This window comes from Kitasatospora sp. NPDC057595 (assembly GCF_042800875.1).
Classification (GTDB): domain Bacteria; phylum Actinomycetota; class Actinomycetes; order Streptomycetales; family Streptomycetaceae; genus Kitasatospora.
Genome location: NZ_JBHVGL010000009.1, coordinates 227,278 through 280,588 on the forward strand (window position 1 = coordinate 227,278; position 53,311 = coordinate 280,588).

Annotated in this window: 40 protein-coding genes, 2 tRNA genes, 2 pseudogenes and 1 riboswitch (1 of these 45 cut by a window edge); of the genes and pseudogenes, 24 read left to right on the forward strand and 20 right to left on the reverse strand. The window is 74.5% G+C overall.

The genetic code is table 11. From position 1 onward, the window contains the following. From ACFU9E_RS16725 to dnaK, 4 genes are all read right to left on the reverse strand, one after another. Positions 1–240, reverse strand: the beginning of a protein-coding gene (locus tag ACFU9E_RS16725; protein WP_380684797.1) for a heat shock protein transcriptional repressor HspR. 276 nt of this gene lie to the left of the window's left edge; only the first 240 of its 516 coding nucleotides appear in the window; it begins with the start codon at positions 238–240; the stop codon falls past the left edge of the window. A 7-nt stretch (positions 241–247) separates the two neighbouring features. Continuing rightward, positions 248–1,399 carry a molecular chaperone DnaJ gene (gene dnaJ, locus ACFU9E_RS16730; protein ID WP_380684798.1) on the reverse strand — a complete coding sequence of 384 codons (1,152 nt, stop codon included), beginning with the start codon at positions 1,397–1,399 and terminating at the stop codon, positions 248–250. 158 nt (positions 1,400–1,557) lie between these two features. Beyond that, positions 1,558–2,196, reverse strand: coding sequence for a nucleotide exchange factor GrpE (gene grpE, locus ACFU9E_RS16735; protein WP_380684799.1), 639 nt, complete (start codon positions 2,194–2,196; stop codon positions 1,558–1,560). Continuing rightward, a complete protein-coding gene (dnaK, locus tag ACFU9E_RS16740) occupies positions 2,193–4,043 on the reverse strand; it encodes a molecular chaperone DnaK (RefSeq protein WP_380684800.1) in 1,851 nt (616 codons plus the stop codon). Before dnaK ends, grpE begins: the two co-directional genes overlap by 4 nt. Positions 4,044–4,342: 299 nt before the next feature. On the opposite strand from dnaK, the gene ACFU9E_RS16745 reads away from it, so the two are divergent. The 4 genes and pseudogenes from ACFU9E_RS16745 (at position 4,343) to ACFU9E_RS16760 (ending at position 10,225) form a co-directional block, all read left to right on the forward strand. Next, positions 4,343–6,565: a (Fe-S)-binding protein gene (locus ACFU9E_RS16745; protein WP_380684801.1), complete on the forward strand. Its 2,223-nt coding sequence runs from the start codon at positions 4,343–4,345 to the stop codon at positions 6,563–6,565. A gap of 368 nt (positions 6,566–6,933) precedes the next feature. Then, positions 6,934–8,007: pseudogene (locus tag ACFU9E_RS16750) on the forward strand (sugar phosphate nucleotidyltransferase); the annotation flags it as partial. A 186-nt stretch (positions 8,008–8,193) separates the two neighbouring features. Next, complete coding sequence (locus tag ACFU9E_RS16755; RefSeq protein ID WP_380689572.1) at positions 8,194–9,168, forward strand: YIP1 family protein; 975 nt, start codon at positions 8,194–8,196, stop codon at positions 9,166–9,168. Between the two features lie 166 nt (positions 9,169–9,334). After that, positions 9,335–10,225, forward strand: a complete 891-nt coding sequence (locus tag ACFU9E_RS16760) for a metal-dependent hydrolase (RefSeq protein ID WP_380689570.1) — start codon at positions 9,335–9,337, stop codon at positions 10,223–10,225. 77 nt (positions 10,226–10,302) lie between these two features. Here ACFU9E_RS16760 and dcd read toward each other — a convergent pair whose 3' ends face one another. Next, positions 10,303–10,878, reverse strand: coding sequence for a dCTP deaminase (gene dcd, locus ACFU9E_RS16765; RefSeq protein WP_380685229.1), 576 nt, complete (start codon positions 10,876–10,878; stop codon positions 10,303–10,305). A gap of 82 nt (positions 10,879–10,960) precedes the next feature. Next, the gene (locus ACFU9E_RS16770) at positions 10,961–11,182 is read right to left on the reverse strand and encodes a hypothetical protein (RefSeq protein ID WP_199839558.1); all 222 of its coding nucleotides are present in this window, start codon (positions 11,180–11,182) and stop codon (positions 10,961–10,963) included. A 276-nt stretch (positions 11,183–11,458) separates the two neighbouring features. Between ACFU9E_RS16770 and ACFU9E_RS16775 the strand changes: the two genes are divergently transcribed. Then, positions 11,459–11,532: transfer RNA gene (locus ACFU9E_RS16775), tRNA-Gly, on the forward strand. 67 nt (positions 11,533–11,599) lie between these two features. On the opposite strand, the gene ACFU9E_RS16780 is transcribed toward ACFU9E_RS16775, so the two are convergent. The 5 genes from ACFU9E_RS16780 to ACFU9E_RS16800 form a co-directional block, all read right to left on the reverse strand. After that, positions 11,600–12,835 carry an MFS transporter gene (locus tag ACFU9E_RS16780; protein ID WP_380685225.1) on the reverse strand — a complete coding sequence of 412 codons (1,236 nt, stop codon included), beginning with the start codon at positions 12,833–12,835 and terminating at the stop codon, positions 11,600–11,602. A 195-nt stretch (positions 12,836–13,030) separates the two neighbouring features. Continuing rightward, the gene (locus ACFU9E_RS16785; RefSeq protein WP_380685223.1) at positions 13,031–16,351 is read right to left on the reverse strand and encodes a BTAD domain-containing putative transcriptional regulator; all 3,321 of its coding nucleotides are present in this window, start codon (positions 16,349–16,351) and stop codon (positions 13,031–13,033) included. A 336-nt stretch (positions 16,352–16,687) separates the two neighbouring features. Further along, on the reverse strand, positions 16,688–17,296 hold the full coding sequence (locus ACFU9E_RS16790; RefSeq protein ID WP_380685221.1) for a TetR/AcrR family transcriptional regulator: 609 nt from the start codon (positions 17,294–17,296) through the stop codon (positions 16,688–16,690). 556 nt (positions 17,297–17,852) lie between these two features. Continuing rightward, entirely contained in the window at positions 17,853–18,497 is a 645-nt protein-coding gene (locus tag ACFU9E_RS16795; protein WP_380685219.1) for a response regulator, read from the reverse strand. A 16-nt stretch (positions 18,498–18,513) separates the two neighbouring features. Beyond that, positions 18,514–19,836, reverse strand: coding sequence for a sensor histidine kinase (locus tag ACFU9E_RS16800; protein ID WP_380685217.1), 1,323 nt, complete (start codon positions 19,834–19,836; stop codon positions 18,514–18,516). A gap of 220 nt (positions 19,837–20,056) precedes the next feature. On the opposite strand from ACFU9E_RS16800, the gene ACFU9E_RS16805 reads away from it, so the two are divergent. The 10 genes from ACFU9E_RS16805 (at position 20,057) to ACFU9E_RS16850 (ending at position 30,615) form a co-directional block, all read left to right on the forward strand. After that, the gene (locus ACFU9E_RS16805; protein WP_380685215.1) at positions 20,057–20,620 is read left to right on the forward strand and encodes a heme-binding protein; all 564 of its coding nucleotides are present in this window, start codon (positions 20,057–20,059) and stop codon (positions 20,618–20,620) included. A gap of 198 nt (positions 20,621–20,818) precedes the next feature. Further along, the gene (locus ACFU9E_RS16810) at positions 20,819–21,232 is read left to right on the forward strand and encodes a hypothetical protein (protein WP_380689598.1); all 414 of its coding nucleotides are present in this window, start codon (positions 20,819–20,821) and stop codon (positions 21,230–21,232) included. A 114-nt stretch (positions 21,233–21,346) separates the two neighbouring features. After that, positions 21,347–22,231 carry an NAD(P)-dependent oxidoreductase gene (locus ACFU9E_RS16815; RefSeq protein WP_380689600.1) on the forward strand — a complete coding sequence of 295 codons (885 nt, stop codon included), beginning with the start codon at positions 21,347–21,349 and terminating at the stop codon, positions 22,229–22,231. 71 nt (positions 22,232–22,302) lie between these two features. Next, a complete protein-coding gene (locus tag ACFU9E_RS16820; RefSeq protein ID WP_380689602.1) occupies positions 22,303–22,896 on the forward strand; it encodes a flavodoxin family protein in 594 nt (197 codons plus the stop codon). 294 nt (positions 22,897–23,190) lie between these two features. Then, entirely contained in the window at positions 23,191–24,540 is a 1,350-nt protein-coding gene (locus ACFU9E_RS16825; RefSeq protein ID WP_380715093.1) for an LPXTG cell wall anchor domain-containing protein, read from the forward strand. A gap of 247 nt (positions 24,541–24,787) precedes the next feature. After that, positions 24,788–25,945, forward strand: coding sequence for a hypothetical protein (locus ACFU9E_RS16830; RefSeq protein ID WP_380687637.1), 1,158 nt, complete (start codon positions 24,788–24,790; stop codon positions 25,943–25,945). 74 nt (positions 25,946–26,019) lie between these two features. Next, positions 26,020–26,802 carry a MerR family transcriptional regulator gene (locus ACFU9E_RS16835; RefSeq protein WP_380687628.1) on the forward strand — a complete coding sequence of 261 codons (783 nt, stop codon included), beginning with the start codon at positions 26,020–26,022 and terminating at the stop codon, positions 26,800–26,802. Between the two features lie 190 nt (positions 26,803–26,992). Then, complete coding sequence (locus ACFU9E_RS16840; RefSeq protein ID WP_380687630.1) at positions 26,993–28,333, forward strand: hypothetical protein; 1,341 nt, start codon at positions 26,993–26,995, stop codon at positions 28,331–28,333. Positions 28,334–28,450: 117 nt separating this feature from the next. Beyond that, positions 28,451–29,137 (forward strand): RNA polymerase sigma factor, encoded by a 687-nt coding sequence (locus ACFU9E_RS16845; protein ID WP_380687632.1) that lies wholly within the window; start codon positions 28,451–28,453, stop codon positions 29,135–29,137. Further along, entirely contained in the window at positions 29,134–30,615 is a 1,482-nt protein-coding gene (locus ACFU9E_RS16850; protein ID WP_380687635.1) for a hypothetical protein, read from the forward strand. The genes ACFU9E_RS16845 and ACFU9E_RS16850 overlap by 4 nt, the downstream gene beginning before the upstream one ends. 76 nt (positions 30,616–30,691) lie before the next feature. Here the strand turns inward: ACFU9E_RS16850 and ACFU9E_RS16855 are convergent, their stop codons facing one another. Beyond that, complete coding sequence (locus tag ACFU9E_RS16855) at positions 30,692–32,191, reverse strand: aminopeptidase P family protein (RefSeq protein WP_380685300.1); 1,500 nt, start codon at positions 32,189–32,191, stop codon at positions 30,692–30,694. A 142-nt stretch (positions 32,192–32,333) separates the two neighbouring features. Continuing rightward, entirely contained in the window at positions 32,334–33,896 is a 1,563-nt protein-coding gene (locus tag ACFU9E_RS16860; protein ID WP_380685302.1) for a PP2C family protein-serine/threonine phosphatase, read from the reverse strand. Between the two features lie 735 nt (positions 33,897–34,631). Between ACFU9E_RS16860 and ACFU9E_RS16865 the strand changes: the two genes are divergently transcribed. Next, positions 34,632–35,288 carry a bifunctional DNA primase/polymerase gene (locus ACFU9E_RS16865; RefSeq protein WP_380685305.1) on the forward strand — a complete coding sequence of 219 codons (657 nt, stop codon included), beginning with the start codon at positions 34,632–34,634 and terminating at the stop codon, positions 35,286–35,288. Positions 35,289–35,536: 248 nt separating this feature from the next. Here ACFU9E_RS16865 and ACFU9E_RS16870 read toward each other — a convergent pair whose 3' ends face one another. The 4 genes from ACFU9E_RS16870 to ACFU9E_RS16885 all read right to left on the reverse strand — a co-directional run bounded on the left by ACFU9E_RS16870 (position 35,537) and on the right by ACFU9E_RS16885 (position 40,063). Further along, a complete protein-coding gene (locus tag ACFU9E_RS16870) occupies positions 35,537–36,523 on the reverse strand; it encodes a DUF5926 family protein (RefSeq protein ID WP_380685307.1) in 987 nt (328 codons plus the stop codon). 156 nt (positions 36,524–36,679) lie between these two features. Continuing rightward, on the reverse strand, positions 36,680–37,153 hold the full coding sequence (locus ACFU9E_RS16875) for a hypothetical protein (RefSeq protein ID WP_380685310.1): 474 nt from the start codon (positions 37,151–37,153) through the stop codon (positions 36,680–36,682). 493 nt (positions 37,154–37,646) lie between these two features. Beyond that, positions 37,647–38,489 carry a glycerophosphodiester phosphodiesterase family protein gene (locus ACFU9E_RS16880; protein WP_380685312.1) on the reverse strand — a complete coding sequence of 281 codons (843 nt, stop codon included), beginning with the start codon at positions 38,487–38,489 and terminating at the stop codon, positions 37,647–37,649. Between the two features lie 107 nt (positions 38,490–38,596). Next, entirely contained in the window at positions 38,597–40,063 is a 1,467-nt protein-coding gene (locus ACFU9E_RS16885) for a purine-cytosine permease family protein (protein ID WP_380685314.1), read from the reverse strand. Continuing rightward, a riboswitch (TPP riboswitch) is annotated at positions 40,057–40,204 on the reverse strand. It overlaps the preceding gene by 7 nt. Before the next feature lie 182 nt (positions 40,205–40,386). On the opposite strand from ACFU9E_RS16885, the gene ACFU9E_RS16890 reads away from it, so the two are divergent. The 6 genes from ACFU9E_RS16890 (at position 40,387) to ACFU9E_RS16915 (ending at position 47,886) form a co-directional block, all read left to right on the forward strand. Continuing rightward, a complete protein-coding gene (locus ACFU9E_RS16890; RefSeq protein ID WP_380715096.1) occupies positions 40,387–42,126 on the forward strand; it encodes a S1C family serine protease in 1,740 nt (579 codons plus the stop codon). 66 nt (positions 42,127–42,192) lie between these two features. Next, positions 42,193–42,280 (forward strand) — tRNA-Ser (locus tag ACFU9E_RS16895). A gap of 213 nt (positions 42,281–42,493) precedes the next feature. Further along, entirely contained in the window at positions 42,494–43,603 is a 1,110-nt protein-coding gene (locus ACFU9E_RS16900) for a peptidoglycan-binding protein (RefSeq protein ID WP_380688827.1), read from the forward strand. Positions 43,604–43,722: 119 nt separating this feature from the next. Further along, on the forward strand, positions 43,723–44,553 hold the full coding sequence (locus ACFU9E_RS16905; RefSeq protein WP_380688824.1) for a MerR family transcriptional regulator: 831 nt from the start codon (positions 43,723–43,725) through the stop codon (positions 44,551–44,553). A 425-nt stretch (positions 44,554–44,978) separates the two neighbouring features. Then, on the forward strand, positions 44,979–46,343 hold the full coding sequence (locus ACFU9E_RS16910) for an FAD-binding oxidoreductase (RefSeq protein ID WP_380688821.1): 1,365 nt from the start codon (positions 44,979–44,981) through the stop codon (positions 46,341–46,343). A 781-nt stretch (positions 46,344–47,124) separates the two neighbouring features. Next, the gene (locus ACFU9E_RS16915) at positions 47,125–47,886 is read left to right on the forward strand and encodes a pyridoxal 5'-phosphate synthase (RefSeq protein WP_380690434.1); all 762 of its coding nucleotides are present in this window, start codon (positions 47,125–47,127) and stop codon (positions 47,884–47,886) included. A 98-nt stretch (positions 47,887–47,984) separates the two neighbouring features. Here ACFU9E_RS16915 and ACFU9E_RS16920 read toward each other — a convergent pair whose 3' ends face one another. Beyond that, the gene (locus ACFU9E_RS16920; protein ID WP_380688349.1) at positions 47,985–48,806 is read right to left on the reverse strand and encodes a DMT family transporter; all 822 of its coding nucleotides are present in this window, start codon (positions 48,804–48,806) and stop codon (positions 47,985–47,987) included. 398 nt (positions 48,807–49,204) lie between these two features. On the opposite strand from ACFU9E_RS16920, the gene ACFU9E_RS16925 reads away from it, so the two are divergent. Next, on the forward strand, positions 49,205–50,080 hold the full coding sequence (locus ACFU9E_RS16925; protein ID WP_380688347.1) for a DUF1906 domain-containing protein: 876 nt from the start codon (positions 49,205–49,207) through the stop codon (positions 50,078–50,080). A gap of 24 nt (positions 50,081–50,104) precedes the next feature. On the opposite strand, the gene ACFU9E_RS16930 is transcribed toward ACFU9E_RS16925, so the two are convergent. Beyond that, positions 50,105–50,302, reverse strand: a complete 198-nt coding sequence (locus ACFU9E_RS16930) for a hypothetical protein (protein WP_355360722.1) — start codon at positions 50,300–50,302, stop codon at positions 50,105–50,107. A 230-nt stretch (positions 50,303–50,532) separates the two neighbouring features. On the opposite strand from ACFU9E_RS16930, the gene ACFU9E_RS16935 reads away from it, so the two are divergent. Continuing rightward, positions 50,533–52,194 (forward strand): long-chain fatty acid--CoA ligase, encoded by a 1,662-nt coding sequence (locus ACFU9E_RS16935; protein ID WP_380688345.1) that lies wholly within the window; start codon positions 50,533–50,535, stop codon positions 52,192–52,194. Positions 52,195–52,267: 73 nt separating this feature from the next. Here ACFU9E_RS16935 and ACFU9E_RS16940 read toward each other — a convergent pair. After that, positions 52,268–53,311 (reverse strand): annotated as a pseudogene (locus tag ACFU9E_RS16940) (hypothetical protein); the annotation flags it as partial.

The following is a 53,311-nucleotide window of genomic DNA, read 5'->3' on the forward strand; positions in this document are numbered from 1 at the left end:
GTAGCGGCGCCCGCGCCCGGCGGTGCGGTCGGGGCAGACCAGGCCGAGCCGGTCGTACTGACGGAGCGTCTGCGGGTGCAGGCCGGAGAGCTCGGCGGCCACCGAGATCACGTAGACCGGGGTGTCCTCGGTCAGCACGTACTGGGGCTGCGGGGCGGTCCGGCGGGTGGTGCGGCGGGCGCCGCCGCCACCGGGCAGGCCCTCGCCCAGGCCGGGGCCGATGGGGTCGTCGGGGGTCATCTGGTCGTCACGCTCCCTCCGCCGCCCGGAAGAGAGCGGCTCGTGGGTCGTCGGAGGCGGTCGCCTCGCGGTACTGCTCCAGGGCGGTCAGCGCATCGCCGGTGACGCTCTGGGGCACCACGACCTCCACGGTGACCAGGAGGTCGCCGCGGGTGCCGTCCTTGCGGGTGGCGCCCTTGCCGCGGGCCCGCAGGGTGAGGCCGTTGGCGCTGCCCGGCGGCAGCTTGAGCTTCACCGACGGGCCGTTCAGGGTCGGCACCTCGATGGTGCCGCCGAGGGCGGCCTCGGGGAAGCTGACCGGGACGGTCACCGTCAGGTTGTCGCCCTTGCGTCCGAAGACGGGGTGGGAGTCGACGTGGACGCTGACGTACAGGTCGCCGGGCTGGCCGCCGCGCTCGCCCTGGGCGCCCTTGCCCTTGAGCCGGATCCGCTGGGCGTCCTGGACGCCGGCCGGGATCCGGACCTGCATGGTGCGGGCGGAGCTGGCGCGGCCGCTGCCGTGGCAGTCCGGGCACGGGTCGTCGACGATCATGCCGCGGCCGCGGCAGTCCCGGCAGGGCTCGGAGAGCGCGAAGGCGCCCTGGCCGCGGCTGACGGTGCCGGAGCCGACGCAGGTCGGACAGACCCGCGGGGTGGTGCCGGACTTGGCGCCGGTGCCGTTGCACAGCCGGCAGGGGGCCTGACTGGTCATCCGCAGCGGGACGGTGGCACCGTCGACGGCCTCCTCGAAGGAGAGCGTCACCTCGGTCTCGACGTCGGCGCCGCGCCGCGGTTGGGCCTGCCGGCCGCCGCGGTTGAACAGGCCGCCGAAGACGTCCCCGAGGCCGCCGGTGTTGCCGCCCTGGGTGCCGCTGAAGAGGTCGCCGAAGTCGAAGCTGTAGCTGCCGGTGCCCCCGGGGCCGCCGGGGCGGAAGCCGCCGTTGGCGAAGAGGCTGCGGGCCTCGTCGTACTCCTTGCGGCGCTTCTCGTCGGAGAGGACGTCGTACGCCTCGGAGATGTCCTTGAACCGCTCCTCGGCCTTGGTGTCGCCCTTGTTGGCGTCGGGGTGGAACTCGCGCGCCAGCTTGCGGTAGGTCTTCTTGATCTCCGTGGCGCTGGCGTCCTTGGGCACGCCGAGGACCTTGTAGTAGTCCTTCTCCACGTAGTCCTTGCCGCTCATGGCCGGCGCCACCTCCCGAGGTCCATCGTCACAGTGCTGTCAACGGTCCGGGCACGGCGTTCCGTGCCCGGGCCCATCGACAGCGCGCTGCGGAGCCGGCCGCCGTACTGGCCGGCGTACGACTCCGCAGCGCAGGGGTTTTCAGCTGTCACCGCTGGTCAGCTGTCCGAGCCACCGTCGGCCTGGTCCTTCTTCTCCCCGCCCTTGGCGGTGTCGGAGTCCGGACCGGACGTGGTCTGGGTGCCCGGCTGGGGCTCCGCGACCGCGACCATCGCCGGGCGGATGATCCGCTCGCCGATCCGGTAGCCGGGCTGGAGGATCTGGACGCAGGTGTCCTCGGTGACGTCCGAGGAGTAGCTGTGCATCAGCGCCTCGTGCATGGTCGGGTCGAAGGGCTCGCCCTCCTTGCCGAACTGCTGCAGGCCCAGCTTGGCGACGACCGTCTCCAGCGACTCCGCGACGGACTTGAAGCCGCCCGTCACCTCGCCGTGGTCGCGGGCGCGGCCGATGTCGTCCAGCACCGGGATCAGCGACTCCAGGATGTTGGAGACGGCGATCTCGCGGACCGTCAGCCGGTCGCGCTCGACCCGCTTGCGGTAGTTCTGGTACTCGGCCTGGAGGCGCTGGAGGTCGGCGGTGCGCTCGGCCAGCTCGCGCTTGGCCGAGGCGGCCTCCTCCGTGCCGGAGGCGGCGGAGCCCTCGGCCCCGGCCGCGGCGGCCTCCTCGGCCGCCTTGATCACGGCCTCCTCGGCGGCGGAGTCGTCGCCGGGCTCGGCACCCTGCGGCTTCTCCGTCATGCCGCACCGCCCTTGGGCTTCTCGTCGTCCACGATCTCGGCGTCGACGACGTCGTCGTCCTTGGCACCGGCGTCACCGGCCGCACCCGCGCCCGCACCGGCCGCACCGGCGGCGTCGGCGTTGGCGTACAGCGCCTGGCCGAGCTTCTGGGCGGTGGTGGAGACCTTCTCCGAGGCCTCGCGGATCTTCGCGATGTCCTCGCCCTTCAGGGCCTCCTTGAGCTCGCCGATGGCGGTCTCGACCTCGGTCTTGACGTCCGCCGGCAGCTTGTCGGCGTTGTCGGCGATGAACTTCTCGGTGGAGTAGACGAGCTGCTCGGCCTGGTTGCGGGTCTCCACGGCCTCGCGGCGCTTGTGGTCCTCCTCCGCGTACTGCTCGGCCTCGCGCATCATGCGCTCGATGTCGTCCTTCGGCAGCGCGGAGCCGCCGGTGACGGTCATCTTCTGCTCCTTGCCGGTGCCGAGGTCCTTGGCACCGACGTGCATGATGCCGTTGGCGTCGATGTCGAAGGTGACCTCGATCTGGGGCAGGCCACGCGGGGCCGGCGGCAGACCGGTCAGCTCGAACATGCCGAGCTTCTTGTTGTACGCGGCGATCTCGCGCTCGCCCTGGTAGACCTGGATCTGCACGGACGGCTGGTTGTCCTCGGCCGTGGTGAAGATCTCCGAGCGCTTGGTCGGGATCGTGGTGTTGCGCTCGATCAGCTTGGTCATGATGCCGCCCTTGGTCTCGATGCCGAGGGACAGCGGGGTGACGTCGAGCAGCAGGACGTCCTTGACCTCGCCCTTGAGGACACCGGCCTGGAGCGAGGCGCCGATGGCGACGACCTCGTCCGGGTTGACGCCCTTGTTGGCCTCCTTGCCGCCGGTCAGCTCGCGGACCAGGTCGGCGACGGCCGGCATGCGGGTGGAGCCGCCGACGAGGACGACGTGGTCGATCTCGGAGAGCGAGATGCCGGCGTCCTTGATCACGTTGTTGAACGGGATCTTGCAGCGCTCCAGCAGGTCGGAGCTCAGCTGCTGGAACTGGGCCCGGGTGAGCTTCTCGTCCAGGTGCAGCGGGCCCTCGGCGGAGGCCGTGATGTAGGGCAGGTTGATCGAGGTCTCGGAGGACGAGGACAGCTCGATCTTGGCCTTCTCGGCGGCCTCGCGCAGACGCTGCAGGGCCATCTTGTCCTTGGACAGGTCCACGCCGTGGCCCGCCTGGAAGACCTTGACCAGGTGGTCGACGATCTTCTGGTCCCAGTCGTCGCCGCCGAGGTGGTTGTCACCGTTGGTGGCCTTCACCTCGACGACCCCGTCGCCGATCTCCAGCAGGGAGACGTCGAAGGTGCCGCCGCCGAGGTCGAAGACCAGGATGGTCTGGTCGTCCTTGTCCAGGCCGTAGGCCAGGGCGGCCGCGGTCGGCTCGTTGACGATGCGCAGGACGTTGAGGCCCGCGATCTCACCGGCCTCCTTGGTGGCCTGGCGCTCCGAGTCGGAGAAGTACGCCGGGACGGTGATGACGGCGTCGGTGACGGTCTCGCCCAGGTAGGCCTCGGCGTCGCGCTTCAGCTTCTGCAGGATGAAGGCGCTGATCTGCTGGGGGTTGAAGTCCTTGCCGTCCAGCCCGATCTTCCAGCTGGTGCCCATGTGGCGCTTGACCGAGCGGATGGTGCGGTCGACGTTGGTGACCGCCTGGCGCTTGGCCACCTCGCCGACGAGCACCTCGCCGTTCTTCGCGAAGGCGACGACGGACGGCGTGGTCCGCGCACCCTCGGCGTTCGTGATGACGGTGGGCTCGCCACCCTCCAGAACGCTGACGACCGAGTTCGTCGTACCGAGGTCGATGCCGACCGCGCGTGCCATCGTAGATACCTCCACGGAAGAGTTGAGCTTTACGGGCTCAAGAATGCATGACGATGGCGAGGGCGTCAACAGGGATGAGTCCATGGCGCTCAACTTTGCTGAGCGGTTCGCCCGGAGCGCGGTGGCGGGCCGCGTCGGCTGTGCGCCCGCGTGACTGCCGCCATACCTTGGGCATCTTCAGGAGAAGTGTTCGCGAACGGTAATGTCCGGCCCGTCGGTGCTGGAAGTTACCGACGAGTACAATCCCCTCGGAGAGACTGCACACCAGTAACACGCAAGCCGCAGGAGACGGAGAGCCGATGCAGCTAGCAGCGATCGTCATCTCGCTGGTCACATTCGTGGTCGGCACCGCGCTCGCCGCTCGTGCGGCGCTGTACATCTACCGGGTGGTGCGGACCGGTCAGCCGGACCCCACCCGCTTCGGGCAGCCCGCGCAGCGGGTGAAGACCGTGGCCGTGGAGTTCGTCGGCCACACCAGGATGAACCGCTGGGGGATCGTCGGCGTCGCCCACTGGTTCGTCGCGGTCGGCTTCCTCACCCTGGGCCTGACCCTGCTGACCGCGTTCTTCCAGCTGTTCGACGCCGAGTTCGTGCTGCCGGTGCTCGGCGGCTGGCTCCCGTACGAGCTGTTCACCGAACTGGTCGGCACCTTCACCACGCTGGGCATCGCGACGCTGATCGTGATCCGCCTGATGAGCCTGCCCGGCCGGGCGGGCCGCAAGTCCCGCTTCGCCGGCTCGATCGCCTGGCAGGCCTTCTACGTCGAGTACACGATCCTCGGCATCGGCCTGTGCATCATGATCCTGCGCGGCCTGGAGGGCGCGCTGGAGAACGTCGGCTCCTACGAGGCCAAGTACCTGATCTCCTACCCGCTGGTGGCGGCCTTCCGCGGGCTGTCCCACGGCACCCTGGAGAACCTGGTCTACGTCTTCGCGATGCTGAAGATCTGCATCTCCTTCGCCTGGGCGATCACCATCGGCCTCAACCCCTCGATGGGCGTGGCCTGGCACCGCTTCCTGGGCTTCTTCAACATCTACTTCAAGCGCGAGGAGGACGGCTCCACCGCGCTCGGCGAACTGCGCCCGATGACCAGCGGCGGCAAGCCGATCGACTTCGAGGACCCGGCCGACGACGCCGTCTTCGGCGTCTCCCAGGTCGAGCACTTCTCCTGGAAGGGCATCCTCGACTTCTCCACCTGCACCGAGTGCGGACGCTGCCAGTCGCAGTGCCCGGCCTGGAACACCGGCAAGCCGCTCTCCCCGAAGCTGCTGATCATGAGCCTGCGCGAGCACGCCTTCGGCAAGGCCCCCTACCTGCTCGCCGGCGGCGGCAAGGACATGGAGGGCACCGAGCGGGCCACCGCCGAGCAGCTCGCGGACGTCCCCGCGGCCGCCCTGGCCGAGGCCGAGCGCCCGCTGATCGGCACCGCCGAGGAGAACGGCGTCATCGACCCCGACGTGCTGTGGTCCTGCACCACCTGCGGCGCCTGCGTCGAGCAGTGCCCGGTCGACATCGAGCACATCGACCACATCGTCGACATGCGCCGCTACCAGGTGATGATCGAGTCCTCGTTCCCCACCGAGGCCGGCACCATGCTCAAGAACCTGGAGAACAAGGGCAACCCCTGGGGCATGGCCACCAAGGCCCGCCTGGACTGGGTCAAGGAGCTCAAGAAGGAGACCGGCATCGAGGTGCCGGTGATCGGCGAGGACATCGACCCCGCCGAGGTCGAGTACCTGTACTGGGTGGGCTGCGCCGGCGCCCTGGAGGACCGCGCGAAGAAGACCACCAAGGCCTTCGCCGAACTGCTGCACACCGCCGGCGTGAAGTTCGCGATCCTCGGCAAGGAGGAGTCCTGCACCGGTGACTCCGCCCGCCGGCTGGGCAACGAGTTCCTCTTCCAGATGCTCGGCGCGCAGAACGTCGAGACCCTGAACGCGGCCCTGGAGGACGCCCCGGTCAAGCGGATCGTGGCGACCTGCCCGCACTGCTTCAACACCATCGCCAACGAGTACCCGCAGCTGGGCGGCCACTTCGAGGTCATCCACCACACCCAGCTGCTGCAGCACCTCATCGACGAGGGCAAGCTCGTGCCGGTCAACCCGGTCGAGGGCCTCATCACCTACCACGACCCCTGCTACCTGGGCCGCCACAACAAGGTCTACAGCCCGCCGCGCGAGATCATGGACAAGGTCCCGGGGCTCCGCCAGCAGGAGATGCACCGCCACAAGGAGCGCGGCTTCTGCTGCGGCGCCGGCGGCGCGCGGATGTGGATGGAGGAGCGGATCGGCAAGCGGATCAACACCGAGCGCGTCGACGAGGCGCTGTCCCTGAACCCGGACATCGTCTCCACGGCCTGCCCGTTCTGCCTCGTCATGCTCTCCGACTCGGTCAACGGCAAGAAGAACGAGGGCGCGGCCAAGGAGCACCTGAAGGTCGTCGACGTCGCCCAGCTGCTGCTCGACTCGGTCAAGGCGACCCCGCCGGCCGAGACGGAGGAGCCGCAGACCGTCGGTGCCTGAGGCGCGGTCGGGCGCGTCCGGAGGGGTTCCGGCCGGCGTGCCCGGCGAGGGTCCGGCCGGCCCGGCACGGTCGTGAACCGGCCCGGTTCTTCGACAGTTCTGCAACAACCGCCCGGCCCGGGGGGTGCCCACCGGCGCCCGCCCGGGCCGGGCTTTTCGGGTCCCGCGGGCCGCGCCGCGGTCACCGGACCGGCCGCCGGGCGCCGGGCCGCCGGGCGGCCCCGCGGTAGGGAGGAAATACAGTAGGCGCCGGACCGGCCGCGAGCCGGTCGATCCGTTCCGGCCCCCGGGACGGCGTACAGCAGACCGACGGAGGTATCGGCCCGCCGGGCCGGGCCGCAGAGAGCACAAGGGGAACAGCGCAGACCATGACCGAGGCGATCATGCTGGTCGGTGGTAAGGGCACGCGACTGCGTCCGCTGACCACCCACACCCCCAAGCCCATGCTGCCCGTGGCGGGCGTCCCCTTCATCGCGCACCAGCTGGCCCGCGCGGCGGCGGCCGGGGTCACCCGCGTGGTGCTCGCCACCTCCTACCTCGCCGAGGTCTTCGAGGACCACTTCCAGGACGGCACGCCCTACGGCATCGAGCTGGTCTACCTGACCGAGCGCGAGCCGCTCGGCACCGGCGGCGCCATCCGCAACGCGGCCACCGGGCTCACCTGCGGCCCCGACGAGCCGGTCCTGGTGTTCAACGGCGACATCCTCTCCGGCGTGGACATCGCCGCCCTGCGCGACGGCCACGTGGCCGCCGGGGCCGACGTCACCCTGCACCTCACCCGGGTCGAGGACCCGCGCGCCTTCGGGCTCGTGCCCACCGACGCGAACGGGCGGGTGCTGGAGTTCCTGGAGAAGCCGGAGACGCCGGAGCAGATCGTCACCGACCAGATCAACGCCGGCTGCTACGTCTTCACCCGCTCGGTCATCGACCGCATCCCGACCGGCCGCGAGGTCTCCGTCGAGCGCGAGACCTTCCCGGAGCTGCTGGCCACCGGCGCGCTGCTGCGCGGCGTCGTCGACACCTCGTACTGGCTCGACCTCGGCACCCCGGCCGCCTTCGTGCGCGGCTCGGCCGACCTGGTGCTCGGCAAGGTCGACTCGCCCGCCGTCCCCGGCCCGACCGGCGACGCCCTGCTGCTGCCCGGCTCGACCGTGCGGGACGGCGCGGTGCTCAGCGGCGGCACGGTGGTCGCCGAGGGCGCGGTGGTCGAGGCCGGCGCGATCGTCGAGGGCAGCGTGATCCTGCCCGGCGCCGTCATCGGGCCGGACACCCTGGTCAAGGACTCGATCGTGGGCGCCTTCGCGACCATCGGCGACCGCACCGCGCTGGACGGCGCGGTGATCGGCGACGGCGCGATCGTCGAGTCGGACAACGAGCTGCCGAACGGTGTGCGGATCGCCTGCGGCACGCTGCTGCCGGTCGGCGCCGTGCGCACCTCGGCCGGCCCGGGCGGGTGCCCGGCCGGGACCAGCGCCGCGGCGGCGGTGCACGGGCCGAAGGTCGGCGTCCGGAGCTGAGCCCGGGGACGGGCGGCGGGCAGGTGGGCCGGCGGTAACAGGCTCGCTGCAAACCGGCCCCGGTCCGGTGCCCGTCCGCCACGGCGCCCGCCCGGCGGGTACCTTCGGAACGTGGCTGGCAATCGATACGACAGCGGTCAGGGCGCCGACCCCCATGGCGGGTGGTCGGGGCCCCCGCAGCAGCAGGCGGCGCCCGGGGGGTACGGGCCGACGGACGGGCCGGAGTACTTCACCGGCCCGCAGCAGGGGCCGCACCAGGACCCCTACGGCGGCTACGACCCGTACGGGCCGCGCGCCCCGCAGGCTCCGCACCCGGCTCCGCACCAGGCCCCGCACGCGGACCGGTACGCGGCCGACAACCCGGGCCACACCCGGGCCTTCCCGGTCGGCGCCGACCCGTACGCGGGCGAGCCGTCCTCCTACGGCCGGCCGCCGTACGGTCAGCAGGAGCAGCCGTACCAGGAGCAGTACCAGGAGCCCTACGGCCAGGACAACGTCGCCGTCTACCGTGCCGGCGGCCAGTCCGCGCCGCAGGCCGTCGGCCCCCGGCCGACCTGGCGCGAGCTGCTGACCGGACTGTTCCGCACCCCCACCGCGATCTTCGACCGCACCCGCGACCACCAGGTCTGGCTCCCCGCCGTCACCGTCTCCCTGCTGTACGGCGCCCTCGCCGTGCTCGGCATCGGCCTGACCCGCGACGACGTGGTCAACTCGACCTTCACCGTGGCGCTCACCGCGATGCTCGCCGCCGCGATCGGCTTCACCTTGGCCGGCGCGATGCTCGGCGCGGTGACGTACGGGCTGGCCCGGCAGTTCGGCGGCGACGGCCCGTGGCAGTCCACCGTCGGCCTCGCCGTGCTGATCGGCTGGGTCACCGACGCGCCCCGGCTGCTGCTGGCGCTGGTCCTGCCCGCCGACAACCTGCTCGTCCAGGCCGTCGGCTGGGCCACCTGGCTGCTCTGCGGCTACCTGCTGGCCCTGATGGTCCGCCGGGTGCACGACCTGCCCTGGGGCAAGGCGGCCGGCGCGGCCGCGCTGCAGCTGCTGGCCCTGCTGGTGCTGATCAAGCTGCCGACCCTGGGCTGACCGGGGGCGTCCCCGCGCCGACGGGGGCCCTCGGCGACAATGGACGACGGGCCTCGCCTCGCGGGGCCCGTCGCGTTTTCCCGACCACGTCCCTTCCCGCCCTCTTCCCGCCCCCTTCCCACCCTCACCCCACCCTCACCCGACCCTCACCCGCACGGAGCCCGGCATGACCCTCCCCACCACCCACGTCAGCTTCCCGTCCGGGGCGGTGACCGGCGAGTCGACGGTGCTCGCGGTGCACCCGCTGGACGACGGCCGCTACGCCGTGGTCACCGGGGCGACCCCGTTCCACCCGCTCGACCACACCTGGCCCGACCAGCCCGCCGACCTCGGCACCCTCACCGTGGACGGCGTCGAACTGGCCGTCGTCGACTGCCTCACCGGCGCGGTGGGCCCGGACGGCGGCGCGCCGCTGGTCGGCGCCGGCATCCCGGTCCGGCGCGGCGACGAGGAGTGGTCCTGGCTGGTCCTGCACGTCCTCGCGGCCGACCCGGGCGACCTCGTCGGCCGCACCGCCGTGCTCGCCGTCGACGCCTCCCGCCGCGGCGCGCTCAGCGCCTCGCACAGCGGCTGCCACCTGCTCGCCCTCGCCCTCAACGAGGCGCTCGCGCCGCGCTGGCGCAAGGACCCGGGCCGCGCCGACGCCTTCGGCCACCCGGACTTCGACAGCCTCGCGATGGCGACCTCGGTGATGGACACCGAGGCGAGCACCGACACCTACCGGCTCGGCAAGTCGCTGCGCAAGAAGGGCTTCACCGCCGAGGCCACCGAGGAGCTCCCGGCCCTCGCCGACGCCCTCCCCGAGCTCACCGAGGCCGTCAACCGCCGGCTGGCCTCCTGGGTCGCCGCCGACGCCCCGGTGCGCATCGACGTCCCCGGCCCGGAGCTGACCGCCCGCCGCGAGTGGCACTGCGAGCTGCCCGAGGGCGCGGCGCGGATCTTCTGCGGCGGCACCCACCTGCACCACCTGGGCGAGCTGGCCGAGCTGCGCACCGAGCTGCGGCTCTCCGAGGACGGCAGCGAGCTGGTCGCGGTCACCCGCCCGAAGCGGGCCTGACACGCCGGCGGGCGGTCACCCCTGTCCAGGGGTGACCGCCCGCACCGTGCGCTCCGCTCCGTCCCGCTCGGGCCCGCTCAGACCTGCGTGCGGTGGAAGTTCAGGTAGGACCGGGACGGCGTCGGACCGCGCTGCCCCTGGTACCGCGAGCCGTACCGCTCCGAGCCGTACGGGTGCTCCGACGGCGAGGAGAGCCGGAACAGGCAGAGCTGCCCGATCTTCATCCCCGGGTAGAGCTTGATCGGCAGCGTGGCGACGTTCGACAGCTCCAGCGTGACGTGCCCGCTGAAGCCCGGGTCGATGAAGCCGGCCGTGGAGTGCGTCAGCAGCCCGAGCCGGCCGAGGCTGGACTTGCCCTCCAGCCGCGAGGCGACGTCCTCCGGCAGCGTGATGACCTCGTAGGTCGACGCCAGCACGAACTCGCCCGGGTGCAGGATGAACGCCTCGTCGCCCTCCGGCTCGACCAGCCGGGTCAGGTCCGGCTGCTCCTCGGAGGGGTCGATGTGCGGGTAGCGGTGGTTCTCGAAGACCCGGAAGAAGCGGTCCAGGCGCACGTCGATGCTCGACGGCTGGACCATCGTGGGGTCGAACGGATCGATCACCACCCGGCCGTTGTCGATCTCGGTCCGGATGTCCTTGTCAGAGAGCAGCACGCTTCGAGGTTACGTGCACGACGCGGCCCCGGACGAATCGCCCGGGGCCGCGGCCTTCACATCTCTCCCGTCCCCGCCCTCGTCAGGCGAGGAACTCCGCGGCCTCCAGCCGCAGCGCCCGGGCCAGTTGCGGCTCGGACAGCTCCCGTACGTCGGCCAGCACCGAACTCCGCAGCCGTCCGCACTGCGGACACCTGATCAGCCGACCGGGCCCCAGCCGGCCGGGTCCGAGGTTCTGCATCGGGAACGTGGTGGTGCTGAACAGGTGCCCCTCGGCACAACGAACGACGGCGCGCTGCTCCATCGGTCCCCTTCCCATCCTTACCCCAGTACTCACCCGTACTCGTCGCCCCGAACGGCGGAGCCCCCGGGACCAGCGTCACATTAGGGGATGTACCGGACATTCCACACCAAGGCTCGCCGCCCCGCGCCCACCCGCCGGGGCACTCTCACGCGGCCCACACAGTACGCCCCCGCCCACCCCCCGCGCCGCCGCCACCACCCACGGCCACCTGTGCAACCACCGTCACGGATGGGGTACAGTGAGGGACAGATCGAGCGGTCTCTGACGGCTCATCAGGCGGGCGTAGTTTAATGGTAGAACATGAGCTTCCCAAGCTTAGAGCGCGAGTTCGATTCTCGTCGCCCGCTCCAGTAGGCAGAAAGCCGCAGGTCATATGACCTGCGGCTTTTGTGTTGTGTTGTGTCGGGTGGGGCGGGGTCAGGTGCGGGGGAGGGTGCGGATGGGGCGGGTGGCGAGGAGGGCGGTGGCGGTGAGGAGGGCGGTGGCGGCGCCGAGGAGGAGGACGCGGTCGGTGCCGAAGGCGTGGGTTGCGGGGCCGGCCAGGGCGCTGCCGAGGGGGTACATGCCGACGGAGCCGGCGACCTCGTAGGCGTGGACGCGGTTGAGGACCTCGCCGGGGACCTGGGTCTGGACGCTGGTGGCCCACATGACGCCCCAGACGCCGATGCCGGCGCCGACCGCGACCTGGGCGGCGGCGAGCAGCCAGACCGGCCAGCCGAGGACGATGCCGAGCGGGTAGAGGGGGTAGGCCAGCATCGCCACGGCGCCGGCGGCGAGCGGGCGGGCCGGCTTGTAGCGGATCGCCAGCAGGCCGCCGGCCACGGTGCCCGCGCCGAGGGCGCAGTTGAGGAGACCGAACGCGGTGGCGCCGTGGCGGGGGACGATGACGCCGGCGGCCACCGACAGCTGGGGGCCCCAGGAGAGCACCGCGAAGACCATCCAGATCACGATCACGCCCCAGAGCCAGCTGCGGGCGCGGAACTCCCGCCAGCCGACGGCGAGGTTGTGCCAGAGGCTCCCGCCGGGCGGCGGGGCGGGCACCGTGCCGAGCCGGAGGGTGAACAGGCAGGCGGCGCTGGTGCCGTAGGCGACGGCGGAGATGACCATCACCCAGGCGGTGTCCCCGAGTCCGACCAGGACGCCGGCCAGCGCCGGGCCGCCGAGGCCGGTGAGCGCCTCGGAGGTGCGCAGCACGCCGTTGGCACCCTGGACGTCGCGGGAGACCAGCGGGACGGTCGAGGAGGCGCCCGGCTGGAACATCGCGTTGGCGGTGCCGGCCACCACCAGCAGGGCGTACAGCTGCCAGAGGTGGCTGATGCCGTGCAGGAAGAGCAGGGCGAGCAGCACATGGGCGGTGAGGTTGGCCAGGTCGGCGGCGATCATCATCCGGCGGGCGGTGAACCGGTCGGCGAGCACGCCGCCGAACAGCACCAGGCCGGCGAACGGGCCGACCAGGAAGGCCATCGCGTACCCGGCGGTGTCCAGGCCGTACCCGCCGCTGAGCAGGCCGGCCGAGACCGCGACCGGCAGCATGGCCCAGCTGAGCAGGCCCGCGCTGCGGGCGGTGAAGTAGTGGCGGAAGTTGCGGGACCAGATGGCCGGTTCGGCGGTCGGTGGTGCCGCGGCGGGCCGGTGGGTCAGGAGGTCGTCCATGGGCGTTCGATCCCTCGGGGCGCGGGGTTGATGATCACACCGTAGGGAGCGGGTCTGGTGCGACACCGGGAGCCGGACCGGAGGCCGGGAGGGGCGGGCCTGCGCGGGCACACCGGTGCTGACCTGCGGTTACCTCACCGGAGCGGCGGTCGCAAGGGCGGACCGGCAGAACCGTGGAAACTGCCGGACCGCCGGTCAGCGGATCCCGGACCCGCCCATCGCCCGGGAGAGCCGCAGTGCCTCGCGCCGGTGTCCGAACGCCGGGCCGCGCGCGCCGAGGGCCGACTGCGCGTGGCCGAGCGCCAGCTGGCTGCGCGCCTCGCCCGGCCGGTGGCCGGTCTCGCGGTGCACGGCGAGGGCCGCGTGCCCGGTCTCCAGGGCGGCCCGTGACTCGCCCAGCCGGACCCGGACGCGGGTCAACGCGTCGAGCGCGTTGCCTTCGAGCATCCGGAACCGCGCCTCCCGGGAGAGCGCGAGGGCGTGCTCCGCGGTGCGCAGGGCGGCCCGCGGCTCGTGGCAGGTCCGGACCGTCGCGAGGCCGACGAGCGCGGTGGCCTGCGTGAAGCGGTCGCGCACCAGTTCGGCGAGGCGCAGCGCCTCCCGGTAGCTGTCGGCCGCCTCGGCCGGTTCGTGGGCGCGCTCCTGCGCCGCGCCCAGCGCCAGGAAGGCGTTGGCCTCCAGCGCCCGGTTGCGCAGCGTGCGTGCGGTGGCGAGCGCGGTGTGGGCCAGCCGCCGGCCGGTGGCGTGGTCGCCCAGGTCGGTGTGGGCGCCGGAGAGGCCGTTGAGTGCCACGGTCTCGCTGTACTTGTTGCCGCTCCGCAGGTGGACGGGCAGGGCCTCGCCGAGCACCCGGATCGCGTCGCCGGGGCGGCCCAGCGCCCGGTGGACGATCCCCAGGTTGGTGTGCGCGACCGCCTCCGCGCGGGCCGCGTCGAGCGCGTGGAAGTGCCCGGCCACCCGGGAGAAGTGGTCGGCGGCCTCGTGCAGCCGGCCGAGCCTCCAGCAGATCAGGCCGAGGGTGGCCTCGTCGTCGGCATCGGTGTCGGCGTCGGTGTCGGAAACCTCGCCCGCGGGGCGGTCCGGGTGGCCGGGGCCGCCGGGGCCGCCGGGGCCGCCGGGCCGGGGGCGGTGCAGCAGGGCGGCGGTGGTGAGCTCGGCGCAGTCGCCGGTGTACATGCCGGTGGAGAGGTAGCCGTGCAGGCTCTCCGCGAGCCGCCGGGCGACGGCGATGAGACCGGCGTCGGACGCCTCCAGGACGGCGCCGGCCAGGTTCTCGCGTTCCTCCTCCAGCCACCGCGCCGCCCGGCCGTGGTCGGGGAAGGGGGGTGCGGCCGGCGGCGTGCGGGAATCCGGGTCCGGGGCGGGGGCGGTGGGGAAGAGCAGCCGGGCCGCCGCGTCGGCGTGCCGCAGGTACCAGGCGAAGAGCCGCTCCCGGGCGGTCTGCGCCTCGGTGCCGCCGACCAGTTCACGGGCGTAGGAGCGCAGCAGGTCGTGCAGCCCGAACCGGCCGGCCGCCCGTTCCTGCACCAGGTGGGCGTTGGCCAGGACCGCCAGCAGTGCGGCGGACGCGGCCGGGGCCGCGTCCGCGAGGGCGGCGGCGGCGTCGGCGGAGAGGTCCGGGCCGGGCATCAGACCCAGGAGCCGGAACATCCGCCGGGCCGCGGGCGGCAGCGCGCGGTAGGAGAGGTCGAAGGCGGCCCGTACCGTCGAGCGGTGGTCGCCCTCGACGTGCAGCCGGCCGAGGACGTCGCCACCGGCCAACTCGGCGCAGTAGTCGGCGATTCCGGTGCCGCGGGAGACCAGGTTGGCGCCGGCGATCCGGATGGCGAGCGGCAGGCCGCCGCAGAGCCGGACGAGTTCGACCGCGGCCTGCTCCTCGGCGGCGACCCGGCACTCGCCGACGGTGCTGCCGAGCAGCCGGCGGGCCTCCTCCGGGCCGAGCACCTCCAGGGCGAGTTGGCGGGCGCCGTCGCTGGCGACCAGTCCGGCGAGCCGGCTGCGGCTGGTGATCAGCACGGCGCAGCCCGGGGCGCCCGGGATCAGCGGCCTGACCTGTTCGGCGTCGCGCGCGTTGTCCAGCACGATCAGCATGCGCCGGTCGGCCAGCAGGGTGCGGTAGAGCGCCGCCGCCTCGTCCCGGTCCGCGGGCAGCCGGTCGGGCCGGACGCCGAGCGCCCGGAGGAAGCGGGCCAGGACGTCGTCGGGACTCAGCGCCGGGAGCCGGGAGTGGCCGCGCAGGTCGACGAACAGCTGCCCGTCCTCGAAGTGTGCGCGCCGGGCGTGGGCCCAGTGCGTGGCGAGGGCGGTCTTGCCGATGCCGGGCGCGCCGACCACCGCCACCAGGTGCGGACGGCGTGCGGGGTCGGTCGCGACGAGGGCGTCCAGCTCCTCCAGCTGGCGCCGCCGGCCGACGTGGACGCCGGTGGCGGCGGGCAGTTGGGCCGGCCGCGGGGCGGTGGGCGCCGGGCCGCCGACCGGTGCGAGCGGTAGTTGCCGGCGCAGCACCCGCAGCTGGGCGTCGTGGACCTCCGCGCCGGGCGCGATGCCCAACTCCTCGTCGAGCCGGGTGCGCAGGCGGGCGAACACGGCGAGCGCGGCGGCCTGTTCGCCGCAGCTCGCGAGCGCGAGCATCAGCCGGGCGTGCAGGCCCTCGTGCAGCGGCTCGGCGTCGACCAGCTCCGACAGCACCGGGACGGCCTCCGCGGAGCGGCGCAGCAGCAGCGCCGTGTCGGCGTGCAACAGGGCGGCCCCGAGGCGTCGTTCGCCGGCCGCCACCGCGGCCGGGTGCCGGCGCAGCGCCGGGTCCGCGTCCGCGAGCACCGGGCCCCGCCAGTACCGCAGCGCCCGCGTCAGCGCCCGGTACGAGGCCTCCGGGTCCGGGGTGCGGTGCGGGCGCCGCGCTTCGTCCAGCAGCTCGTCGAAGCGGCCGAGGTCGATCTGGTTCCGGGGCGCCTCCAGCAGGTAGCCGGTGGGCGTGCGGACGACGGTCGACGGCGGGGCGGTGCGCGGGCCGTCCGGGGTCAGCAGCCGGCGGACCTGGCTGACGTAGCCGTGGACCAGGCTCCGGTGGGAGTCGGGCGGCCCGGACGGCCAGAGGGTGTCGGTGATCTCCTGCCGGGTGGCGGGCGCGGGGTGCTTGAGCGCGAGCAGGCCGAGCAGCCGGCGCACCATCGGGCCGGTCACCGGGACGGTGGTCCGGTCGTGCCGGAGGACGAGCGGGCCGAGGATCAGCAGCCGCGGCCGCCCGGCGCCGTCCGCCGGTTCGGCCGGGGTGGTGGCCAGCAGCTCCGCCAGCTCGCCGTCGGTCAGCCGCAGGGCCTCGGCCAGCTGCCGCAGGGTGCCCGCCCGGGGGCGCCGGACCCGCCCGTGTTCGAGGTCGCGCAGCGCCCTGGTGCTGACCCCGGCCCGCGCCGCGGCCGTCTGCTGGCTCAGCCCGGCCCGCCTGCGGAACGCCTGGAGCCGCGCCCCGAACGCCTCCGACCCGCCCCCCGCGGCCGTCGCCGTGCCCTCCGCCATGGCGTCCCCTTCGTCCGGTGATCAGTGTGGACCGGAGCAATCCACCGGGCAAGCGACGGCCGGCGACGCCCCTGAGCCGGTGACGCCCCCGGGTCGACGGCGCCCCCGGGCCGGGGAGGGGCGCGGGCCCGCGGTCGGCCGCGGGATCGGTCCCGGGGCAGACGCCGGACGGACGCCCGGTGGCCAGGGTCGGCCCGTGAACCGTCAACCGCACAGCCGGCTCAGCCGGTTCGGCACCCTCCGGCACCTGATGGCCCTCGACGTGGCCGGCCCCGCCGGTCGGCGGAGGCCGCGCGGTCGGGGGCCCACAGCAGCAGGGGCTGGGGGCCGGTGGGGTCAGGGACGGGGGTAGAGGCGGAGGAAGGCCTGGACGCCGGTGGTGACGGTGGTGTGGAGGGCGGCGTCGGAGATGGGGACGGCGCCGTAGAAGGACTGGTCGGCCGCACCGCTGAAGGTGAGCAGGGTGAAGTGGGTGGCGGCGAGGTCGGGGTCGTCGAGGGTGAGCAGGCCCTGGGCGGCGAGGCGGGCGAGGTGGTCGGCGAGGTCCCGCTGGGAGGCGAGGGGGCCGGCGGCGAGCCAGGCGGCGAGGACGTCGGGCGGGATGTTGCCGGCCTCGGCGCGGATGGTGCGGCCGAGCGCGTAGTGCTCACCGGCGGCCAGGACGGCCTTGGCGCGGTCGACGGCGAAGGCGACCAGGTCGGCCTCCAGATCGACGATCTTGTGCAGATGACGGTCGGCCAGGCCGGCGATGATCTCGGTGAGTTCGCCCGCGGTCTCCAGGGCGACGGAGAGGAAGAGCTTCTCCTTGTCACCGAAGTGGTTGTAGATGGTGCGCTTGGAGACGCCTGCCTCGGTGGCGATGGCGTCGACGCTGGCCCGGGTGTAGCCCTCGCGGCCGAACACCGTGCTCGCCGCGCGGGCGATGGCCAGGCGTTTCTCCGGCATGCGGCGTGATCCGGCGGTCGATGCCGGGTTCGCTGTGCTCATCGGCGGGTCCCCTCCTCGGCGGATTGCACTACCCGGTGCAGTTTACCGGCCGGAGCGGCTTCGGCGCGGGGGCGGTGAAGGGTCGGTGGCGGTGAAGGGCCGGTGGGGGATCGCCGGGGTGGCGCGGGAAGCAGGGAGGCGCGGAGCGAGTCCCCCCGGACCCACTCCGCGCCGCGTCGACGCGCGGCTTTCCCGCCGCTCCCCCCGATCGCCCCGGACTCCCGCCGTCCCCCCTGGCGCCACTCTCCGGCGAGAGCGTTCCGCACAGGCCCGGCAAGCCCCCTTGAGGTGGGGCGTATCGTTGATCGTTACGGTAACAAACCGCGTGGTTGGTTTGTCAATGCTGAATTCCCGAAGCATCCCACCCTCGGGGATCCCGGCCCGGATGGCAAGAGGGGGGCCGGCGGTGCGGGGAAAGCGCTGGTGGGGCCGTTGGTTCGGGTACCGGCGCCGGTGGCACGGATCCGGCGGAACCGTTTGTTCGGAATCAGACAATCCGAACGGAATGTCGGTATCAGCGAAGCAGTCGGCGTTCCTTGGCGACGGCCACCGCGCCGGCCCGGGTGTCGACGCCCAACTTGTCGTAGATCCGGCCCAGATGGGTCTTGACGGTCGCCTCGCTGATGAACAGCGCACGGGCGATCTCCCGGTTGCCGAGCCCCTGGGCGAGCTGGGCCAGGATGTCCGTCTCGCGCTCGGTGAGCTGCGGTGCCGGGGCCCGCATCTGCGCCATGACCCGGGAGGCCACGGGCGGCGAGAGCACCGTGCGCCCCTGCGCGGCCGAGTGCACCGCGGCGAACAGCTCCTCCGGCCGCTCGGCCTTCAGCAGGTACCCGGTGGCACCCGCGCCGATCGCCCGGGTGATGTCGGCATCGGTGTCGTAGGTGGTCAGGACCAGGACGTGCGGGGCGTCCGGGGCCGCGGTGATCCGGCGGGTGGCCTCCACGCCGTCGATGCCCCCGCCGAGCTGGAGGTCCATCAGCACCACCTGCGGCGCCAGCCGGGCCGCCAGTTCGACCGCCTCCTCACCGCTGCTCGCCTCGCCGACCACCTCGATGTCGCCGGCGCTGGCCAGCAGGGCGAGCAGGCCGGCCCGGACCACGGCGTGGTCGTCGCAGACCAGCAGCCGGACCGGGGACGGGGCGGGGGTGGGGTTCATCGCACGGCTCCAGTGCCTAGGGGCGGTCGGGGGTGAGCGGGATCGCCGCGGAGACCACGGTGCCCTCGCCGGGAGCGCTCTCCACGGTCAGCGCGCCGCCGAGCTGACGCAGCCGGGCGCGCATGGCCGGCAGACCGTGGCCACGGCCGGAGGGATCGGGCGGCGCGGAGGGCGTGGAGGACGAGGGCGTGGAGGACGAGGGCGAGGGCGAGGGCGAGGGGGTGAAGCCGCAGCCGTCGTCGGCGATGTCCAGGACGACCTGGTCGCCGAGGAAGGAGAGGGTCAGCGCGGCGGCGGAGGCCCCGGCGTGCTCACGGACGTTGGCCAGCGCCCCCTGGGCGATCCGCAGCAGCGCCGACTGCGCGGCCGCCGGCAGCGGCACCGGCGTGCCGTCCAGGTGGAAGCGGACCGGCAGCCCGCTCTCGGCGGACTCCCGCTCGGCGAGCGAGCGCAGCGCCCGGTCCAGGGTGCGGCCGTCGGCGAGTTCGGCGGGCGCGAGGTCGTGGACGAAGCGGCGGGCCTCGGCGAGGTTCCGGGCGGCCACCTCGGCGGCGGTGCGGACGTGGCCACGAGCGGTCGCCGGGTCGCCGTCCCAGGTGCGATCGGCGGCCTGGAGCAGCATCTGCTGGCTGGACAGCCCCTGGGCGAGGGTGTCGTGGATCTCCATCGCCAGCCGCTCGCGCTCGGCCAGCGTCCCCTCCCGCCGTTCGGTTGCGGCGAGTTCGCGCCGGGTGCGGACCAGGTCGGTGATCAGCGCGCGCTGCCGTTCGGCCTGCCGTTCCATGTACAGGAAGACGCCGGTGGCCAGCGCGGCGACGGCGGGCGGCAGCAGGACGAGGTTGGCGTCCAGCGGGCCCGGCAGCCGGACCTCGCCGACGACCACCAGCAGGGTGAGCGCCGCCACCAGCGGGATCGCGGCCGGCGTGGGCAGCGTCCGCAGGGCCGTGTAGACCAGCGGGACGGCGCACCAGGAGAAGCTCGGCGCGACCAGGACCAGGACCACCCAGAGCACCGTGACCGCGACCAGCGGCCACGGGCGGCGGCGCTGCCCGGGGGCGGGCGGACGGCGGTGGGCGAGCCAGGAGCCGAGCGGTTGGACGACGGCCAGGGCGATGCTCAGGCCGAGCACCCAGGGGATCCGCGGACTGCCGGAGTGGTGGGTGAGGTAGCGGCTGAGCGAGGTGGCGAGCAGGAGGAGGAAGGCGGAGTCGAGCAGGACGGCCAGCCGGCCGGCGTCCGGGTCGGGGAAGGCCAGGACGGGAGCGGGAGCGGGGGCAGCGGCGGCAGCAGCAGCGGAGGGGGCGGCGGGGTCGACGGGGGAGGGGGCGGGGTGGTGCACGGGGCCGCTCCTCGTTCCGTCCGCGCCGTCGGGGCCGTCCGGGCCGCGGCGATCCATCGATGGTGACCCGTCCGGTCACCGCCCGCATCAACCGATCGGCTGACGGGTCCGTCGTCCATCATGCCCGGACGTGGTGTCCGGACCGCCGATGCGGCCCCGGGGGTCCGGAACGGAGGATCGAATCCGACCGCACCACCGCCATCCGACCAGGAGCCGGACCATGAAGAAGACCTCCGTTCGCGCCAAGGTGCTGACCGGCACCGTCGCCGCCGCCGCGCTGGCCGCCGCCACCGTCGGCGCCGTCTCGGCCAGCGCCGAGGCCACCGACACCCCGGCCGTCACCGCCGCCGCGGTCAAGACCGACGCCCAGAACAAGAACCTCTCGCAGAGCACCGGTCTGACCATCGAGGCCGCCACCAAGGCCGCCCAGGCCACCCTGGACGCGGCCGCCAAGGCGGGCCAGCGCGTCTCGGTGGCGGTCGTCGACCGCGACGGCGTCACCCGGGTGCTGCTCAAGGGCGACGGCGCCGGCCCGCAGTCGCCGGAGTCGGCGGTGCGCAAGGCGTTCACCGCGGTCTCCTGGAACGCGCCCACCTCGGAGCTGTCCAAGCGCCTCGCCCAGGCCCCGGGCCTGAAGGACATTCCGAACACCCTGTTCCTGGCCGGCGGCGCCCCGGTGCAGTCCAAGGGCGCTCCGGTGGCGGGCATCGGTGTCGCGGGCGCGCCCAGCGGCGACCAGGACGAGCAGTTCGCGCAGGCGGGCGTCGAGGCGCTCGCCAAGTAGGTCCCGCCGGGGACTGCCGGCCGCGCCGAGGGCGTGTGACCGGCCCGCGCGCCGGGGCGGACCCCCGGTCCCCCCGGCGCGCTCCACCTCCCGGCGGGTTCCCCGTACGGGTGAAGGTCGCGCGGGTCGCCGCAGAGCACGGGGTCGGCCGCCGAAAAGTCGCTGCCGCTGTCGGTGCCGCGTGGCAGGCTTCCCGCTATGACGGCGTGGACCCTCAACGACATCGAACGTGCGATCCGCTCCTCCTGGGGTGTCGACACCTGCGCGCCCGAGGACCAGGCCCACTGGCGTGCCGACGACCCCGCCCACGGCCAGTGCCGGGCGACCGCCCTGGTGGTGCACGACCTGCTCGGCGGCGAGCTGATGATGGGCGAGGTGTACACCGGCGGGGTCCGTACGGACCTGCACTGGTGGAACCGCTCGGCCGCCGGCGCCGAGGTCGACATGACCCGCTCGCGCTTCGGCCCCGACGAGCGGGTCGGCCCCGGCCGTCCGGTCGCCCGTCCGCAGCGCCCGGGCCGGCTGCAGGCCCAGTACCAGCTGCTGCGCCACCGCGTCCTCGCCCGGCTGGAGGCCGGATCGGCGGACGGACGGCACGCCGCGGCGGCCTGACCGGGCGGCGGCCTGACCGGGCGGCGGCCCGCCCGGTCGGAGGGCTGACGTAGAGTCGGTTGGTCGTGGCCGGACGATCTCTCCGGCCACCGGGCGACAGCGGGAGCGTGTGAGATGAGCGGGATGACCGTCGGCTTCGTCGGACTGGGCGCGATGGGCCGGGGCATGGCCACCAGCCTGCTGAAGGCCGGCCACACCGTCCGGGTCTGGAACCGCTCGCCCGAACCGGTGGCCGCCATGGTCGCCCGGGGCGCGCTGGCCGCCGACGGACTGGCCGAGGTCTTCGCGGCCGACGCGGTCGTCTCGATGCTCGCCAACGACGCCGCCGTGGAGCGGCTGCTGCTCGATCCGGCTCTGCTGGAGGCCGCCACGGCCGGCGTGCACGTCAACATGGCCAGCGTCTCGGTCGCCCTGGCCGAGCGCGCCGAGGCCCTGCACGCCGAGTACGGCATCGGGTACGTCGCCGCGCCGGTGCTCGGCCGCCCGCCGGTGGCGGAGGCCGGCGAGCTCAACATCCTGGCCGCCGGGAGCGCGGAGTCGCTGGCGGCGGTCGAGCCGCTGTTCGCCGCGATGGGCCGGCGCGTCTGGCACTTCGGCGAGCGCCCGCGCCAGGCCAACACCGCCAAGATCAGCACCAACTTCCTGCTGGCCTGCGCGATCGAGTCGATGGCCGAGGCGTGCAGCCTGGCCGAGGCCAACGGCGTCCGGCCGACGGACCTGATCGAGATGCTCACCGGGACGCTCTTCCCGGGCCCGATCTACTCCGGGTACGGCTCGATGGTGGCCGAACGCCGTTACGAGCCCGCCGGGTTCAAGCTTCCGCTCGGGCTCAAGGACGTCGACCTCGCGCTCGCCGCCGGTGCGGCGACGCATGTGCCGCTGCCGTTCGGAAGCGTCCTGCGGGACGCCTTCCTGGACGCGCTGGCGCACGGCGACGGCGAGAAGGACTGGGCGGCCGTCGCGGCCGTCGCGCGCCGTCGGGCCGGGCTCCCGGAGTAGCGCCGGCGGGACCGCCGGACCGCCGTAGGCTCGTGATCCTCGATCGATCAGCAGTCCGTACGGGGGTCCCGATGTCCGAGCCCAGCGGTCGCGCCGACGCGCGCCGGTCCTTCCTCTTCCTCGACGCCGGTACCCGGGCCGACGGCAACTCCGCCCGGCTCGCCCGGCTGGCCGCCGGGGCGAGCCTGCCGGCCGGCGCCGACCAGCGCTGGCTGCGGCTGGCCGACCACCCGCTGCCGCCGTTCGCGGACCTCCGGCACACCGGGGAAGGCCGGTACGAGCCGCCCACCGGCCACGAACGCACCCTGCTGGACGCCACCCTGGCCGCCACCGACCTGGTCTTCGTGGCGCCGCTGTACTGGTACGCGCTGCCGGCCGCGGCCAAGCACTACCTGGACCACTGGTCGGGCTGGCTGCGGGTGCCCGGCGCGGACTTCCGCGCGCGGATGGCCGGCGGCACCGTCTGGGCGGTCACCGCGTACGCCACCGAGCCGGACAAGGCCGAGCCGCTGATCGGCACCCTGCGGCTCACCGCCGAGCACCTCGGCATGCGCTGGGGCGGCGCGCTGCTCGGCCACGCCGACCGGCCGGGCGACGTGCTGCGCGACGAGCGGGCGCTGACCGCCGCCGAGTCCTTCTTCGCGGACGCCCGGGTCCTGTCCTAGACCGGTACGGCGGCGGGGGCGCAGGGCCGTCCGGTACCGTCCGGCGGACGTGTACCGGTCACCCTCGCGTCATCTGTCGGTCGGGGCCAAAAGACCCGTCCCGGGGCAGAGTTGGGCCAACCGGACAGGAATCGCCGGGCCGGTGCCGGAAACCGGCACCCCCGTTCCGGCACCGCCGGAGGCTTCGGTAGTCTCCGACGGACTTTCAGCTTCGCGGGGGGATCGCGGCTCGAACGGCCGCCCGGTCCTTCCGTGCCCCCGGGCCAGCGCCCGGCCTTTTCCGTGAGGTTTCCCTTGTCCCTCTCCATACCTCGCAGTCTCGCCCTGGCCGGCGCCGCCGCGCTCGCCGCCTCGATGGCCCTGACCGGCGCCCAGGGCGCGGTGGCCGCAGCCACCACCGGTTCGTCGCCCGCCGCCGCCGCACCGCAGGCCGACAAGGCGAGCGCCCGTTCGCTCGACCTGTCCCTGGACGGGGTGCCGCGGACCTTCGTCGCCGGCGGCGACAGCAAGCTCTTCAACTTCACCGTCGACAACAACACCAAGCACGACTTCGTCTACTACCCGCTGCTCAAGTTCAAGAACGCCAAGGGCACGCTGCGGGCGGAGGACCTCAAGGTCGAGTTCCAACTGCCCGACGGGCTGGACAAGTCCAAGACCTGGCTGCCGGCCAAGCCCGCGCCGGGCGGCGGCGAGACCGACGACGACGGCGTGCTGTTCCTGCTCGCCAAGCTCATCGACGGGCGCGTGCCCGACTTCGAGAACTCGCTGCTCGCGGTCAACAAGGGCAGCAGCCTCACCGTCACCGTGCGGGTCTCGGTCGGCAAGGACGCGCCGCTCGGCACGGCCGGCGTCGTCCCGGTGGTCTTCGCCGCGAGGTCGGAGGGCAACAAGCCGACCGGGGAGGGCGAGTTCAGCTGCGACGGCATCCGCGGCGAGCGGTTCAAGATCGTGGCCGGGGGCGGCGGCAAGCCGAGCCCGACCGTGGCACCGACGACCACCAAGCCGACCAGCCCGAGCGCGAGCCCGACCGTGAAGCCGACCGGCAGCCCGTCGGTCACCACCTCGCCGTCGGCGACCGGCACGCCGTCCGCCACCGCCACCGCCACCGCCACCGCCACCGCGACGGCGACCGGCAGCCCGAGCGCCACGGCCACGCCGAGCACGAGCACCAGCCCGTCGGCGACCACCGAGCCGTCCGCCACCGCGACGCCGTCGGCGACCGCCACCGCCACCGCCACGCCGAGCGCGACGACGACGCCGTCGGGCAGCGCGTCGCCCAGCGCTTCGTCGAGCGTGTCGCCGAGTGCCTCGCCCAGCGCGACGGGCGGCTCCGGTGCGAGCGGCTCGCCGAGCGCCCCCGCCGGCACCGCCCCGGCGACCCCCGCCCCCGGGGGTACCCCGGACGACGAGGAGGCCGGCGGCCGGCAGCCGATCGACTTCCCGGTGAAGGTCCCGGCCGTCGCGCCGCTGCCGATCACCCCGGAGGCCGTCGTCAAGGCGCGGGCCAACGCGGACAAGGCCCTGGCCACCACCGGTGGCGGTGACAACACCACCGGCATCGCGATCGCCGGTGGCGCCGTCCTCGCGGCCGGTGTCGGCACCCTGGTGGTGCTCCGCCGCCGCCGCGCCGCCCAGCAGGGCTGAGCAAGGACGACCGCACCCGCCCGTGTCCCCAGCCCACCGGGGGCACGGGCGGTTCCGTCCGCCGCCCCGGCCGTGCCTAGGATGAGCCCCCTGGGGCCTCCGAGGGACGGGCCCGGGGGGCCGACACGGCAGGCGAGGTAGCGGGGTGCGGGGACGGGGCGCGGAGCGCTCGGCAGGGCCGGGACGGTCGAGGCGCGCGGCGCGCGTCGAGAAGGACCACGAGGCCGCCACCGGCCGGATCGCAGGCCTGCCGATCCGCAGACACCACGTCCTGCTGCTCGCCTGGACGGTCCTCTGGTTCCTGCTGGTCGAGCCGAGCGGCGGCTTCTCCTGGCACTACCTGCGCCAGGGCGAGGAACTGCTCTTCAGCGACCGCCCGGACGGCGGCCTGGCGCTCTACGCCGACCACCCCGAGCTGCAGATCGGCCCGGTCAGCCTGGCGGTGGCGCGGCTCTTCGACCCGTTCCCGGCGCGGACCGGCCAACTGCTGGCCGAGGCGGTGATGTCCGGCCTGGGCCTGGCGATGCTGGTGCTGGTCGGCCGCACCGCCGCCCACCACTACCTGGGCACCGGCACCAACCACCGCCGGCTCCAGCAGCGGCTGCTGATCGCCGGGCTGGCCTTCATCCCGATGTGGGTCGAGGTGTCCGTCCGCTTCGCGCACCTGGACGACGTGCTGGCGCTGTTCTTCACCACCCTGGCCGTGCACGAGCTCAGCCGGGGCCGGGCCACCGCGGTCGGCGTGCACCTGGCGCTGGCGGTGGACGCCAAACCGTGGGCGCTGGCGTTCGCCCCGCTGATCCTCGCGCTGCCGCGGGCCAGGTGGCTGCGGACGGCGCTCTGGTTCGTCGGACTCGTCGCCGTCGCCTGGCTGCCGTTCTACCTGGGCGATCTGAACACCATGGCGGCCGCGAAGTTCACCATCCCCAACCAGCCCGCCTCGGCGCTGCGCTGGTTCGGGGTGACCGATCCGGCGACGCCGTGGTGGGACCGCCCGGCGCAGTTCGCGCTCGGCCTGGGGCTGGGCAGCCTGGCGGTCTGGCGCGGCCGCTGGCCGGCCGTCGTCCTGCTGGGGGCGGACGCCCGGATCCTGCTCGACCCGAGCGTCTACACGTACTACTCCGCGTCGGTCCTGCTCGGCACGCTGCTCTGGGACACGGTCGGGCAGCGGCGGCTGGTGCCGTGGTGGAGCTGGGTCGCGCTGGTCGCCCTGTACGGCGGCACGCTGTTCCTGCCGTCCGACCCGGCGCGCGGCTTCGTCCGGCTCGCCTTCGTGGTGGTCTCGGCCGGGTACGTGCTGCTCTGGCCCACCCGGCAGCGGGGCCGGGGCGGTGACGGGTCCCGGCGGGTCGCCCGGCAGGCCGGCGCACGGCGGCGCACCGACCGCGAGCCGGCCGCGGCCTGATCCGCGTCGAAACCGCTTGACCCTCACGCAACGGGAGGAAGGAGGGTCGTGGTCAGCACGGAGGGAGGACCCGGATGAACACCGGGAACGGGTACCCGGTCGGTGCCGTGGCGAGGATCGCCAAGGTGACCGTCCGCACCCTGCACCACTACGACGGGATCGGCCTGCTGTCCCCCCGGGGCCGCACGCCGGCCGGCTACCGCCGGTACGACGAGGCCGACCTCGGACGGCTGCAGCGGATCCTGTTCTACCGCGAACTCGGGTTCTCCCTGGAGGAGATCGCGGCCGTCCTGGACGACGACTCGGTGAGTCCGAGCGAGCACCTGCGGCGCCAGCACCGGTTGCTGACCGACCGCATCGCCCATCTCCAGAAACTGGCCGCGGCCGTCGAACACGCCATGGAGGCAGAGAAGATGGGGATCCAGCTGACCCCGGAGGAGAAGTTCGAGCTCTTCGGCGAGAACTACCGCGAGGAGTGGGAGACCGAGGCCGAGCAGCGCTGGGGCGACACCGCGGCCTGGACGGAGTCCCAGCGCCGCACCGGCGGCTACGACAAGGCCGACTGGGAGCGGATCAAGGCCGAGACGGACGAGCTCAACGCCCGTCTGGTGGAGGCCTTCACCGCCGGCGAGCCCGCCGACGGCGGCCGGGCCACCGACCTCGCCGAGGAGCACCGGCAGCACATCTGCCGGACCTTCTACGACTGCACCTTCGAGATCCACCGCGGCATCGCCGGGATGTACGTCGCCGACCCGCGCTTCACGCGGGTCTACGAGGACCTCGCGCCGGGGCTCGCGCGGTGGCTGCACGACGCCGTGATCGCCAACGCGGCCCGGCGCACCGGCGAGCAGGCGTAGCACGACGGAGCGGCCGCGCGACGGGGGCGTGCGGTCGTTCCGGACAGTACGAAATTTTCTTCGAACACCCCGCAACCTCGCGGGGACTCGGACGTCTGAAAGGGTGAGGGCCGATCCGGCGCGGGTCACCACCGCGCCGGTGCCGGGCCTCGCCGCAGAGGCAGAGTCCGACTACCACGGGGAACCCACCATGCGCCCGTCCACTGTCCGGCGTCTCGTCAGGACCGTTCCGCTGGCGGCCGTCGTCGCCGGGGCGGCCGGTTACGCGCTGCTCCCCGCCGAGAGCGGTGCGGGCGCCGGCCCGGTCCGGGCGGCGCGGCCGGTGCCGGTGGAGGTGCTGCCGGCCGGAGCGGTCGCGACGGGTCCGGCGCTGACGGGGGCGGCGCTGACGGGGGCGGCGCCGTCGGGGGCCTCGATGAGGTCGGCGCTGACCGCGCCGGTGGCCGAGGCGTCCGCACCGGTGTTCGCGCCGGTGCTGGTCCCGGCCGGGTACGCGGACGGACTCCCGGCCGCCGCCACGACGGCCCTCGCGGCCGCTCCCGGTCCGTCCTCCACCCTGTCCGCCACGCCGCCCTCCACGCCGTCCGCCCCGGCCGGCGGGGCGCTGCCCAAGCCCGGCGGCTCCCCGGTCTGGCCGGAGGTGCCGCCCCTCGCGATCGCCGAGCAGGTCGACGTCTCGATCCGCCCGCTCGGCGGCACCTGGGAGGCCCGCGCCGACGGCAGCTACGTCGACTTCGAGGTGACCTGGACCAACACCACCCCCATGCGCTACGACGAGATCGTCCCGGTGGTGCGGGTGCTCCCGTACGACTACCCGGCCGCCGTCGCCCGCCCGGGCACGACGGCCAAGGGCATGCTGGACCGCAAGGACCTCGACGAGTGGCGCGAGGTCAAGCTGGACCAGGTCGGCGTGGGCACCGGCCCCCAGCAGGGCACCTTCGCCCTGGACCCGGGGGAGCGCCGGACGGTCCGCTACCGGCTGACCCTGGCCTCCGGCGGCATGGCGGGCCGGCTGCCGATCTCGGCCGAGGGCTGGATCGGCCGCGGCGCCAAGGCGGTGCGGGTCGGCGGTACGGATGCCCGGGTGCAGGTGACGGTGGCCCAGCCGGTCCAGCTGTCGGCGACCAGGCCGACGGACGCGGCGATGGGCCGGGTCCCCTCCGAGGTGCGGCTGGAACTGACCAATGTGGACGGCTTCGCCAGCCACACCGTCGTACCCGCCCTGGCCGTGCCCGACCCGCGCACCCAGACCACCGGGCCCGGCCCGGGGCCGGAGGCCCTGATCACCGAGGTGCTGGTGGACGGCGAGTGGCGCCGCCTCCAGGGCACCCCGGGCGCCGAGGGACCGGTCCCGCTGGACACCGCCGGGCTCTCCCGGGTGCTCGGCCCGGGGGAGAGCGCCGTCTACCGCTTCCGGATCACCGTGCCGGCCGGATGGCTGGCCTGGATGGGCATCGACCTGACGGTCGGCCACAGCGTCGACGGCCAGGCCCAGCCGACCCGCAGGGCGCACATGCGCCTGTCCTCCTGACGACCGGCCGTTCGCCGACGACGATCCGTCCGGGCCCGTCCGGGCCCGGTCGACCGATGACGATGTCCTGACGCACCGGCGTGCAACCGGTCCGCCGTCGGGGGAATGCGAAGACGGATGTCCATGGCCATCGGGTCGGCCTCGCGGGCCGCCCAGGGGCGCGGGGCGACCTTGCGCGGGCTGGTGACGCTGCTGTTCGGCGCCCGGGAGGTGCAGGACCCGGGCGAAGTGCTCGACGTGCCGGTCACCGCGCAGCCGGCCGGCCGGCGCCGCGCCGGGTTCCGCCTGCTGCCCGGCGGCGGCCGCTCGCGCGAGGCCGGGCCGACGCTGACCGACCTCTATCTCACCCACCGGCTCAGCCTGGTCCGCCTCGCGGTGCTGCTGGTCGACCATCAGGACCAGGCCGAGGACGTCGTGCAGGAAGCTTTCGCCAAGCTCTACCAGCGGCACGGAGAGCAGCTGGACGACCTGGACAACGCGCTGGCCTATCTGCGCACCGCCGTGGTCAACGGCGCCCGGTCGGTGCTGCGCCGCCGCCGCACCGCCCGCGAGTACGTGCCGCCCCACGAGGCGGACGCGCCGTCGGCGGAGGACCACGCCGTCCTGCACGACGAGCACCGCCGGGTGCTGGTGGCCATGCAGGAGCTGACCCCGCGCCAGCGCGAGGTCCTGGTGCTGCGCTACTGGTCCGACCTGTCGGAGTCGGAGATCGCGGAGATCCTCGCGGTGTCCCGCGGCACGGTGAAGTCCACCGCCAGTCGGGCCCTGGACGCCCTGGAGAAGAAGCTGGAGCACGCCCGATGAGCGACGAGCGGCGCCCCACTGCGGGCGCGGAGCGCGGCGGCGGGGCGGGCGGGGAGCACGGCGCCGGCCCCGGCACCGGCCCCGGCGGCGAGTCCCCGGTGGAGTGCCTGCTCCGGGAGGCGATGGCGGCCCGCGCCGCCCGGATCACCACCCAGGACCTGCGTCCGGCCGACCCGCCGAAGGGTCCCCGGGTACGGCGCCGGCCCGCCTACCTGGTGGGCCTGCCGCTGATGGGGCTGGCCGCGGCGACGGTCATCGGCGTGCTCACCATCCCCACCGACACCCTCGCCGACCGGCGCGACGACGGCCCGGCGGCGACGATGAGCACCAGCCCGGACCCGTCCCGGGGCACCGACCCGCTGTCGCCGACCGCGCGGCCCTCCGACGCGCTCGGCGTCCCGGCCGGGGCGCCGCCCGGGGACTCCCCGCAGGGCTCTGCGGACCCCGCCTCCGGGCCGGGGTCCGTCCCGGGCCGGGACGGGACCGCCGGCGGCGGCGGTGGGCCGGGCAGCGGGGCGGAGCGCTCCCCGCAGCAGTCCGAGGCGGCGCCCGGGGCGCCGTCCGGGGCCGCGCCGGCTCCGGGCGCCGCCGGCACCGGGGTGGCCCGCCCGTCCCAGGGCATCGAGGTGAGCTTCGACGGCCTGACGGGGGCGGAGGCGATCGCCGGCGGCGAGCTGGTGACCTTCTCGGTGAGCTGGCGCAACACCACCCAGGAGTCCTACGAGGCGGTGGCGCCGGTGGTGGCGGTCCGGGCGCTCGCCGACCCGGTCGGCACCGACCGCACGGTGCGCGGCCGGCTGCAGCGCGAGGACGCGGGCGGCACCTGGACGGAGGTCCCGCTGACCGAGGCGACCGGCGCCTATCTGACCTCCGGCGACCCGGTGGCGTTCGCGCTGGCCCCGGGCGCCGTGCACACGGTCCGCTACCGGCTGGACCCGGCGATCGACAGCGCGGAGGGGACGCTGTTGCTCCAGGCCCTGGCCGTGCTGCCGACGGCGCAGCGGGCCGAGGAGGCGTCGACGCTGACGGCGCTGCGGCTGAGCAGGGCCCCCGCCAGTGCCCGGAAGGCACCGGTGCTCACGGTCGACAGGACGGCGCTCGGCGTGGTCACGATGACCGTCCGCAATCCGGGGGCGGCGCCGCTGGCCTCGGTGGTCCCGACCGTCCGGCTGAACGGGAAGGACGCGGCCAAGATCGTGGTCCAGGCCCGGTACGGCTCCGGCGCCGAGGGGCTGCGCACGCTGCCGGCCGCGCCGGACGGGAACGGACAGCTGGTGGTCGACACCACCCTGCTGGAGCGGCTGGTGAAGCCGCGCGAGTCGACGGCCTTCACGTTCCAGTTCGGCGTGCCGGACGACTGGCGGCCCGAGGGCGTCGGTGACTTCGCCGTGCTGCTGGGGGCCAGGGGGGACGGTCAGGACGCCGCACCGGTCGTGGTCTACCCGGGGTTCAACCTCCTCACCGCGCCACTCCCCTGAGAACGCCGCCGGCGGTCCGGCCCCCACTGCTCGGGGGCCGGACCGCCGGCGGATCGGGCGCGGTGTGCCCGCCGGCTCAGGCCAGCGAGGCCATCCACGCCTCGACGTCCTCGGCGCGGCGCGGCAGGCCGGCCGAGAGGTTCTCGTTGCCGTCGGCGGTGACCAGGATGTCGTCCTCGATCCGGACGCCGATGCCGCGGTACTCCTCCGGGACGGTCAGGTCGTCCTGCTGGAAGTAGAGGCCCGGCTCGACGGTGAGCACCATGCCGGGCACCAGCAGCGCGTCGACGTGCTCCTCGGTGCGCGAGTGGGCGCAGTCGTGGACGTCCAGGCCGAGCATGTGGCCGGTGCCGTGCAGGGTCCAGCGGCGCTGCAGGCCCAGCTCCAGGACCTTCTCCACGTCGTACACCGAGCCGTCCAGCAGGCCCCAGGCGAGCAGTCGCTCGGCGAGCACCCGCTGCGAGGCGTCGTGGAAGTCGCGGAACCGGGCGCCCGGCTTCACGGCCGCGATGCCGGCCTCCTGCGCGTCGTGCACCGCGTCGTAGATCTTCCGCTGCAGCTCGTCGAAGCGGCCGTTGATCGGCAGGGTGCGGGTGACGTCGGCGGTGTAGAGGGTGCTGGTCTCCACGCCGGCGTCGAGCAGCAGCAGCTCGCCGGGGCGGACCTCGCCGTCGTTGCGCACCCAGTGCAGGGTGGTGGCGTGCGGGCCGGCGGCGCAGATCGAGCCGTAGCCGACGTCGTTGCCCTCCACCCGGGCGCGGCGCCAGAAGGTGCCCTCGATCCAGCGCTCGGAGGTGGCGACGGCCTGGCCGAGCTCGCGCACGCAGTCGGTGAAGCCCTTGACGGTGGCGGCGCAGGCGGCGCGCAGCTCGCCGATCTCCCACTCGTCCTTGACCAGCCGCAGGCCGCTCAGGAACTCCTTGAACCCGGCGTCCTTCTCGGCGTCCAGGACCCCGTCGAGCGCGGCCTCCAGGCCGGCGTCGTAGCCGCGCACGATCCGGGTCGGCACGCCGTCCGCGGCGCGCTCGGCCAGTTCGTCGGCGGCCTTGCGGACATCGCGGACCGGCAGGCCGAGCAGCTGCTCCTGCTCGGTGAGGCTGTGCCGGCGGCCGACCCACAGCTCGCCGTAGCCGTCCAGCCAGAACTCGCCGTTCTCGCGGTCGGAGCGGGGCAGCAGGTAGAGGTGGAAGGTGTGGCCGGTGTCGCCGGCGGGCTCGGCGACCAGGACGGCGTCCTCGGTCTGGTCACCGGTGAGGTGCACGTACTCGCTGGCGGCGCGGAAGGCGTAGTCGCAGTCGTTGGAGCGGACCTTGAGGGTGCCGGCCGGGACGACCAGGCGCTCGCCGGGGTAGGCGGCGGACAGCTTGGCGCGGCGCTCGGCGGCGTACGGGGCCTGCGGGACCGGGGCCAGGCCGTGCAGCTCGGTGTCGGCCCAGCCGGACTTCATCGAGGCGGCCAGCTCGTCGGAGACCGCGGAGTAGAGGCCGTTCTTGCGGCCCTTGTACTGCTGCGGCTCCTCGTCGCCGCCGACGGCCTCGGGGTTCTCGGCCACCGCGGGGGTGCGGTCCTCGGTCACGTACGTCGCCTCCTTGCGCGTGGTGCCGCCCGGGGCGTGTCGGATCGCGACACAGGTGGGCGGCCGTGCGTCCATGGTACGGACGCCCGGCCGCTCACCCGTTCGGGCCTTCGCCGGGTCCGTTCGAACCGGCCGGGCCGGGCTACTCGAAGCGCGCGGCGAGCAGCGTCAGGTCGTCGGTGGCCGGGACGCCCCCGGCGCCGGCCGCCTCCCGCTCCGCCGCGACCGCCACCAGGTGGGCGCAGAGCCGCTCGGGGTCGATCCGCACGTCGCGCGGGGCGTCGGCGGCGGCCCGGCGCAGATTGGCCTGCCCGGCGTGCAGGGTCGGGCCGAAGCGGCGGGCCAGTCCCTCGGTGCAGAGCAGCAGCGTGTCGCCGCGCTCGGCGGTGAACTCGACGCCGGGCGCCTCCCAGCAGGAGAGCACGCCCAGCGGCGCGGAGAGCGAGGTCTCCACGAACTCGGCGCCGTACCGGGTGACCAGCACCGGCGGGCAGTGCCCGGCCCCGGCCAGGGTGACCCGCCGCCCCTCCGGCTCCACCCAGGCGTAGACGGCGGTCGCGGTGCGGGCCGGCTCGGTGGTCTTCAGCAGCAGTTCGAGGTCGCCCAGGACGGACACCGGGTCCTCGCCCTCCAGCACCGCGTACGCCCGCAGCGCGGCCCGCACCCGGCCCATCGCGGCGGCCGCGCCGGGGGCGGAGCCGGGTCCGGCGCCCGGGCCGTCGCCGGACACCGAGCCGACGGTGAGGCCGACCGTGCCGTCCGGCAGCGGGATGGCGTCGTACCAGTCGCTGCCGCAGGAGCGGTCCAGGCCGGCCGGGACGAGCCGGGCGGCCAGCCGCAGGCCGGCCGGCTGGGGGAGGTGGTCGGGCAGCAGGCCGGCGCGCAGCGCCTCGGTGGTGCGCCGGACCTTCTCCGCGTCGAGCTGCTTGGCCAGCAGCGGGGCGGCCACCTCGCAGTAGCGGCGGGCCAGCTCGCGCTGGCGCTCGGTCGGGGCGGCGGGGCGGTCGTAGAACCAGAGCACGGCGGCCAGCGGGCCGTCCTCCTCGGTGGCGAGCGGCAGGCCGTAGCAGCCGCCGAGGCCGAGGTGGCCGGCCAGCTCGCGCAGCCGGGCGCCGATCGCGGGGTCGCCGACGAGGTCGTACGACTGCAGCTCGGCGGGCCGGTCGTGCTCGCGCAGCAGCCGGGCGAGCAGGCTCTGGTCGGTCGGGACGGTCTCCAGCGCGCCGAGGCTGGCGCGGTCCAGGCCGAGGCCGACCGGCTGGCTGGGGCCGCCGCCGGGCAGCGCGGTGACCAGCAGGGCGCGGGCGGCGCCGAGCAACGCGGCGCCGGAGGCGAGCACCGCGTCCAGGGCGGCGGACAGGCCGCGGGAACGGGCGAGCCGGGCGGTGTGCTCGTGCAGGCTGGTGAAATCGGACAGGCGTCCGGCCAAACGGTCCTGCACGCGGGTGGCGGAGGCGGCGGGCCGCGCGCCGTCGGATGCGCCGGGGGCGCCCGGGGCACGGCTCGCGCCCTCGCCGGTGCCCGGCAGCTCGCCGGGCGCTGCGCCGTCCGGCTGTCCCTGCTGCGGCCCGTCCGGCCGGCCGGCGGACTGCCCGCCGGCCGCGGCCGGCTCGTGGAAGCCCGGCGGATCGAGCACGGAGAGCCCGCTGGTGCCGCCGGACTCGGCCGGCTCGGAGGACGTCGACGGTGGGTGGGACTCGGTCATGCCGCCACTCCTGACGCGGTGGTGCGTGTCACGCGGATCATGCGGAACCCCCAGGTACGGCCGTTAGGAGCGAGCACGGCCAAAAGGGCGCGTTTCGCCTCGATTCGCTACTACTCGTCATTGATCGACAGCAATGCCACCACTTCTACACAGGCCATTCGGGGCATGTCCAGAGCCATGACAAGGCAGATGGCCCGTTCCGCGCCGGAGCGGCCCGGCCGGGGGCGCGTTCCGTTCGGTGCGCGCCGGTCGACTGCGCCGCAGTCCGGTGGGACACGGGGCCCCGGCCGCCCGTCGGGCATGGAGCGGCCGGCGAACGGGCAGAACCGGGGGGACGGCTCCGGCGGCCGTCCGGATCGTATGCCCCTGGCGCCGGCCGGCCGGGTCGGCCGGAAGCGACTCACTCGTACGGTGGAACCAACCGCGGCCGGGCGGCGTCCATCCGGTCGCATACGGGATTCTCGTTCCAAGGGCTGTTCTATTCCACGGCCCTTTCACATCGTGCTCCACCGCGTGCTCCAGGCCCGCGCCGTTGTCGCACCGCCGTCCGTTCCGCCGTACGCCCCGCCCGCAGCCCGGCCCCGGTCCGGCCCCCGGTCCGTTCCGACCCGGCTCCCGGCCGGTTCCCTCCGTCCGGTTTCGCGGGCCGGTCCGGCGTCCCCGGACGCGCGGCGGCGGCCGGTCCGGCGACCGCGGGCGGAGCCACCGAGCGGTCACGGAAAGGAACGGGTGCCAATGCGTGACAACCCACTGCGCGACGACCCGAGGGGCCGGTCGGCGGCCCGGGCGGCCCGGCTGGCCGGGGCCCTGACGGCGGCCACCGGGCACCGCTGGCCCGTCGTCCCCGGCGCTGTCCTGCTCGCCGACGGACACTGCTCCTGCGGCGACCCGGACTGCCCGGTGCCGGGCGCCCACCCGCACGACCCGCCGCTGCTCGCGGCCACCACCGACGCCCGGATGGTGCGCTGGTGGTGGGAGCGGCGCTGCCCGGACGCCCCGGTGCTGGTGGCGACCGGGCGGGCGGTCTGCGCGGTCAGCCTCCCGGCGGCGGCCGGCGCCCGCGCGCTCGCCTACCTGGCGGCGCTGCGGCTGCGGCTCGGTCCGGTGCTGGCGATGCCCGGCCGCTACGCGATGCTGGTGGCCCCCTACTCGCTGGACGCGCTCGGCGAGATGCTCGTCCAACTTCCCTGGGTGCCCGGATCGTTGCGCTACCACGGGGTCGGCGGCTTCCTGCCGCTGCCGCCCGGCGGCGGGGACGGCGACCGGGTGCGCTGGGTGCTGCCGCCCGGCCGGGGTGCCGACGGCGAGGTCTGGCTGCCGCAGGTCGAGCCGCTGCTGGGCGAGTTGGTGGCGGCGGCGGTCCAGCTGGACAGCGGCCGCTCGGCATACTGACGATCCGTCGTCGGCGTACTGATCGGGCACGGCCGACCGTCCCCGGCGTGGGGCGTTCGGAAAACAAAAGATCCGGCCGCTGGCGACGGGGGATGCACCAGCGACCGGACTCTTTAGACAGTAACAAGGATCCGCGCCCGCGCCAATTTCCAAGACGCCCTCGCAGCCCGGAAATTGCGGGTTGCGGGCGCCAATGTGACGCGTATCACGCCGATCCGCCGGGTGTGTCCCGGCGTTGCGTCCCGCCTTTAGTTCAGGGTGACCTGACGGTTCACCAGGTTCGCCCGGGCCCGCCGCTCGTCGGCGGTGAGCGGGGCCGGGTCGGCGAGCGTCGCGGCGAGCCGCTCGGCGAACTCCGCGGCCGGCTTCTCGCAGTCGGCCGCGGTCATCCCGATCGGCAGGTCCCAGACCGGCACGGTCAGGCCGTGCGCCCGGAACGAGCCGACCAGGCGGGTGTCCGGGCCGATCGCGGACTGCTCGGCGGCGGTCAGCCGGGCCAGCGCGTCCAGCAGCTGCTCCTCCGGGACGGTCATCACCCAGCGCAGGTGGTTCTTGTCCGGGGTGCCGCACCAGTAGGCGGCGTCGACGCCGGTGAGCTTCTCGGTGGGGATCGCCGAGGCGTTGGCGCGCTCCAGCGAGGCGGCCACCTCGCCGGTCGCGGTCTCGGCGTCCTCCAGCCAGAACTCGAAGCCGGTGTGCACGGCCGGCTCGAAGGCGGCGGTGCCGTCCAGCAGGTCCTGCAGGCGGCGGCCGCCCGGCACGGTCCGGCGGGCCGGCACCGGGGTGCCCGGCTCGGTGGCCAGCGCCAGCTCCAGGGCGTCCGCGAGGTCGCGGCTCAGGTCGCCGGAGGACGACTGGGTCTGCAGGCCCAGCAGGATCGAGCCGTCCTGGCGGCGCAGCGCGGGCCAGGCCAGCGGCAGCACGGTGGCCAGGGTGACCGACGGCACCTCGCCGGCGGCGGCCCCGGCCACCCCGGCGGCCAGCGTCAGCGGCACGGTGGCGGCGGGCACCAGCTCGCGCAGCGCCACCCAGTCCGCCTCGCCCGGCAGGCCCTCGAACGGGCGGTGCACCAGCTCCTGGACGGCGTGCGAGGCCTCGCGGCCGTGGCAGGCCTTGTAGCGGCGGCCCGAGCCGCAGGGGCAGTCCTCGCGGGCTCCGACCACGGGGATCTCGCCCGTGACGGCGGGGGTGGACTGAGTGCGCTGCGGCGCCTTCTTGGCGGCCTTCTTGCCCATGGTGCGGCTCTCCCGGGAACGGTGGTGTTGTGCTCCCGGCAGCCTACTGACGTTCCCCGGGCGCGTGGCGTGCGCCGGGGCGCGGGCGGCCCGGCCCGCGCCCGCCGTCCCGGTGCACGGCCGTCCCGGTGCACGGCCGTCGTGGTGCTCGGGCGGTCAGCCGGCGTGGCGGCCGTTGCCGGGGTGTCCACCGCCGTGGTGTCCGTCGGCGTGGTGTCCGCCGCCGGTCCGCCGGGCGTGCCGGGCGCGGGCCGGCAGCGCCGCCCACACGGTCACCTCGCCGGGGGCGTCGCGCACGCCCCAGTCGCTGGCCAGCTGGTCCACGATGCTCAGCCCGCGGCCGCCGTGCGAGGTCAGCGAGGGGCTGGACGGCGACGGCCGGGTCTGCGCCCCGCCGTCGGTGACCTCCAGGGTGAGCACGCCGTCGGCGTGCATCTGCCAGCGCACCAGGACGCCGCCGGTGTCCTCGCCGGCCTCGCCCGCCGCGGCGGCCTGCTTGCCGCTCCCGCCAGTCGCGCCGGTCCGGGCCGCTCCGCCGACCAGCAGCGGTTCGACGGCCCCGGAGCGGGCGCCCCGGCCGAGCGCGGGCAGCGGGCCCAGCGGTCGGGCGTAGCGACAAGCGTTGCTCAATAGTTCGGAAAGGATCAGAACGGCATCATCAATGACCGGTTCCGGTATCTCGCGGTCTCCCAGATCTCGACGCAGCCGGCGCCGTGCGACCCCGACACTCGCTGGGCCGTGCGGCACTGCCATGGTCGATGAAGTCGGCACTTCACGCGCCACCATCAACGCCACCCCCGGACCTCCTTCAGCGTATGCCGAGGGATGGATGCCCCTTGGCAATACGTCGGAAACGACCGTGCGGCGATCCCTCGCGCACATTTGGCGGCCGTCCACCGTCGGTGCGCGAGAGGTGATTCGACGCTCACCCTGCGTCGTGAAACTGTATGAATTGCGGCAGAAATCGTCGCCGAAAGGTTTGAGTCCCTACCAAGCCGATCAACGGCCGACGGTGGTTGAACGGTTCACCACAGCGGTACCACGTACCCCGCGATTACCACCGGGTCCGCCACCGGGTCCGCCACCGGGTCCGTCGACGGACCGGGCGGGCGGGTGCCCGGGCTCAGCGGCCGAGCTGGGCCAGGACCTCCGCCGGGCGGTTGGTGATGATCGCCGACACCCCGAGCTCCAGGCAGAGCTCGACGTCGGCCGGTTCGTCCACGGTCCACACGTGCACCTGGTGGCCCAGCTCGCGCAGCCTGGTCACCAGCCCCGGCCGGGCCCGCACCAGCTCGATGCCGGGACCGGCGATCCGCGCCCCGCCCGGCAGCGGCGCGCCCGGGCGCAGCCGTCCGCGCAGCACCAGGCCGCGCTCGAACAGGAACACCCGCGGGTACTGCGGCGCGGCGGCCGCCACCCGGGCCAGCGCGAGCGAGGAGAAGCTCATGATCCGGGCGTTGACGCCGTGGCCGCCCGCGCCCGCGTCGCCGCCGCCCGCGCCGCCGATCCCGAACCGGTCCAGCACCCGCAGCAGCTCGGACTCCACCCGGCCGCGGAACCGCACCGGGTGCTTGGTCTCGATCGCGAGGTCCACCGGACGCCCGCAGTCCACCACCAGCTCCAGCAGGCTCTCCAGCCGCAGCACCCCGCGCAGCTCCGGGTCCTCGCTCGGCCGGCCGGTCTTCCAGGCGCCGAAGTCGTGCGCCTCCAGCTCGGCCAGGGTCATCGCGGACACCGTGCCCCGGCCGTCCGAGACCCGGCCGATCCGCCGGTCGTGCACGCAGACCAGCTGCCCGTCGGCGGTCACCCGCACGTCGCACTCCAGGGCGTCCGCCCCCTCGGTGAGCGCCTGGCGGTAGGCGGCGAGGGTGTGCTCGGGAAGGGCGTACGAGGAACCGCGGTGGGCGATCACCTGGACGGGCGGTGCGGTGCGGGCCGTCGCGGGCGAGACATCAGGGCTGGTCACGCCCTACACGATAGGCCGCGCAAGTGAAGCGGAGGCGAAGACGGTCCCAACCCGGGGGGCCGACTTCGCCTCCGTGTCCGCCTCCGCGCCCGCGGCTGCGGAGCGGGTCAGCGCGCGACGGCGCCGCGGGCCCGGGTGAACGGGGTGAGCGCCCAGGTGGCCAGGGCCGGCACCAGGAAGCCGAACAGCGAGGCCGAGGTCCACTCCTGCGGGGTGAAGTGCAGCGCCTCCTGCGCGGAGGTCCAGAGGTCCGTCCACCAGCCGGCCACCGCGGTCGGCGCGATCAGCTGGTAGGTGGCGAAGCCCAGCGCCCACGGCAGCAGCATCAGCCAGCGGGACGGGGCGTCGGCGGAGAGGTCCCAGCCGCGCCGCCCGGCGCCGAGGAAGTAGTCGACCGCCAGCACCGCGAACATCGGCACGAAGACCGAGCCGATCAGCCCCAGGAAGGCGTAGTAGGAGTCGGTGAACGCGGTGATCTGCAGCGCGAGCACGGTGATCAGCACACCGGTGCCGCCCGTCAGCACCCGGCGGTCGACCTTCGGCAGCAGGTTGTGGATCGACATCGCGGTCGAGTAGACGTTGGCGAAGGACTGGTCGGTCTCGCGCAGCACCAGCACCAGCAGGAACAGCCAGCCGGCCCAGACGCCCAGGAAGGAGTCGAAGATCCGCTCCGGGTTCCCGTCCGCCTGCAGCAGCGCCATCAGCCCGAGCACGTAGCACCAGACCTGGGCCATCGTGTAGCCGGAGAAGCTGCCCCAGAACGCCGAGCGCGGGGTGCGCGAGTGCCGGGTGTAGTCGGCGGCGAGCGGCACGAAGGAGATCGACACCGCGATCATCGCGTCCGTCGCCCGCAGGAAGCCGTGCCAGTTGCCGGCGCCGGGGTCCGGTACGCCGTGCCGGCCGAGCTGGACGGTGAAGTACACCATCGCGACCGCCACCGCGGCGGCGACGAAGCGGCGCAGCACCGCGATGGCGCCGAGCGGCCAGATGGTCAGCGCGGTGGTCAGCGCGCCGGCCAGCACCACGAAGACCCAGCGGTAGCCCTCGGTACCGGTCACCGTCTGCGCGCCGAGCGCGATCGTCAGCAGCTCGTAGACGCCCCAGCCGATGCACTGGACGATGTTGAGCACCGTCGGCACGTAGGACAGCCGGGTGCCGAACAGGCCGCGCAGGTTCGCCATGGCGGGCGCGCCGGTCCGCGCGCCGATCAGCGCGGCCACGCCGAGCATCGCGGTGCCGACCACGGTGCCGACCGCGATCGCGGTCACCGCGGCGGCCAGCGACAGCTCCTCGCCCTTGGCGCCGAGCACGGTCGCGGCGGTGGTGAAGCCGATCAGCGAGACGCCGAGGTTCATCCAGAGCGCGAAGTGGTCGCGGAAGCCGAGGGTGCGGGGCGGCTCGGTGTCCAGCACCAGCGGCGCCTCGGTGCGGGCCGGGGGCTCCAGGACGGCGGTGGCCGTCCGCGCGGTGTCCCCGTCGGGGGAACCGGGGGCGGTGCCCGCGGCGTCCTGCGGCGGGGGGACGTTCCGGGACGCGGGCGCGCCGGAGGACGAGGATGACGAAGCGGACGGCATGGCCGATCTCTCCCTACGCCGGCATTACCCGGACAGGTTCCGGCGGTCTGCACCCCCTCGACGGCCGCCCACGAGGTCCGTGGCGTACGGTCGACCGGCGCACTCTCAGCCTGGTCGGTCCAAGCTCCCGCGTGTCAGTTCGGAGCGACAGGCTAGTCGCCGTCGGGGGGAACGCCAAGACGGGTCGTGTCGGGTACGGCGCTTCGGCGGCCGTCTGGCCCGGCTAAGGATTCTTATGAGTTCTTCAGAAGGGTCCTTACGGCAATCGAATCGGGTGTGCGAAAAACTATGGTTGTTGGTCCTGTCAGCTATGGAGGTCGTCCGTGAGCACCGAGCGCGAGGTTGGGTCCACCGGGCCGCAGGGGGAGCAGCCCTCCGGCGGCCAGGGGGTGGTGGGTTCCGCTTCTGACGGTCCGGCGCAGCAGTCTGCGGCCGGCCCCGCCCCCGCCCCCGCAGCGACGCCCGCAGTCGACCAGCCGTCCCAGCCGCCCGCCGAGGGGGGTTCCGGCGGGTTCACGCCCACGCTGGCGTTCGGCAAGGTCGGCGCCCCGGAGGCGCCCGCCGCGCCGGCCCCGGCCGCCGAGCCCGGGTACCTGGACGCGCCGCCGCCGGTCCTGCCGCCCGCCGCGCCCGCGGCCCCGGTCGCCCCGGTCGCGCAGGCCGCCGCGCCGTACGGCGACAACCCGTACGCCACCCCGGCCCCGGGCACGCCGGTGCCCCCGGCGCCCGTCGCGCACGACCCGTTCGCCGCCCCGGGGGCCCCGCAGGCCCCGGGCGCGACCGGCCAGCACCACCACCCGTTCGGCGCCGGCCAGCCGCTCGGCGGCTGGGGCGCCGCCCACGACATCACCCCGGGCGCGCCCGGGGCCCCCGGCGGTCCCGGGGGCCCGCTCGGCTACCCGGGCGAGTACCCCGGCGCGCCGGTCCCCGGCGGCCCGCGCAAGAAGCGCGGCGGCCTGATCGCCCTGGTCGCGGCCGTCGCCCTGGTGGCCGGCGTGGCCGGCGGCGCGGTCGGCGTGTCCGTCGCGGACCGCGACGGCAAGTCGGTGAGCGCCAAGGCCGACCGCAGCTCCACCACCGTCCAGGCCAACAACACCCAGAAGAACGAGCCCGCCCCGGGCTCGGTCGCCGGCATCGCGCAGAAGGCGCTGCCCAGCGTCGTCACCATCAAGGCCCAGGGCAACGGCGAGTCCGGCACCGGCACCGGCTTCGTCTTCGACACCGAGGGCCACATCCTCACCAACAACCACGTGGTCGCGCCCGCTTCCAGCGGTGGCAAGCTGACCGTCAAGTTCGCCGACGGCAGCTCCTACGGCGCCTCCGTGCTGGGCCGCGCCGAGGGCTACGACGTCGCCGTCATCAAGCTCGACAACCCGCCCAAGGAAAAGCTGACGCCGCTTCCGCTGGCCGACTCCGACAAGGTCAACGTCGGCGACTCCACCATCGCCATCGGTGCCCCGTACGGCCTGGAGTCCACCGTCACCACCGGCATCGTCAGCGCCAAGGACCGCCCGGTCGCCTCCGGCGACGAGACCGGCGCGCAGGCCTCCTACATGAACGCGCTGCAGACCGACGCCTCCATCAACCCCGGCAACTCCGGCGGCCCGCTGCTGGACTCCGCCGGCGGCGTGATCGGCATCAACTCGGCGATCCAGTCCAACGCCTCCAGCAACGGCCGGGCCGGCTCCATCGGCCTGGGCTTCGCGATCCCGATCAACCAGGCCAAGTGGGTCGCCGACACCCTGATCAAGACCGGCAAGCCGGTCTACGCCAAGCTCGACGTCCTGCGCAACGACGACTACAAGGGCGACGGCGCGCAGATCCAGACCCGCGACGTCCAGGGCCAGCCGGCCGTCACCCCGGGCGGCGCCGCCGACCAGGCCGGCCTCAAGCCGGGCGACGTCATCACCAAGCTCGGTGGCAGTCCGATCGAGAACGGCCCCGCCCTGGTCAGCAAGATCTGGACGCACAAGCCCGGCGAGACCGTCGACGTCGAGTACACCCGCAACGGCCAGACCGCCACCACCAAGGTCACCCTCGGCAGCCGCGTCGGCGACAACTGACCCCCGACCCGCCCCGGAAACCCTGTGCACCGAACCCCGCCGGACCCGTTAGGCTGACCTCCGCCTGGAGAGCTGCCCGAGCGGCCTAAGGGAACAGTCTTGAAAACTGTCGTGCGGTGACCCCGTACCGTGGGTTCGAATCCCACGCTCTCCGCCGGTAGGAGAAGAACCACCTGCTCAAGGCGGGTGCCGACCTCGGGTCGGCACCCGCCTTCGTGCTGTTCGGGGTGGGGCCGGCTGTGGGCCTGGGTGGGGCAGGGTTCACCTGAACGGGGGGTTTGGGGTGGGAACGTCCTCGGGTGGGGGTGCGAGGTCCGTCGTCAGGGCGTAAGGGGCGAACTGCCCTGGGCCCGGCGAGGAGAGACTGATGGCCTGGTACCCCGGTGCGGAGAAGATGGAGCTCGAACCGGAGTCGGACGAGCAGCCGGCGATCACCCCGACACAGGTGATCTTCCACAGCGTGGCGGCCCCGTGGACGCCGCGGCGGATCTACGAGTACTGGCGGGACTCCACCAACCTGGAGTCCCACTTCGGGGTCGGGTACGACGGCAGCGTCGGGCAGTACATCGGCACCCAGACCCGCGCCGACGCCAACATGCGGGCCAACCGCCGGGCCGACGGCACCGGCGCGGTGAGCGTGGAGTCGGCCAGCGACGACCAGAGCACCGATCCGTGGACGGACGCCCAGATCAACGCGTTCGTCGCGCTCGGGGTCTGGCTGCACCAGCGGCACGGCATCCCGCTGCGGATCTGCGGCGAGTGGGACGAGCCCGGCTTCGGCGTGCACCGGATGTTCCCCGAGTGGTCGGACGGCGGGACGGCCTGCCCCGGGGACATCCGGGCCCGCCAGTTCCGCGACGTCGTGATGCCCGGCATCGTCGCGGCGGCCGGCGGTGCGCCGCTGCCCCCGCCGGGCGGCGGCTCCGGCCCCGCCCGGTACCGGGTGACCATCAACGGTCTCGAATACGGCTACGGCGCGCACGGCCCGCAGGTCGAGGAGGTGGGCCAGGCGCTCGTCCGGCAGGGCTTCGGCGGGCACTACCAGTCCGGTCCCGACCAGGACTGGCGGGACGCCGACACCCTCAACTACCAGGACTTCCAGCGCAGTCTGGGCTACTCGGGGTCGGACGCCGACGGCGTGCCGGGCGAGGCGTCGCTGCGTCGGCTGCTGGGCCGGCTGCCCTCGGCGCAGCGGGTGTCGCTCGCCCACGTGGTCGCGGCGGCGCGCACCGACCCGGGGGCCGAGCAGGGCCACCAGACGTACGGAGGCGAGGTGCGGATCGTCGAACAGGCCCTGGCGGACGAGGGGTTCCTGGAGCAGCGCTGGGTGGACGGCTCGCTCGGCACCCGCACCGTGCAGGCGTACGCCGCGTTCCAGCGCAGCCTCGGCTACGCGGGCGAGGACGCCAACGGCATCCCCGGCCGGCGCAGCCTCCAGGTGCTGGGGCAGCGCCGGGGGTTCGACGTGACGGACTGAACGGACCGAACGGACCGAACGGGCTGGACGGGTCGCCGGGAGCGGGCGGCCGGGGGAGGCCGGGCGGCGAAGCCGGTGCTTGACCATGACACCGTGTGAGGGTCTGCACTGGAGGGACCATGTTGAACATCGGAGACTTCGCCAAACACGGCCGGGTGTCGGTCCGCATGCTGCGCCACTACGACGCCGTCGGACTGCTCCGGCCCGCCCGGGTCGACCCGTTCAGCGGCTACCGCTGCTACGAGGCGGTCCAACTGGCCCGGCTCAACCGGCTCATCGCCCTCAAGGACCTCGGCTTCACCCTGCAACAGGTGCGGGCCGTCCTGGACGAGGAGGTGGACACGGCCGAGCTGCGCGGGATGCTGCGACTGCGGCGGGCCGAGCTCGCCGCGGCGATGGCGGCGGACGCCGAGCGGCTGGCCCGGGTCGAGGCGAGGCTCCGGACGATCGAGAGCGAGGGGACCATGTCCACGCACGATGTCGTGGTGAAGCGGGTGCCGTCGGTGCGGGCGGCCGAACTGACCGGGGTCGCGGCGAGCTACGAGCCGCAGGACATCGGGCCGGTGATCGGCCCGCTGTTCGAGGAGCTCTGCGGGCGGCTGGCGGCGGCCGGCATCGCGCACAACGGCCCGTCCGTCGCCCGGTACGAGGACACCGGCGGCGGGGACGGCTCGGTGCTGATCCGGGTGGCCGTGCCGATCGCCGCCTCGGTCGACCCGGCGGGGGAGCACGGTCTCGCCGTGGTCGACCTGCCGGCGATCGAGGAGGCGGTGACCGTGGTGCACCGCGGCTCGATGGACGACTCCCTGGGCGCGGTCCAGGCGCTGGCGCGGTTCATCGAGGAGAACGGCTACCGCTCGACCGGGTACGCCCGGGAGCTCTACCTGGAGTGCCCGGAGGAGGTGGCCGACTGGGTGACGGAGCTGCAGGAGCCGGTGCAACGCGGGTAGCCGGCCGGTCGTCCGGGCGCGGCGCTCGCCGCTCGCCCTGAAACCGGCCGAGGGTCCCGGCGTCGCCCGGCGTGACGACCACCGAGGCCCCCGCGTCCGACGGCGCCGCCCGCCCGGCGCGGGCGGCGCTGCCCGGGCCCTACCCGCCCCGAAGGAGAGGCCCCGGTCCTCTCCGACCGGACCGCCGGGCCTGCTCGCCGACACGGCCGGCCCCCGGCTGCCCACGGCGCTCTGCGCGGTGGCCACCGGCGCCGCCGGGCTGCTCGCGGCGGCCTCGCCCGTCCTGCGCCGGGGCGGTGTACTTGCCGGGCGGCCGGGCGGGCGGCAGAGTGCGAGGACCGGGCGTGCCCGGACGGGTACGGACGGCGCCCCGGCGAGGTGGGACCGGCGGTGCGGTGGCGCGGGCGGTGCGAGCGGAGGCGGCGATGAGTGACCTGACGGACCGGCTGGCGGAGGGCCTCCCGCCCGGCGCCCTGGCGGTGGACCCGGACGTGACGGCCGCCTACCGGCACGACATGGCGGACTTCTGCCCGGCCGGCACCCCCGCGGTGGTGGTCTTCCCGGAGACGGTCGAGCAGGTCCAGCACGTCCTGCGGACCGCCACCGCGCTGCGCGTGCCGGTGGTCCCGCAGGGGGCCAGGACCGGGCTGTCCGGCGCGGCCAACGCCGTCGACGGCTGCATCGTGCTGTCGATGGTGAGGATGAACCGGATCCTGGAGCTGGACCCGGTGAACCGGATCGCGGTGGTCGAGCCGGGCGTAGTCAACGCCGAGCTCTCCCGGGCCGCCGCGGCCTCGGGGCTCTGCTACCCGCCCGACCCGTCGAGCTGGGAGTCCTGCACGATCGGCGGCAACATCGGCACCGGTGCGGGCGGCCTCTGCTGCGTCAAGTACGGCGTGACGAGCGAGTACGTGCTCGGGCTCGACGTGGTGCTGGCCGACGGGCGGCTGCTGTCCACCGGCCGCCGGACGGCCAAGGGCGTGGCGGGCTACGACCTGACCCGGCTGCTGGTGGGCTCCGAGGGCACCCTGGGCGTGGTGGTCCGCGCGGTGGTGGCGCTGCGGCCGGCCCCCGCGCCGCAGCTGGCGCTGGCGGCGGAGTTCCCGAGCGCGGCAGCGGCCGGTGCGGCGGTCTGCGAGGTGATGGCGCGCGGCTTCACCCCGTCGCTGATGGAGCTGATGGACGCGGTGAGCGTGCGCGCGGTCAACGAGCTGGGGCGGATGGGGCTGCCGGAGTCCACCCGTGCGCTGCTGCTGGTCGCCTTCGACGGCCCGGACCGGGTGGCCGAGCTGGCCGCGGTCGGGGAGCTGTGCCGGGCGGCCGGGGCGACCGAGGTGGTGCCGGCCGAGGACCAGGCGGAGTCGGAGCTGCTGCTGGAGGCGCGCCGGCAGGCGCTGCCCGCGCTGGACCGGCTGGGCACCACGATGATCGACGACGTGGCGGTGCCGCGCTCGCGGCTGGCCGAGATGTTGGAGGGCGTCGCGGCGATCGCGGAGCGGCACGGGCTGACCATCGGGGTGGTGAGCCACGCGGGCGACGGCAACACCCATCCGATCGTGATCTTCGACGCGGCGGACGCCGAGCAGTCGGCCCGGGCGCAGCGCTCCTTCGACGAGATCATGGCGCTGGGGCTGGAGCTGGGCGGCACGATCACCGGTGAGCACGGGGTGGGGCTGCTCAAGCGGGAGTGGCTGGCGCGGGAGCTGGGGCCGGTGGCGGTGGACCTGCAGCGGCAGCTGAAGGCGGTCTTCGACCCGCTGGGCATCCTCAATCCCGGCAAGGTGGTCTGATCCGTCCGCTCTCGCACGCCCTGCCGATTTTCGGACTGTCACAGAATGGCCCGAATTTATCGACACGGTAAGTCGACCGAACCGGTAGGGGGCGCGTTCGACTTTGTCGCGCGCCGTGGGGGTGCACCGGTTCGTGGCCGGCCGACCGGTCTGCGTCGCAGGTGGGAGGGGGTGTGAAGGTCGCGCTCTCCGGTCGGTGGCGATTATGCATGGGGTCGCCGGATGTCACGCTAAAGGGCGAAAAGGCGGCCGTGAGGTGGTGCTTTGTCGATTTGTTGCGGAAGTCTGTGTCCAGACGTCGCACATCCGCAGGTGTTCGTTCGGTCGGCGAACTCCCGCACACCTGACACGGTCACCGTTCACGGGAGGCTCCACCACGACATCGTCCTCGTACCGGTCTTCTTCCCGAATTCCCGAATTTCCGAATTTCCGAATTCCTGAGCTCCTGAACTCCTGAACTCCTGAGCACCGACCGGGTGCCGTCGACGGCGGGGGCGCCGTCGCCGGAGGCCGGGCCGGACGGGAGGGAACGGATCGCACAGCGCTTCACCGGGCAGCGGAAAGGGTCACCGCGCACCGGTTCCGTGGGCGGCACCGCAGATCGGTGCCGCCCACGGGCGCGTCCGGGGGCCGTGGAGAGGTCCAGTCCAGGGCCCGCGCCCGGCGCCGTCACCGCGCGGCGGTACGGTTGCGCTCCGACAGCGCACCCCGCGCCGGCACGCCCTCCCGGCGACCGGTCCGCCGCGGGGCTGCGGACGCGGCAACCGGAAGGAAGGGCGCGATGGCAGCGGAGGAGGAGGGCCTGACCGGCCCCGGCGAGACCAGGCCGGCACCGGATCCCGGGTTCGGCGGGGAGCAGGCGCCGGCCGCGCCCCGGTCCGTGCCCGAGCTGATGCTCGGCCGCCCGCCGATGGCCCGCCCGTTGCCGACCTTCGACGCCGAGGCCGCCCCGGCCGAACCGGGCCCGCTCTTCGTGGACTGGCTCGCCACCGCGCTGTACGCCGGGGTGCTGGACCCGCAGGTGTTCACCCTCTCCACGGTCGACGCCGACGGCATGCCGGACGCCCGCGTGCTGGTGCTGCGCGACGTGGACGCCGCCGGCACCGGCTGGGTCTTCTCGACCGCCGCCGACAGCCCCAAGGGCCGTCAGCTCGCCGACCATCCGGCCGCCGCGCTGACCGTCTACTGGCCGCAGCTCGGCCGCCAGGTGCGGGTGCGCGGCACCGTCGAACGGGCCGCCGACCAGGTGGCGGGGGCCGAGTTCGCCACCCGCTCCCCGGCCGCCCGGATCGGCGCGCTGGTCGGACGGCAGAGCGAGCCGCTGGCCTCGCCGGCCGAGTACGAGGAGGCCGTGGCGGTGGCGTGGCGCCGACTGGAGGCCACCCCGGACGCGGTCGCCGCCGGGCACGCCGTCTACACGCTCTGGGCGAACGAGGTGGAGTTCTGGCAGGGCGACGCGGAGCGCCACCACGTCCGGCTCCGCTACACCCGGACCGGCCCGGTGCGCACCCCGGAGTGGTCGCGCACCCTGCTCTGGCCGTAGCGCCGGGGCGCCGTAGCGCCGTAGCGCCTGAGCCGTGAAACACCCGGGGGCGCGCATCAGCTCGATGCGCGCCCCCGGGGTCACCACGACACCGCGCCTCAGCGCCGCCCGGTCAGCGTGGCCCCGACGCTCGCCGCCACCACGCAGCCGATGCCGGCCAGCTGCGCGGCGCCCAGCAGCTGACCCAGCACCACCAGGCCGACCAGCGCGCTGACCGCCGGCTCCAGGCTGACCAGCACGCTGAACACCCGCTGCGGCATCCGCCGCAGCGCCGTCATCTCCAGCGCGTACGGGATCACCGGCAGCAGCAGCGACACCCCGGCCACCGCGAGCAGCAGCATCACCGGCGAGGCACCGGGCGCGGTCAGCCCGTCCCAGGCCTGGCCGAGCCCGAACGGCGCCACCGTCAGCGCGCCGACCGTCATCGACACCGCCAGCCCCTGGAAGCCCTGGAACGCCGCCCCGACCTTGTCGGTGAACAGGATGTACGCGGCGTAGCAGGCCGCCGCCCCGAAGGCGTACAGCAGGCCGACCGGGTCGAGCCCGCCGCCCTCCCCGCCCTCGCCGAGCAGCGTCAGCAGCGCCACGCCGCCGGCCGCGAGCAGCGCCCAGAGCAGGTGGCTGGCGCGGCGGGCGAAGACCAGGGCGACCGCGAGCGGGCCGAGGAACTCGATGGTGGCGGCGGTGCCCATCGGCAGCCGGTCGATCGCCCCGGCGAACAGCAGGGTCATCCCGGCCGAGGCCATGCCGAGCAGGGCGGCGGCGGCGAGGTCGCGCGGCCGGCGCCCGCGCAGCCGGGGCCGGGTGACGGCCAGCAGGATGACCGCCGCGAAGCCCAGCCGCAGGAAGGTGGTGCCGCTCACCCCGAGCGGTCCGAAGAGCGGCTTGGAGAACGCGATCCCGGTCTGGACGAGGAACATCGCCACGACACAGAGAAGCGGCGCCGGAATTCGATCCGGGCGCCGCAGCAGGTTCGTGAACCGTCGGCCGGTGGATCGGCCGGGTCGTGCGTCCGGTGGCAGCCCCTCTCCCGGGGACCCGCCTCGTCGCCAGCTGCCCCGCTCGCCGGCGGGCTCGCCCTTGGGGGCGGGCGGCATGGCAAGCGCCTCGGCGACGGCGGCGGCCGGCGTCGGGGCAGAGGTTTCGCTGGGATGGGAGGTGGGCATGATGGCGAGTTTGCCGTAAGGAGCCACTGGGCAGCAAGCTCGTTACAAGAATCGGGACGGATACGGACGGGTGCGTCCGAAAGGGTGAGCCCCGGCGGTCCGCCCGGCGCGGCGCCCGCCGGGATCCGACGGTCCGTCAGTATCAAGGCGGCGTGCGCCATCTCCGCCCCGCCTCGCTCGCCGCCGCCTCCCTCGTCCTCCTGCTGGCCGCCGCCGGTCCGGGTACGAGGGCCGACGCCGCCCCGACGGCCGCCGCCGTCCCCCGCATCCGGGCCGCCGTCCTGCCCGACCGGCACGGGCCGCCCCCGGCCCGGCCCCGCGACCTCTACGCCGGCGCGGCCTTCGACGCCTGCACCGCGCCCCCGCTGGAGACCCTGCGGGCCTGGCGCGACGCCTCGCCGTACGGGGCGCTCGGCATCTACACCAGCGGCGGCCAGCGCGGCTGCGCCCAGCCGAGGCTGACCGCCGACTGGGTGCGGCAGGCCCGGGCGATGGGGTGGCGGTTCCTGCCCGTCCACGTCGGCCTCCAGGCGCCGTGCAGCGACCTCGCGCACAAGCCCAAGCGCATCGACCCCGCCCGGGCCGCCCAGCAGGGGCGCGCGGAGGCGGCCGAGGCGGTGCAGGGCCTGCAGGCGGTCGGGATCGGCCCGGGCAGCCCGGTCTTCCTGGACATCGAGGCGTACCCGGTGCGCGACCCCGCCTGCGGTCAGGCGGTCGTCGACTTCACCGTCGGCTGGACCCAGGCGCTGCACACGGCGGGCTACCGCTCCGGCTTCTACTCCAGCCTCGACTCCGGCATCGCCGACCTCGCCGCGGCCGCCCGGGCCGGCAGCTCGCCGCTGCCCGACACCCTCTGGTACGCCCGCTGGGACGACCGCGCCGACACCACCGGGGGCGGGCCGCTCACCGCGGAGCTCTGGTCCCAGCACCAGCGCGTCCACCAGTACCACGGCAACGTCGAGGAGACCTACGGCGGAGCGACGCTGGCCATCGACCGCAACCAGGTCGACGCCCCGCTGGCCGGCTGACGGACCCGTCGGCCGGCGGGGCGGTCACTCCCGCAGCGCGAGCCCCAGCCAGCCCCGGCCCTGGCAGTAGCGGCAGGTCTCGGTGATGTACCCGGTGCCGGTGCGGCCCGCCCGCAGGCCCTTGCGCGCCTGCGTCCGCACCCCGCCGGAACAGCACGGACACGGCAGCCGGAACCCGGCCAGACCCCGTCCCACCCGCCGCTCGCCGTGTCCGTCGTCCATGGCCCCCAGTATCCCGGCCGCCGGGGCGGACGTCCGGGCCGCCCCCGCCCGACCGGGGAGAACGGGGCCGGACCGTGGCCGGGTCGTGATCGGGACAACGCGGTCGGCATGCTGACATCCGGGACACGGCGCGGCAGAATCGGGCCCTGCTGCCCGTATTACCGCCCAGTAGCCGTTGTTCGGCCGGGCCGGGGCAGGAGCCGCAGTGCCGCCCAGGTCGAGGAGGACCCGTGTTCAGCACCATGCAGGACGTACCGCTCACCGTCGCCCGGATCCTGGAGCACGGGTCCACGATCCACAGCAGGTCGACGGTCACCACCTGGGACGGCACCGGTCCGGTGGTCCGGACGTACGCGGAGGTCGGCGCCCGTGCGGCACAGCTCGCCTGGGCCCTGCGCGACGAGCTCGGCTGCACCGACGCGAGTGTCGTCGGAACCTTGATGTGGAACAACGCCGAGCACCTGGAGGCCTACCTCGCGGTGCCGTCGATGGGTGCGGTGCTGCACACCCTCAACCTGCGGCTCCCGGCGAACCAGCTGTCGTACATCGTCAACCACGCCGCCGACCGCGTGATCATCGTCAACGGCACCGTCCTGCCGCTGCTGGCCGCGGTCCTGCCCGAGCTCGCCCCGACGCTCAAGCACATCGTGGTCAGCGGCCCCGGCGACCGCTCGGTGCTGGCCGGCTTCGCGGGCGGCGTGCACGACTACGAGGAGCTGATCGCGGACCGGCCGACCGCCTACCCCTGGCGGTCCGACATCGACGAGCGCCGGGCCGCCGTGCTCTGCTACACCTCCGGCACCACCGGCGACCCGAAGGGCGTGCTCTACAGCCACCGCTCGGTCTACCTGCACTGCCTCCAGGTCAACACCGGCGACAACTTCGCCTTCACCCCGCGCGACACCGCGCTGCCGGTGGTGCCGATGTTCCACGTCAACGCCTGGGGCATCCCGCACGCCGCCTTCATGTCCGGCGCCAACCTGCTGATGCCGGATCGTTTCCTCCAGCCCAAGCCGATGGCCGAGATGATCGCCGCGGTGCGGCCCACCGTCAGCGCGGCCGTGCCGACCATCTGGAGCGGCCTGCTGGACGAGCTGGACGCCGGCGACTACGACACCTCCAGCCTGCGCATGGTGGTGATCGGCGGCTCGGCCTGCCCGCCCTCGCTGATGAAGGGCTACGAGGAGCGCCACGGCATCCGCGTCCTGCACGCCTGGGGCATGACCGAGACCTCGCCGCTCGGCACCTTCGCCCAGCCCCCGGGCGGACTGACCCCGGAGGAGGAGTGGCCGTACCGGGTGACCCAGGGCGTCTTCCCGGCCTCCGTCGAGGCCCGGCTGATCGGCCCGGGCGGCGAGCGGATGCCGCACGACGGGGTGTCGGCGGGCGAGCTGGAGGTGCGCGGCCCGTGGATCGCGGGGGCGTACTACGGGGGCGCGGGACAGGACCCGCAGCGCCCGGAGGACAAGTTCTCCGAGGACGGCTGGCTGCGCACCGGCGATGTCGGCACGATCACCGCCGACGGCTACCTGACCCTCACCGACCGGGCCAAGGACGTGATCAAGTCCGGCGGCGAGTGGATCTCCTCGGTGGACCTGGAGAACCACCTGATGGCCCACCCCGAGGTCGCCGAGGCCGCCGTGGTGGCCGTTCCGGACGAGAAGTGGGGCGAGCGGCCACTGGCCACCGTCGTGCTGCGGCCGGGCGCCACCGCCGGGCTGCCGGAGCTGCGGGCGTTCCTGGCCGGGCGGATCGCCTCCTGGCAGCTGCCGGAGCGCTGGGCGATCGTCGAGGCGGTGCCGAAGACCTCGGTCGGCAAGTTCGACAAGAAGGTGATCCGCGCCGACTACGCGGCGCAGAAGCTGGACGTCACCCGGCTCGGCAAGGAGTAGCCGGGAACGGGCAGGGAGCACGAGGGCCGGTCACCCCGGGAGGGGGTGGCCGGCCCTCGGCCGTGCACGGCTGTCAGCCCGCCGCGGCGACGCCCGCCTCGCCCATGGCGCCGATCCGCCCGAGCAGGTCGACGATCCGGGACTGCACGTCGTCGCTGGTCGAGCGCTCGGCGAGGAACAGCACCGTCTCACCGGTGCGCAGCCGGGGCAGCTCGCGCGGGTCGAGGTCCACCGAGGTGTAGACGACGAGCGGGGTGCGGTGCAGCCGGTCGTTGGCGCGCAGCCAGTCCAGCAGGCCGACCCGGCGGCGGCGGATCTGGAGCAGGTCCATCACCACCAGGTTGGGCTGCACGCTGCTGGCCCGGGCGACGGCGTCGTTCTCGTCCACCGCGTGCTCGACGTGCATGCCGCGCCGTTCCAGGCTGCCGATCATCGCGGCGGCGATGTCCGGGTCGCCCTCGACCAGCAGGACGCGCGGGGCGTGGTTCTCGCCGTCGCGCGGGGCGAGGGCACGCAGCAGGACGGCCGGGTCGGCGCCGTACGCGGCGTCCCGGGTGGCCTGTCCGAGGCCGGCGGTGACCAGCACCGGGACCCGGCTGTTCAGCGCCGCGGTGCGCAGCGACTGCAGCGCGGTGCGGGTGATCGGGCCGGTCAGCGGGTCGACGAAGAGCGCGGCCGGGAAGCCGGCGACCTGCGCGTCCACCTCTTCGCGGGAGCGGACGATCACCGGGCGGTAGCCGCGGTCCTGGAGCGCCTGCCGGGTGGCGGGGTCGGGCTCGGGCCAGACCAGCAGCCGGCGCGGTCCGCCGTCGGGGGCCGGGGCGGGCAGCTGGGGGTGCTCGCCGACGGCGTCGCGGCCGCCCGGCAGGGCGACCGGCGCGACGGCCTGCGGGGCGACCGGGACCGCCGGGGCGGAGGGGGCGGCGGGCAGCTCCAGGGCGGCCCTCGGCCGGGCCTCGGGGGCCGGGGCCACCGGCGTCACCGGCACGACGGCGGCGGCCGGGCCGGGGGCACCGGGCGCGCCGAACGGGCGCGGCGGGGCCAGCTCGCCCAGGCCGGTGCCGACCGGGCGCGGGCCGCCTTCGCGCTGCTCGTCGCCGGGGGCGGCGGGCAGCGC

Excerpts from the sequence above, each read along its gene's own strand:
- dnaJ (WP_380684798.1), bottom strand. The coding sequence starts at position 1,399 with ATGAGCGGCAAGGACTACGTGGAGAAGGACTACTACAAGGTCCTCGGC.
- grpE (WP_380684799.1), bottom strand. The coding sequence starts at position 2,196 with ATGACGGAGAAGCCGCAGGGTGCCGAGCCCGGCGACGACTCCGCCGCC.
- dnaK (WP_380684800.1), bottom strand. The coding sequence starts at position 4,043 with ATGGCACGCGCGGTCGGCATCGACCTCGGTACGACGAACTCGGTCGTC.
- ACFU9E_RS16745 (WP_380684801.1), top strand. The coding sequence starts at position 4,343 with ATGCAGCTAGCAGCGATCGTCATCTCGCTGGTCACATTCGTGGTCGGC.
- ACFU9E_RS16760 (WP_380689570.1), top strand. The coding sequence starts at position 9,335 with ATGACCCTCCCCACCACCCACGTCAGCTTCCCGTCCGGGGCGGTGACC.
- ACFU9E_RS16770 (WP_199839558.1), bottom strand. The coding sequence starts at position 11,182 with ATGGAGCAGCGCGCCGTCGTTCGTTGTGCCGAGGGGCACCTGTTCAGC.
- ACFU9E_RS16780 (WP_380685225.1), bottom strand. The coding sequence starts at position 12,835 with ATGGACGACCTCCTGACCCACCGGCCCGCCGCGGCACCACCGACCGCC.
- ACFU9E_RS16785 (WP_380685223.1), bottom strand. The coding sequence starts at position 16,351 with ATGGCGGAGGGCACGGCGACGGCCGCGGGGGGCGGGTCGGAGGCGTTC.
- ACFU9E_RS16790 (WP_380685221.1), bottom strand. The coding sequence starts at position 17,296 with ATGCCGGAGAAACGCCTGGCCATCGCCCGCGCGGCGAGCACGGTGTTC.
- ACFU9E_RS16795 (WP_380685219.1), bottom strand. The coding sequence starts at position 18,497 with ATGAACCCCACCCCCGCCCCGTCCCCGGTCCGGCTGCTGGTCTGCGAC.
- ACFU9E_RS16805 (WP_380685215.1), top strand. The coding sequence starts at position 20,057 with ATGAAGAAGACCTCCGTTCGCGCCAAGGTGCTGACCGGCACCGTCGCC.
- ACFU9E_RS16810 (WP_380689598.1), top strand. The coding sequence starts at position 20,819 with ATGACGGCGTGGACCCTCAACGACATCGAACGTGCGATCCGCTCCTCC.
- ACFU9E_RS16815 (WP_380689600.1), top strand. The coding sequence starts at position 21,347 with ATGAGCGGGATGACCGTCGGCTTCGTCGGACTGGGCGCGATGGGCCGG.
- ACFU9E_RS16820 (WP_380689602.1), top strand. The coding sequence starts at position 22,303 with ATGTCCGAGCCCAGCGGTCGCGCCGACGCGCGCCGGTCCTTCCTCTTC.
- ACFU9E_RS16835 (WP_380687628.1), top strand. The coding sequence starts at position 26,020 with ATGAACACCGGGAACGGGTACCCGGTCGGTGCCGTGGCGAGGATCGCC.
- ACFU9E_RS16840 (WP_380687630.1), top strand. The coding sequence starts at position 26,993 with ATGCGCCCGTCCACTGTCCGGCGTCTCGTCAGGACCGTTCCGCTGGCG.
- ACFU9E_RS16845 (WP_380687632.1), top strand. The coding sequence starts at position 28,451 with ATGTCCATGGCCATCGGGTCGGCCTCGCGGGCCGCCCAGGGGCGCGGG.
- ACFU9E_RS16850 (WP_380687635.1), top strand. The coding sequence starts at position 29,134 with ATGAGCGACGAGCGGCGCCCCACTGCGGGCGCGGAGCGCGGCGGCGGG.
- ACFU9E_RS16860 (WP_380685302.1), bottom strand. The coding sequence starts at position 33,896 with ATGACCGAGTCCCACCCACCGTCGACGTCCTCCGAGCCGGCCGAGTCC.
- ACFU9E_RS16865 (WP_380685305.1), top strand. The coding sequence starts at position 34,632 with ATGCGTGACAACCCACTGCGCGACGACCCGAGGGGCCGGTCGGCGGCC.
- ACFU9E_RS16870 (WP_380685307.1), bottom strand. The coding sequence starts at position 36,523 with ATGGGCAAGAAGGCCGCCAAGAAGGCGCCGCAGCGCACTCAGTCCACC.
- ACFU9E_RS16885 (WP_380685314.1), bottom strand. The coding sequence starts at position 40,063 with ATGCCGTCCGCTTCGTCATCCTCGTCCTCCGGCGCGCCCGCGTCCCGG.
- ACFU9E_RS16900 (WP_380688827.1), top strand. The coding sequence starts at position 42,494 with ATGGCCTGGTACCCCGGTGCGGAGAAGATGGAGCTCGAACCGGAGTCG.
- ACFU9E_RS16905 (WP_380688824.1), top strand. The coding sequence starts at position 43,723 with ATGTTGAACATCGGAGACTTCGCCAAACACGGCCGGGTGTCGGTCCGC.
- ACFU9E_RS16910 (WP_380688821.1), top strand. The coding sequence starts at position 44,979 with ATGAGTGACCTGACGGACCGGCTGGCGGAGGGCCTCCCGCCCGGCGCC.
- ACFU9E_RS16915 (WP_380690434.1), top strand. The coding sequence starts at position 47,125 with ATGGCAGCGGAGGAGGAGGGCCTGACCGGCCCCGGCGAGACCAGGCCG.
- ACFU9E_RS16920 (WP_380688349.1), bottom strand. The coding sequence starts at position 48,806 with ATGTTCCTCGTCCAGACCGGGATCGCGTTCTCCAAGCCGCTCTTCGGA.
- ACFU9E_RS16930 (WP_355360722.1), bottom strand. The coding sequence starts at position 50,302 with ATGGACGACGGACACGGCGAGCGGCGGGTGGGACGGGGTCTGGCCGGG.